We start from the raw sequence: 55543 nt of genomic DNA, 5'->3' as shown, positions 1-55543 counted from the left end.
GCTGCCCTGACCGCCGACGAGGATGACCGCCTCGGCCTGCGCCGCGAGCGGGTCCGCGGCCGGATCTGCCATGTCGACCCGCTCAGCCCGCCTGCGGACGGGCGCTGCTCGGGTCGCCCGCCTCGCTCGAGGACGCGACGCCGGCGGCGCGGGCGTAGGTCTCGAGGTGGATCTGCGCCGACTTGCTCCAGCTGAACAGCTGCGAGCGGGCGGTCGCGGCCTCGGACAGCGAGCGCCGGCGGTCCTCGTCCTCCAGCAGGCGCCGCAGGTTGCGCGCGATGCAGTCGGCGTCCGGCTCGGTGTAGGCCGCGGCCTCGCCGCCGACCTCCGGCAGCGAGAGCCGGCGGGCGATGAGCACCGCGGCGCCGCAGGCCATCGCCTCGAGCGTCGGGAAGCCGAAGCCCTCGCTGCGGCTCGGGAACGCCATGACGGTGGCGCCGCCCATGAAGCCGGGCAGGTCACCGGCGCGCAGGTAGCCCGGGCGCACCAGGCGGAGCCCGGGCGGCACCTCGTTCACGGCCTCCACGACGGCGGGGTCCGGCGTCGAGGAGCCGGCGAGCACCAGCGCGGGCGGCTCGTCCATCTCGGACGCGGCGAGCACCCAGCCGCGGATGAGTTCGGGGATGTTCTTGCGGCTCGACATCTCGCCGAGCGAACCGACGTACGGCATGCCGTGCAGACCGAGGCGCTGCGCGACCCGGTCGCGCTCGGCGTCCGTCGGCGGACGGAACATGGTCGTGTCGATGCCGTGGTACGCGACGTCCACGCGCGCCGGGTCGGCGTCGAAGAGCCGGACGAGCTCGTCACGGGTCGCCCGCGAGGGAACGAGAAACCGCGTCGCCAGCTCGAGCGAGGAGCGGGTCGCGCGGCGGTAGAACTCCGCACGCTCGTCCGCGTAGTACGCCGGGTTGTGGAACACCGAGGCGTCGTGGATGGTCACGACGACAGGGACCGGGGACGCCGCCGGCATCGAGTAGAACGGGCAGTGGATGACGTCGGCGCCGATCTGCTGCGCGAGCGCGGGCAGGCCTTCCTGCTCCCAGGCCAGCCGCTCGGGGCGGTGGCTGATGTTGCTCGGGGCGGGCAGGACGGTGGCCGCCGGGGCCAGCCGGGACAGCCGGTCGGCGTCGGGACGCTGACAGGCGATGCCGAGGTCCGCGCCGGCTTCGGCCAGCGCGGGCAGCAGTCCGTCGATGTAGCGGCCCAGACCGCCACGGTCGGCGGGGACGGCGGTGGCGTCGACGAGCACGCGGGGCGCCACGGGAACTCCTTGCAGGGGGATGGATGCAGCGGGCGGGACATGAACGCCGGCGGGCCGGGTGTGTGGTGCAGGGACCCGTCCCGCCGGTCCTGGGCAAAGCCTACGCCGCCGTGCCGCACGGCGCGGCGGCACAGCGGTGAACGTGCGGCGAATAGGCTCCGGCTCCATGACCCCGGCGGACCTGCTGCGGGCGGCCGCCCGCCCCGACCCGGCGCGGCCGTTCGTGACCTTCTACGACGACGCGACCGGCGAGCGCGTCGAGCTGTCCTTCACCACCGCGGACAACTGGATCGCGAAGACGGCGAACATGATCGTCGAGGACCTCGCCGCGCGGCCGGGTGACCGGATCGCCCTGCTGCTCCCGACGCACTGGCAGACCGTGGTCTGGTACCTGGCCTGCTGGACCGCCGGTGTCGTGGTCGCCCCCGACGGCGACCCGACCGAGGCCGAGCACGTCGTCACGGACCCGGACGGGGTCGAGCGCGCCGCCGCCTGCCGGGGCGAGCGTGTGCTGGTCCCGATGCGCCCGTTCGGCGCCCCCGCGCTCGAACTGCCGGCCGGGTTCTACGACTACGCCGCCGAGGTCCCCGCCTACGGCGACCAGTTCGCCCCGTGGGCCCCGGTCTCCGGCGAGGACGCCGCGCTCGTCCGCGCCGGCGGGACGGCCACCGGTGCCGACCTCGTCGCCGTGGCCCGCGCGACCGCCACGGAGTGGGGCCTGACCGGCGCCGACCGCGTCCTCGTGACCGCCGAACTCCGGACGCCCGAGGGGCTGATGGCCGGCCTGCTCGCCCCGCTCGCGGTCGGGGCCTCGGTCGTCCTGTGCCGCAACGCCGACCCGGCCGCGCTCCCCCGCCGGATCGAGACCGAGCGGGTCACCCGGACGTTGCCGCCGGACTGACGCCCTCGTCGGTGGGCTCGCTGTCCCCCGCCTCGTCGGGCTCGTGTCCCCCGGCGGGGTTCGCACCGTCCGCGGGCGGCACCGGCGTCGCGCCGGGGCTCGGCTCGGGCAGCGAGGGCCCGAACGGCGACTCCTCGACGAGGATGTCCCGGACCTGGCTGCGGATCGTGGGCAGCTGGGCGTACAGGAGCGCGCCGGGGCACTCGGTGCGCCCGGCGTCGCGGTGCGCCGAGACGCGGACGAAGTCCACGTGCGTCCCCGACTTGTAGCGCGAGGTGCCGCCGCCCTCGGAGATCAGCTCGACGGTCGCGAGCGGGTCGAGCACGGTGCCGTCCCCGGTGAGCCCGAACTTCCAGGCGATGATGCGCGCGACCGCGGCCAGGGTCTCGGGCGTCGGGGCCGTCCTCGTGTAGTCGCCCAGGACCGAGACACCGAAGCTGTTCTTGTTGAACCCGCCGGTGTGGGCGCCGAGCACCGCGCGGTCGATGCCGCCGGCGCGGCCCTCCCAGATCCGCCCGAACTTGTCGACGAGGAAGTTGTAGCCGACGTCGGACCAGCCGCGGCCCTTCACGTGGTACGCGAAGATCCCGCGCAGGATCTTCGGCACCTCGGCCGGGGTGTAGTCGTTGGTGCCGGCGGTGTGGTGGACGAACGCGGCCTGGATCCTGCCGGTGTAGCGCGGCTTGCCCTTGCGCAGCTTCTCGTCCGCACCCCAGTCCTTGCGGCGGTAGACCGTCGGCCAGGCGATCGTCGCGTGCGCCTGCGAGGCCACCCGCGGCACCGAGCCGACGTCGGCGTCCGCCGCGGAGCGACCGGGGTCGACGAGCACAGCACGCAGGCCGGTCAGCGCCGCCTGGTCGACGTGGTCGAGGCGGACCTGGAACGCGTCGGCGTTGCCCACCCACAGCGGCGCGGTCCCCAGCCGCCGGGCCGCGCGGTCGGTCCGGCCCGCCGGGTCGGCCGACGCGTCCGCCGCGGCGGCGTCGACGTCCCCGTCCGGCCCGTCGCCGTCGGCCTCCAGCGCGGTCCAGTCCGACCAGGTTCCGTCCGCGCGGGTGCGGACGCTGAGCTGGGGCCCGACGTCGGAGTCGTGGCCGTCCGGCGCTCCGGCGACCGACGCGCCTGGGACCGGCCGGTCCCAGGTGAGCCCGAGCAGCGCGAACGCGGGAGCCGGGATCGGCGCCAACGTGGTGGCACCGGCGGACAGTCCGGCCGGCAGGACGAGGGGCACCTCGGAGATCCGGGGCTCGACGACGTGCGCGGACACCCGGCCCGGGAGCTCCACGACGGGAGCGGCGACGGACGCCGTCGACGCTGCGAGCGTGAGGACGAGCAGGGTGGGCGCCAGGCGCATAATGCGCAACTCCTGTGACGAAAGTGTTCTTTGTTTCTGCTGTTACGGATGGGATCAAATCCCACCGCAACTCCCGTCACAATGGGCGAGCGCGAATTACAAACCTGGAATTAGGACGGCGCTCGCACGGCGCTGACCTGCGGTTTCGCGGTTCGGGAGCGAAGATTTCGCGCTGACCAGCAGAAATACTTCGGTGTCATTCCGACCTCGGCGAGAAATGCGCCGGCGGTCACCTCAGGAGTCGGTGCGCGAATTCTCCGCCCGACCGGGTTCACCGGCGGGCCGCTCCTCGACCGGGACCTCGAGGGTCAGCTGACCCTCGATCTGGGCGACGGTCTCGGCCGACGCGGCGCCACTCCCCTGCGCCGGCACGGCCTTCGGCGCCGCCGGGGCCGGCGAGGCGGCAGCAGGCGAGGCGGCAGCAGGCGAGGCGGCAGCAGGCGTCGCGACAGCGGGCCCGGCAGCAGGCCCAGCAGCAGGCCCGGCGGCCGGCTTCACCGCGGTACCCCCGCCGTCCTGGGCGTCGAGCTTGGCGCGCCGGGCGTCGCGGCGGGCGCGACGGGCCATCGCCTCGCGTTCGCGCTCGGCCTCCTCGTCGACCGCTTTCTCCACGTCGGAGATGTAGTGCTCGAGGACCTCGTTGACCGGGCCGTCGTGGATGAGCCGGCCGTGCTGGAGGTAGAGCCCGCGCTTGCAGAAGCGCTCGATCTGGGACTCCGAGTGGGAGACCAGAACGATCGTCTTGCCGGAGTTGCGGAGCTCCTCCATGCGGTTGAAGCACTTCTGCCGGAAGGCACGGTCGCCGACGGAGAGGACCTCGTCGACGAGGACGATCGGCCGGTCGATGCTGGTGATGACCGAGAACCCGACCTTGGCCTTCATCCCGCTGGAGAGGTGCCGCAGCGGGGTGTCGAGCCGGTGCCCGATCTCGGCCCACTCGACGATCTCGTCGAAACGCGCCGCGATCTGGCGCTTGGTCAATCCCTTCAACCCGGCGGCGAGCCAGATGTTGTCGCGCACGGTCAGGTCGCCGACGAACCCGCCGGTCACCTCGATCATGGGCGCGACCGGGCCGCGGACCTTGACCGCACCCTCGTCCGGGATCATCACGCCGGCGATCAGCTTGAGCAGGGTCGACTTGCCGTGGCCGTTGCGGCCGACCAGGCCGACCGCCTCGCCGTCCGCGACGGTGAACGAGACGTCCCGCAGCGCCCAGAACTCGTCCGGGCCCCGCTCGCGCCGCATCCGCCGGCCGTCGGGCGTGAAGCTCTCCCGCACGCGGGTGCGGAACGGCTTCTGCCGGTTGGTGCGGAACTTGATCCCGACGTCCCGGACCTCGATCAGCGGCGCCGGCTTCCGCTTGCGCGCGGCCATCAGATCTCCTTCAGCACGGCCGGCTCGAGCTTTCGGAAGATGTAGACGCCGAAGGCCAGGATCACCAGGCAGGAGATGCCGCCGCGAACGGCCACCAGGAACGGCAGCTCATCGTCCGGGAACACGCTCAGGCGGTACAGCGTGAAGATCGTGGTGAAGGGGTTCCAGCCGTAGATCTCCTTCATGATCCCGGGGATGTTCTCGTTGTCGAAGATCGCGAACGCGCCGTAGATGACCGGGCACATGTACATCAGGACGCGGTTGGTCACGCGCATCAACCGCTCGGTGTCCGGCACCAGGACGGCCACCGGGGCGAGCGTGAGCGCGATGCCGAGCAGCACGGTCCACTGCATGGCCATCGCGATCGGGAAGAACACGACCTGCCAGTGGATGTCCTGCCCGTAGGCGTAGATGAAGACGACGAGCACGGGGAGGGTGAAGACGTACTCGACGAACTTCGACCCGATCATCCGCAGGATCCACGTCTCCCGTGGGACGTCGACGGAGCGGATCAGCCGCGCCTCTCCCGCGAGGGCACGGGTCGAGCCGGAGATGCACCCGCTGGCCCACTGGAACGGCATCATCGCCAGTAACAGGTAGAGCAGGTAGGGATCGCCGGCGATGTCCTTGCTGCGGTTGAAGACGACGTCGAAGACGAACCAGTAGACGAGCCCCATCAGCAGGGGGTCGAGGACGGTCCAGACGTAGCCGAGCGCCGAGTCGGAGTAGCGGACCTTGAGGTCGCGGCCGATGAGCAGGAACAGGATTCGGCGGCGTTGCACGATCGCGCGTACGCGCCTCACGGCCCCCGCTCCCCTTCCCGCTGGCTTCCCCGGTCGGCGGGGACACAGAAACTCGCTGGTCAGGTTAGCTCGCGCCCGGACCCAATCCTGCGAAGACGTCCAGCATCAGGGTCGCATTCCGGACCCATGTGTACGAACTCACGGCGTGGTCCCGCGCCGCGGCCCCCATCCGGGCCCGACGGGCCGGGTCGTCGCGCAGCGCGGCGAGCCGGTTCGCGAGCGTCGCCGCGTCCGCCGGCGGGACGACGAAGCCGGTCTCGCCGTCGCGCACGAACTCGGCCAGCGCGCCCGTCCCGGCGGCCACGACCGGCACTCCGCACGCCTGGCCCTGCAGGGCGACCAGGGCGCGGCCGTCGCGGTCGGTACCGACGACGAGGGCGTCCAGGCGCGCCAGCGCCCCGGGCAGGCCGGCGTCGGCGGAGCCGAGCACGACGAGGTCGGCCGGGTCCGCCCCGGGCCGGTCGGTCAGCTCCTGGTGCGCCCGCTCGAGGGTCTGCCGGTCCAGACCGGCGCGCGGGGCGGGGACGGTGCCGATCAGGAAGCGCCCGTCCGGCGGACGCGGCGCCGGCACGAACCGGTCGGTGTCGACGCCGAGCGGCGTGACCGAGACCGGCGCGTCGGTGTGCCGGCCGACGGCCGCGGCCAGCAGCCGGCTGGTGGCACACACGGCGTCGGCCCGCCGCAGTGCCAGCTCGAGCGCCCGACGCCCCGCGGCGGAGGAGACACCGACGTCGGCCGTGAGGTCCGCACCCGCGAGGACGACGTAGGGGTGCCGGTCCGCGAGCGCCGCCAGCAGCCCGTAGGGGCCGCCCAGGTGGACGGCCAGCACGTCGGGCCGGGCCTGGTCGAGCAGGGCCCGCAGGCGCGTCACGGCACGGGGCGAGGGGACCTCACCGCGCAGCGTGGGCAGGTAGGCGGTCCGCACGAGCGGCGGCAGCGGCGCCGGAGCCCCGGCCGCCGGGAGGCTGATCGCGTAGACCTCGATCCCCTGCCCGGCGTAGAACTCGATCCACCGGCGGGTGTGCGGGCTCTCGACCGGCGCGAGCAGGGCCACCCGCATCCGGCGCTCGGAACGCTCGTACGGCCCGGGGCCGGCGGTGTGGGTGCGTCGACGCAACTGCTCGACGTCGGTCACCAGTCGTTCCGCGCGTTCGTCCCGCGCACGCCGCCCGCGGAGCCCGGTCATCAGAGTTCCGAGCCGGGGTCCGGTCCGGGCTCGGGCGCGAGGTCGCGCGGACTGAGCAGGTAGCCCATGCCCCAGGACATGTGCATGGTCGCGTAGACGGCGGGCAGCGCGGCGGCAGCCGACGGGGGCAGGCCGCGACTGGTGGCGGCGGAACCGGCCACGACCGCGGCGAGGTACCCGAGCGGGCCGAGCAGGCCGACCCGGTGCCCGGTCAACGCCAGCGCCGTCCCGCCCACGACGCCGAGCACCGCGACCGGGGCCGCGAGGTAACGCGCGCTGGCGGTGTCGGGGTGCCGGCGGACCACTTCCCGGCGCCACTGGCCGGTCTTGAAGAACTGCTTCGACAACGCCCGCAGGTCCGCGCGGGGGCGGTAGGTGACCTGCATCTTCGGGGTGAACCAGACGACCCCGCCGGCACGGCGGATCCGGTAGTTCAGCTCCCAGTCCTGGGCGCGGCGCATGTGCTCGTCGAACCCGCCGACACGCTCGAGCATGTCCCGCCGGAACACCCCGAGGTAGACGGTGTCCGCCGGCCCGGCCTCGCCGCCGAGGTGGAAGCGGGCGCCGCCGATGCCGAACCAGCTGCTGTAGGCGCGGGCGACGGCCTGCTCGAACGGCGTGACGCCCTGCGCGGCCATGATCCCGCCGACGTTGTCCGCGCCCGTGGTGACCAGAACCTCGACGGCGGTGCGGACGTAGTCCGGCGGCAGGATCGCGTGCCCGTCGACGCGGACGACGACCGGTGCCGCGCTGGCGCCGATCGCGGCGTTGAGCCCGGCCGGGGTCGCCCCGGTCGGGTTCCGCACGGTGCGGATCCGCGGATCGGCGGCCGCGAGTTCGGCGGCCACCTCGTCGGTGCCGTCCGTCGAGGGACCGAGCGCGAGCACGATCTCCATCTCGCCCGGGTAGTCCTGCGCGAGGATCGCCTCCACCGCCGTGCGCAGGTGCCGCCGCTCGTTCAGGACCGGCATCACGACCGCGACGGGCGGGGTGGCGCCGAGGATCCGACCGTCCTCGGCGACCCGGGGCTCAGGAATACCGGCAGGTGTCATCGAGCGCCGTCGCCTCGCCGGGGGTCGCCTTGATCGCGGCCGGCGTCGGGGTGGCCTTCTGCTTCTTCTTCTTGGGCGTCGCCGACGGCTGCGGCGCCGGGGTCGGGTCCGGCTGCTCGGCCGCGAGGAGGGCCTTCTGGACCTGCGCCCGGATGTAGCTCAGGTCCGGCGACGCGGGGTTGATCGCCGGCGGGATGAACTGGACGCTCACCATCTTCTGCTTCTTGGCGTCGTCGACGACGCCGATCAGGCGCTGCACGGCGTCGATCGACAGGTCGGTCGTGAGGACCTGGCGGGACGCCGAGGTGAGCTTGGAGTACTTCAGCAGGATCGTGCCCGGGTCCGCCGCCCGCAGGATCGCGCCCATCACGCACTTCTGGCGGGTGATGCGCGCGTAGTCGTCGGAGGTCGCGCGGGAGCGGGCGTACCAGAGGGCCTTGTAGCCGGAGAGCTTCTGCAGGCCCGGCTCGATCCAGCCGCGGATCGGCATCGTGACGCCCTGCAGGTTCTTGCCGCCCCCGATCGGCAGACGCTGCTCGACGCGGAGGGTGACGCCGCCCAGGGCGTTGACCAGGTTCTCGAACCCAGCCAGGTTCACCAGCGCGTAATAGTGGACCGGGATGCCGAGCGTCTGGGCGACGGCCTGCTGGACCGCGAGGGCGCCCGGGTCCTTGGCGCCGCGGAACAGCTCGGGGTGCTCGGCGCCGTAGGTGTAGATGCCGAAGAAGAAGTCCGGGAAGCCGTTGGGGAACTTCGCGTCCATCGGCGTGCCGGGCGGGAACTGCGCGTACTGCATGTTCCGCGGCAGCGAGAACAGCACCGTCTTGCCGTTCGAGACGTCGATGCTCGCCAGCGTGATCGAGTCGGTGCGGATGCCCTCGCGGTTGTCCCCGCCGTCGCCGCCGAGCAGCAGGATGTTGAGCCGGCCCTTGTAGAGGTCGCGGATGCCGCCGTCGGTGAACGTCCGCTCCAGGAAGTCGCGGTGCGTCTGGATCAGGTTCGCGCTGTACGCGGCGGGGGTGGCGACCAGCGCCATCAGCACCAGCGAGAGCACCGAGACCGTCAGGCGGTGCGACCGGACGAGCTCCGGCGGGCGGCCCAGGCGCCAGGCGTCCATGAACAGCGCCAGCCAGCACAGGCCGAGCACGACGATGCCGGTCTGGAGCGAGACCAGGGCCCAGGACTCGAACCCGAGTTCGAGCAGGCCCTCCTTGCCCTCGATCCAGTAGACGACCAGGGCCCCGACCATGAGCAGGCCCACGATCCGGAGCGCGGCGCGGCCCACGACCTTGTTGCCGCACATGAGCTGGGCCGAACCGGGCAGCACGAGCGTCATCGCGAGCAGCACGAGCGCCCGGCGGAAGCGGACCCGCTCCGACTTCCGGGCGACATCGGCCAGCTTTCCGCTCTGCACGACGCGCGTTCTCCTTCGTACGGGGGCAGCCGGATTCCCTGACGAGCTTCCCGACGCGATTCTCAGTATCAACACGCGGGCGGCGCGTGACGTGCATATCGTCGCGAGTCGTCCTGTGGAGATGCTTTTGAGACGATCAAGCGAGCGTCACGAGGGGTCCGAACGGAGCAATCCGGCCGGCTCCGGCGTCCTGCCACCGGCCACGCCGGTGGGGCTGGCAGCATGAGTTCCAGCATAAGGAGGGGGCGCGTGCCTCGATTGACGGTTCTCGGGACCGGTTACCTCGGTGTCACCCACGCCGCCTGCATGGCGGAGCTGGGCTTCGACGTGCTCGGCATGGACGTGGACGAGTCGAAGATCGCTCGCCTGTCCGCCGGGGAGGTGCCGTTCTACGAGCCCGACCTGGAGCCCCTGGTCGCCAAGCACCTCGACAGCGGCAAACTCCGGTTCACGACCTCCTACGAGGAGATCGCCGAGTTCGGCGACGTCCACTTCACCTGCGTCGGCACCCCGCAGAAGCGGGGGGATCTCGGCGCGGACCTCACCCAGGTGGACGCGGTGATCGCCGGCCTGGCCCCGCACCTGCGTCGCCCCTGCCTGGTCGTCGGCAAGTCCACCGTCCCGGTCGGGACCGCCGCGCGGCTCGCCGAGTACCTGCGCACCCACGCCCCGGCCGGCGACGCCGCCGAGTTGGCGTGGAACCCCGAGTTCCTGCGGGAGGGTTTCGCGGTCCTCGACACGCTCAAGCCCGACCGTCTCGTCGTCGGCGTGCGCTCGGCGGTGGCCGAGGCGACGCTGCGCGAGGTCTACGCGGACCTGATCGACGCCGGCATCCCGTTCCTCGTCACCGACTTCGCGACCGCGGAGCTGGTGAAGGTGGCCGCCAACGCCTTCCTCGCCACGAAGATCTCCTTCATCAACGCGATGGCCGAGGTCTGCGAGGCCGCCGGCGCGGACGTCACCGCCCTGGCGGACGCGATCGGCCACGACCCGCGCATCGGGCGCCGGTTCCTCAACGCCGGCCTGGGCTTCGGCGGCGGTTGCCTGCCCAAGGACATCCGGGCGTTCATGGCGCGGGCGGGTGAACTCGGCGCGGCCGAGGCCCTGACGTTCCTCCGCGAGGTCGACGCCATCAACATGCGGCGCCGGGTCCGCACCGTCGAGCTCGCCCGCGAGGCGTGCGGCGGCGCCCTGCTCGGCCGCCGGATCGGCGTCCTCGGCGCGGCGTTCAAGCCGAACTCCGACGACGTCCGGGACTCCCCCGCGCTCTCGGTCGCCGGGCAGCTCCAGCTCCAGGGCGCGCTGGTCTCGGTCTACGACCCGAAGGCGATGGACAACGCCGCCGCGCTGTTCCCGACGCTGGCCTACGCCCCCTCCGCGGTCGACGCCTGCCGGGGCGCGGACCTCGTCCTCCACGTCACCGAGTGGCCCGAGTTCCTCGCGATCGACCCCGCCGTCCTCGGCGAGGTCGTCGGCAGCCGCGTCATCCTCGACGCCCGCAACGCCCTCGACCCCGACCGCTGGCGTGAGGCGGGCTGGACCTACCGGAGCCTCGGCCGCCCCTGACCCCCAGACTCCCGAAAGTGCAGTACGGCACGCAGATTTTGCGTTCGCGGGTGCCGTCGTGCGCTTTCGGGAGGACGAAGCACACGGCGCGGCGGTCAGGGCTTGAGCGTGTCCCCGGGGTCGCCCTGCAGCTTGTCGACGCCGGGACCGCCGACGAGGGTGTCCTTGCCCTCGCCCCCGACCAGGCGGTCGTTGCCGGCCTGGCCGCGCAAGTCGTCGTCGCCGAGGTCGCCGAAGAGCTGGTCGTTGCCCGGGCCACCGCGGAGCTTGTCGTTGCCCGCGCCGCCGCAGAGGATGTCGTTCCCCGCGAGACCCCGGAGGACGTCGTCGCCGCCGAGGCCGCGGATCAAATCCTTGCCCCGGGTCCCGGTGAGGACGTCGTTGCCGGCAGTGCCGACCTTGAGCTTGTACCCCTTGGGCACGGGCGCACCGGCCTTGCAGGCGGGGTGCGTCGGGCCGGAGCCGGGGCGGCCCCAGTCCCAGGCGGTGTCCTCGCCCGGGCCGACGATCAGGGGCGCGGCCGCACCGGTACCGCTCGCGTCAGCGACGAACACGTCACCGTTGTCGCCGTTGCGGGCGGTCGTGAACGCGACGCGCGTGCCGTCCGGGGAGAAGAAGGAGTACTGGTCCTTGGCGACGTCGCCGTCGACCGTGCGCGCGTTCGAGCCGTCGGCGTTCGCGACCCGGACGGCGAGGTGGCCGGGCGGGTCGAGCGTGTAGGTGATGCGCTTTCCGTCGGGCGAGTACCGCGGGTAGAACGCGCGGCCGGCCTTCAGGTTGGTGACGTTCCGCCGGTCGCTGCCGTCCGGCTTCATCGACCAGACGTCGACCGCGTTCGGGCCCTCGGCGCTGAACAGCAGCCGGGAACCGTTCGGCGCGTAGGCCGGGTAGGCCTCGTTGGTGCCGGGTGTCCTCGTCAAGGCCCGCTGGCCGGCGCCGTCCGCCTTCATCGTCCACAGGTCGGTCGTCGAGCCGACCGTGCGCGTGTAGACGATGCGCGACCCGTCGGGTGAGAACACCGGGTGCGTCTCGACGTCGGCGGAGGTGGTGAGCCGCTTCTGGCCGGTGCCGTCGGCGTTCATCACCCAGATGTCGCTGCCGCCGTTGCGGGCGGAGGCGAAGACGATCCGATCCCCGTCGGCGGAGAAACTGGCGAACCGGTCGGCACCCTGAGCCTTCGTCAGCTGCTTGAGGTTGGAGCCGTCCGGGTTCACGACCCACAGCTCGACGTCACCGCTGCGGGCGGAGGAGAACACGATCCGACCGTCGGTGTTCGTGGCCGGGGCGGCGCTCGGACCCGACTCGGCGCTGTTCGCCGGCGCGAGCGGCACCAGTCCGGTCAGCGCGAGGGCCGCGGCCAGGACGGCACCTCCGGCCGCGATCGACGGGGTCCGCCTCCGGTACGCAGCGCTCATGGGCGGAAACCCTATGGGGGTGGGTCGGGCGAGGCCAGAAGGGCGCGAAGCAGGACCGGGCCGGCGAACGCGCCGGTCCCCGGAACCAGGCGCAGCCCGCGGACGCCGCCGTGCCGTTCGGCGTACGCGAGGGCGCGGGCGATGTCGGTGATCGCGTTGCCGGCGGGCGGGTCGAGCGTGATCTCGGACAGGCTCCCGACGGCGCGGCCGGCCGGGTCCAGGTACGGACCGCCGGAGTCGCCGGGGACGCCCGGCGTGATCGAGTAGACGACGTGCACCCGCCCGCTCGGGTGGGTGCGGACGCCGAGGGTCTGCTTCGGCTCGATCAGCCGGACGCCCTGCCGCAGCGGGGACGCGCCCCACCCGGTGAGCAGGTCGCCGGGGCGGATCCCGTCGGTGTTGAGGTCGGTCGGGCCGCCGAACAACGGCACGGTCGGGTTGACCGCACCGATCGCGGACGCCGGGACCTGGATCAGCGCGAAGTCGTTGTACCGGCAGGTGTCCGGGTCCCGCTCCCCGACCTCGGGCATCGTCCGCCAGCTGGAGTAGACCAGCCGGCCGGAGATGCCGGTCTCCCCCAGCGGGACGCGCGTCCCGAGCGGGGCCTGCCGGCCGAACTCGCACGTGGTGGTGTCGAAGGGCGCGTTCTCGTCCGGGACGCGGGAGCAGTGCCCGGACTGGCCCAGGTACACCCGGCCGCGGTCGTCGGTGAACACGAAGTTCGCGGTGCACCGCCCGCCCGCGGTCTCGGTTCGTATCCCGGGCCGGATCGGGGCGGACAGGTCCCCGAACGCCGGACGCGTGGCCGGCCCCGCGGCGGCCGGCCCCGGGAGCGTGACCGCGACGAGCACGCCCGCGACGAGGGCGCCGAGCCGACGCGGGCGGTACACGTCAGAGCTTCCGGCCGCGCACCGCCGCGCCCTTGGCCCTGGCCTCCGCGTTGAGGTCGGCCTGGAACTGGCGCATCTTCGCCTGCAGCTCCGAGTCGCCGAGGGCGAGCATCCGGACCGCGAGGAGGCCGGCGTTGCGGGCGGCGCCGACGGCGACCGTCGCGACCGGCACCCCGGCGGGCATCTGGACGATCGAGAGCAGCGAGTCGAGCCCGTCGAGGTGCTTGAGCGGGACCGGGACGCCGATGACCGGCAGCGGCGTCACGGACGCGAGCATGCCGGGCAGGTGGGCCGCTCCCCCGGCGCCGGCGATGATCACCTGCAGGCCGCGATCGGCGGCGTTCTGGCCGTAGGCCAGCATCTCCGCCGGCATCCGGTGGGCGGAGACGACATCGGCCTCGTAAGGCACGTCGAACTGGCTCAGCGCCCCGGCGGCCGCCTCCATGACGGGCCAGTCCGAGTCGCTGCCCATGACGATCCCGACGACGGGTGCCGCGTCAGCCATCGATCTCTCCTCGCAGGAACGCCGCCGCGTGCCGGGCACGCTCGAGCAGGTCGTCGGGGTCGGCGCCGGTGACGGTCACGTGGCCGACCTTGCGGCCCGGGACCACGGTCTTGCCGTAGTTGTGGATGTGCAGGCCCGGGTCGTGGGCCAGGCAGTGGAGGTAGCCGCCATAGAGGTCACCGAAGCGCTCCGGGTCGTCGGAGCCGAGGACGTTCGCCATCACCGCGGCGGGCGCGGTCATCGCGACCTCCCCGAGCGGGAGGTCGAGCACGGCCCGCAGGTGCTGCTCGAACTGGCTCGTCGTCGCGCCCTCGATCGTCCAGTGGCCGCTGTTGTGGGGGCGCATCGCGAGTTCGTTGACCAGGACGCCGGCGGGGGTGTCGAACATCTCGACGGCCAGCATCCCGACGGTCTTGAGCTCGGCGGCGATCGCCAGAGCGGCCCGCTGGGCCGCGAGGGCGTGGTCCTCGTCGATCGCCGCCGGCGCGAGCACCTCGCGGCAGATGCCGTTGCGCTGCACGGTCTCGACGACCGGGTAGACCGCGGCCTGCCCGTGCGGGCTCCGGGCGACCTGGACGGCGAGCTCGCGGGTGTAGTCGACCCGGGCCTCGGCCAGGAGCGGGCCCCGCTCGAGCCAGTCCGCCGCCTCGGCCGCCGTCGCGACCACGCGGACGCCGCGGCCGTCGTAACCGCCGCGCGGGGTCTTCACGACGACCGGCCAGCCGATGCGGTCGCCGAACTCGGCGAGCTCGCCCGCCGTGGTGACCAGGGCCCAGTCCGGGCAGGGGACGCCGATGCCGGTCAGGCGCTCCCGCATGGCGAGCTTGTCCTGCGCGTGGACGAGCGCGTCCGCGCCGGGGCGGACCGCCACCCCGTCGGCCTCCAGCGCGCGCAGGTGGTCGGTCGGGACGTGCTCGTGGTCGAAGGTGATCACGTCGCAGCCCGCCGCGAACGCCCGGAGGGTGTCGAGGTCGTCATGGTCGCCGATCACGACGTCGGCCGCGATCTGCGCGGCGCTCTCCTCCGGGGAGGCGGCCAGGACCCGCAGGCGGACGTCGAGTGCGATCGCGGCCTGGGCGGTCATCCGGGCCAGCTGCCCGCCGCCGACCATGCCGACGACCGGGCGGCTCACCCTCGACACCATTGCAATGCGGTCACGAGCACACGCTAGCCGCCCGGTGAGGGCGCTTGAGACGGAAGGTGGACGGGTAGATTGGGCTCTCGAGTCGGGCGTCCGCCCGCGCATCTGGAGGACTGACGCCCCGTGAACTCTGCTCGTGGTCTCGCGCGGTCCCTCTACGCCCGGGTCGAGCACCTGCTTCACGAGATCGCCAAGTTCGGCATCGTCGGCGCGATCGCGTTCGTCGTCGACGTCGGCACGTTCAACCTCCTGCGCAACGGCGTGATGGACGACAAGCCGCTCACGGCCAAGATCGTCTCGACCGTCCTCGCCACCACCGTCGCGTTCGCCGGTAACCGGCAGTGGACGTTCAAGCACCGCGAGCGCAGCAACCTCCACCGCGAGTACGTCCTGTTCTTCGGGCTGAACGGCGTCGCCCTGCTGATCGCCCTCGCCTGCCTCGGCGTCTCCCACTACCTGCTGAACTTCACCAGCCCGCTCGCGGACAACATCTCCGCGAACATCGTCGGCATGGCCCTCGGGACGCTGTTCCGCTTCTGGTCCTACCGGAAGTTCGTCTTCACCGCCCCGGTGACCCGCGACACCCCCGCCGACGAACCCGAGCCCCTCGCGGCCTGAGCTGAACCTGCACAAGAGATGTCATCTCCAGTGCACTCGAGCCGGGCACAAGAGATGCCATCTCCCGCGCACGTGAAGAAAGGGTGACACCCCTTACTGCGCAGTAAGGGGTGTCACCCTTTCTTGACAGGTCGGCTGGTCGGCTGGTCAGCCGGCTGCTGGTCGACGGGCCGCGGGCGTGGGCCTAGGGCTCGGCCTCGAGGATTTCGGCCGGGTCGACGGCGGCCGCGGGGGCCGGGGTCGCCAGCTCGGACTCGATCGCGGCGAAGGCCGCGGGGACCGAGGTCGTCCAGCGGAGCAGTTCCGCGGAGGCGGGGCGCATGAACCCGCGGTCGACGAGGACGCGGATCTGTTCCCGGAGCGGGTCGTAGAGCCCGTCGGGGTCGAGGACGACCACGGGCCGGTCGTGCATCCGCAGCGTGCGGGCGACCCAGATCTCCAGCAGCTCCTCGAGGGTGCCGATCCCGCCGGGGAGGACGAGGAACGCGTCCGAGCGGTCGTCCATCTCCCCCTTGCGGGTGCGCATGTCGGGGGTGACGACGAGCTCGTCGGCGTCGTGGTCGGCGACCTCCCACTCCAGCAGGGCCTGGGGAATCACGCCGGTCGTGTGGGCTCCCCCGGCGCGGGCGGCGCGGGCGAGCGCGCCCATCGCGGAGATCGAGCCGCCGCCGGAGACGAGGGCGTGCCCGCGGGCAGCGAGCACCGCGCCGACCTCACCCGCGAGGTCGACGTAGTGCGGCGCGATCGCCTCGCTGGAGGCGCAGTAGACGCAGATCCGAGCCACGGCTGACGCCGGCTCAGGGATAGGGGTGCGCCGCCCGGGCCTGGCCCGCCCGGATGTCGTCGGCGAGGGCGTCCATCGCCTCGATCTCCTGACGGCGCCGCTGCTCGTCCGCGTCCTTCATGATCTCGACGACGCGCTCGACGTCGTCGGTGACCTCGATCAGGTCCATGTCGTGGGGCGAGATCTTCCCGGCCTCCACCATGCGGACCTTGAGCCAGTCGACCAGGCCGGCCCAGTAGTCGGTGCCGACGAGCACCACCGGGAACCGGGTGACCTTGCCGGTCTGCACGAGGACGAGCGCCTCGAAGAGTTCGTCGAGCGTGCCGAAACCGCCGGGCATGAAGACGAAGCCCTGCGCGTACTTCACGAACATCGTCTTGCGGACGAAGAAGTACCGGAAGTCGAGGCCGATGTCGACGTAGGAGTTCAGCCCCTGCTCGAACGGCAGCTCGATGCCGAGGCCGACCGACGTGCCGCCGCCCTCGACGCAGCCGCGGTTCGCGCCCTCCATGACACCCGGCCCACCGCCGGTGATGACCGCGTAGCCGGCCTGCGCGAGCTCGTACCCGAGCCGGCGGGACAGCTCGTACTCCGCGTGGTCGCGGGGCGTGCGCGCGGACCCGAACACGGTGATGGCCGGGCCGATCTCGGCGAGCAGGCCGAAGCCCTCGACGAACTCGGACTGAATGCGCATCACACGCCACGGGTCGGTGTGCACCCAGTCGGTGGGACCGGAACTGTCGAGCAGGCGCTGATCCGTCGTCCCGGACTGGGTGAAACGCCGGCGCAGGACCACCGGTCCGCGGTGTCGCTCCGGCGGTCGCGATGTGTTGTTCGCCTCGCTCATGTCGCGAAGGTACCGGGCGGACGCCGCCCTTGCGGCCAGACCAGCAACCCCACAGACGGGTGTGTTGGATCACTTTTTCGGCTGTTTCTCGCCCGTTTCCCCGCAGGCCACCCCCCGACTGTGAGTTTGACTCCATTCCGGACCCTGAAAGATCGCTTAGTGTCCTGTCGTCCGGACGAGGCGCTCGACGACGAGGCCTGGCCAAGAAGTGGCCGACGATCCGGAGCCCCGGTCGCGGGACGCCCACTCCCGCCTACGCGACCGGTTGTTGCCCCCTCACACTTCTCCGGCGGGAGCGGAAGGCCAGGCCGAACGGGCCTGAGTTCCAGACCTGGTCCATGCCATGGGCGCCACAGGTCGCTGCCTTCTGCGGCGGTCCGAGGATTCGATGTCTCTGTTCACCCACGCGGCCGGGGTCACCCTGGCTGTGGCTCTCACCGCGCCTGCCGCTGCGGTCGCCCCCGGTCTGGGCGGCCTCACCGAGGCCCACGCCACCTCGACGGCTCCGACCGTCTCCACTGCCGAAAGCGCCACCGTTCCACCCACCCGGGCCAGCCGCGCTCAGCAGCGCGCCGAGTTCGGCAAACGCACCGTCAGAGTCGCCTCCCGCTACCGGGGAGTGCCCTACCGCAGCGGCGGCACCACCCCGCGCGGCTTCGACTGCTCGGGCTACACCCGCTTCGTCCTCGACAAGTTGGGACGGAACCTGCCGCGCACCTCGCAGCAGCAGTACAAGAAGGCGCAGCGCATCAAGAAGCCCAAGCGCGGCGACCTGATCTTCTTCCACTCCAGCAGCGGTCGCGTCTACCACGTCGCGATCTACGCCGGGAACAACCGCATCTGGCACGCACCGCGACCGGGCGACCACGTCAAGCGCGAGAAGATCTGGACCAAGCGCTGGACCGCGGGCCGTTACTTCTGACGGTCCACCAGATCAGCTACCCCACCACCCGAACTGACGGAACGTCAGATCACCTCAGGCTGATCGAACTCAGGCCGTGAGCCACGCGCGGAGTTTCTCCTCGCACTCGCGCACTTCCGCGACGGGAACGAACTCGTCGCGGGAGTGCGCCAGGCTCGGGTCGCCCGGACCGAAGTTCACGGCCGGGACCCCCAGCTCGGAGAAGCGGGCGACGTCCGTCCAGCCGAACTTCGGCGCCGGTGGCTTGCCGGTGACGGCGAGGAACGCCGCCGCCGCCGGACGCGACAGACCGGGCAGCGCGCCGGGAGCGAGGTCCGTGCACACGACCTCCCACCCGGCGAGGACCTCGCGCACGTGCTCGAGGGCCTCCGCGCCGGAGCGGTCGGGCGCGAAGCGGTAGTTCACCGTCACGACGCACTCGTCGGGGATGACGTTGCCCGCGATGCCGCCGCGGATGCCGACCGCGGACAGGCCCTCGCGGTACTCCAGTCCGTCGATGACCGGACGCCGCGGCGTGTACGCCGACAGCCGCGCCAGGATCTCCCCCGCGGCGTGGATCGCGTTCTCGCCCTTCCACGACCGCGCGCTGTGCGCCCGTTTGCCCTGGGTCGTCACCTCGACGCGCAACGTCCCCTGGCACCCGGCCTCGACCCCGGCGTTCGACGGCTCCATGAGCACCGCGAAGTCCGCGGCGAGCCAGTCCGGGTGGGTGCGGGCGAGGCGGCCCAGCCCGTTGAGCTCAGCGGCCACCTCCTCGTTGTCGTAGAAGACGTAGGTGACGTCCCGCGCGGGGTCGGTCAACGTCGCCGCGAGGCGCAGCCCGACCGCGAGGCCGCCCTTCATGTCGCAGGCGCCGAGGCCGTAGAGGCGCTCGCCCTCGAACCGGGCGGCGAGGTTCCCCGCCTCGGGAACCGTGTCCAGGTGCCCGGCGATCACGACCCGCTCGGCCCGGCCGGCGTTGGTGCGGGCGACGACGGCGTCCCCGTCGCGGTCCACGGTCAGGTGGCCGCAGGCCCGCAGCGCCCGTTCCACGGCGTCGGCGAGGGGACCCTCGGTCCCACTGACCGACGGGCGGTCGATGAGGTCCCCGGTCAGGGTCACCACGTCCGTGCTGAGGTCGAGGTCCGCCCCCGGGTCGCGCGCCATGCCCGCCACCGTAGCGACCGGCACCGGCGGGATGACGTCCCGCACGTGGCCGTGTCAGCCCCCGTGCGGGCCGACAGGGGCACCACCCGGGACGTCATCCCGCGGGTCACAGGTCCGCTCGGTAACGTGGACCGGTGACCGACATTCCCGCCTTCAGCACCTCTGGCGCCTGGGGCCACGGCCTCGCGACCGTCCTCGAGTCCGACGGCCGGATCCTCGACACCTGGTACCCCGCGCCCGCGCTCGGCGCCCCGGACGGCTCGGCGCCTCCGCCCGAGCTCGTCGCGCTCGCGGGCAAGGACGACCGCCGCGGCGTCCGGCTGGAGGTCGTCACGACGGTCATCGGCTCGCTCGCCGACGCTCCCGTCGACGCGTCCGACGTCTACCTGCGCCTGCACCTGCTCTCGCACCGGCTGACCCGGCCGCACACCGTCAGCCTCGAGGGGCAGTTCGGTCACCTGGCGAACGTCGTCTGGACGAACTACGGCCCCTGCGCCCCGGACGACTTCGAGACCACCCGGATGCGCCTGCGCGGCAGCGGTCCGGTCCAGGTCTTCGGGGTCGACAAGTTCCCGCGGATGACGGACTACGTCGTCCCCTCCGGCGTCCGGATCGCCGACGCCGACCGGGTCCGCCTCGGCGCGCACCTGGCGCCCGGGACGACCGTCATGCACGAGGGCTTCGTGAACTTCAACGCCGGGACGCTGGGCACCTCGATGGTCGAGGGCCGGATCTCGGCCGGTGTGGTCGTCGAGGACGGCGCGGACGTCGGCGGCGGCGCCTCGATCATGGGCACGCTCTCCGGCGGCGGGAAGACCGTCATCACCGTCGGCAAGGGCGCCCTGCTCGGGGCCAACTCCGGTCTCGGCATCCCGCTCGGCGACGGCAGCGTCGTCGAGGCCGGTTGCTACGTCACCGCCGGCACCAAGGTGGCCCTCCCGGACGGGACGGTCGTCGCCGCCCGGACGCTGGCGAACGAGCCCAACCTGCTGTTCCGGCGCAACAGCGTCACCGGCGCCGTCGAGGCGCTGGCCCGCACCGGCGAGTGGGGCGGGCTGAACGCCGCCCTGCATGCCAACGACTAGCAGGCGACGAAGCCCCGCCCGGACGCTCGTGGCGGTGACGGCGTCGCTCGTTCTGCTGGCCGCGCTCGCGCTGGTCGGGATCCGGATCGCGGCCGACCGGATCGTGCTCCAGGAGGCGTGCACGGCCACGGCCGGCGGGGCGAAGGCGCGCGTCAGCATCGAGCAGGCCGAGAACGCGGCGATCATCGCCTCGGTCGCCGCTCGGCGGGGCCTGCCGGCGCGGGCCGCGACGATCGCGCTCGCGACCGCCCTGCAGGAGTCCGGGCTCCGGAACCTCGACTACGGCGACCGCGACTCCCTCGGGCTGTTCCAGCAGCGCCCGTCCCAGGGCTGGGGCACCGAGGAGCAGGTGCAGGACCCCGTCTACGCCGCCGGGAAGTTCTACGACGCGCTCGTGAAGATCCCGGACTACAAAACGATGAACATCAACGACGCCGCGCAGAAGGTGCAGCGCAGCGGGCACCCGGAGGCCTACAACAAGCACGAGACGCGCGCCCGGGCGCTCGCCTCGACGCTGATGGGCTACTCCCCCGCCGCGTTCTCCTGCGCGATCCGGACCGGCGGCGTCGACCGCGAGGAGCCGAACGGCCGGGGCCTGACGCCGCGCGCGCAGTCCGTGCTCGACGAGGTTCAGGACGCCTTCGGCCCCCAGTCGACCGGCGGGTACGCCCCGGGCGGGGTCGACGACGGCCACATGGAGGGCTCCGCCCACTACGACGGCCGAGCGGTCGACATCTTCTACCGGCCCGTGAACGCGACCGCGCGGCGCGTCGGCTGGGCGACCGCGCAGTGGCTGGTGGCCCACGCCGACCGCCTCGACGTCGCGACCGTCATCTACGACGGCCGGATCTGGACGGCCCGCCGCTCGATCCAGGGCTGGCGGGACTACACCCCGCCCGGCGGGGACACGGCCAACGCGACGCTGATGCACCGCGACCACGTGCACGTCGACGTGCGGTGACACGCAGCCGCGGACAGGTCCCCGTGACACGCCCGTAACAGCCGCTGAGCAGCGGGTACGGGTGTGACTGGGGACATTCTTGCCAGGTTCACATGCTTGCCGTCACCATCGAGTGGATAAAGTCGAAAGTTGTTCACTGGTGCCGTTGTTGAGGAGTGACCGTGTCCAACCTTGAGGGGCCCGCGAGCCCGGGCGACGGCACGCCCTCCCCTGTCGACGGTCCCGGCGCGGCCGACGCCGGCGCCCCCGGCACCCCCGGCGGCCCCGGCAGCAACGCCGGTGGCGGTGCGGGCGGCGGTGCCGGTGACGGCGGCAACGGCGACAACGCCAACAGCAGCAACGCGCGCTGGGTCGTGGCCGCGGTCATCGCGATCGCGTGCCTCGCCGCGACGCTGTCCCTGATCGGCCGCATCGCACAGGACGACGACGAGCCCACCACCGTCGCCGGTGAGGGCAGCCCGGTCGTGAGCGTCGAGACCCCGACGCCCACCCCGACCCCGACGCCCACCGTCTCGCCCACCGTCTCGCCCAGCGCCTCCCCGAGCTCCACCGCGACGCCGAGCGCGTCCGCGAGCAGCTCCTCCGGCAGCTCCTCCGGCAGCTCGGCCGGCGGGTCCGCGAGCGAGGCCTCGGACAGCACCGCCGCCCCGACCGCCGGCGCGGTCGCGGGCAGCACCTCGGGTTCCTCCTCCGCGAGCACCGCTTCCGCGGACGAGACCACCTCCCCGTCGGCCTCCCCGACCGCCTCGGCGAGCTCCAGCAGCAGCTCCAGCTCGACCGGCGGCGCCACCAGCGTCGACGCCAGCAGCACCTCGGGCTCCAGCTCCGGCTCCAGCTCGGGTTCCGCGTCCGCGAGCACCGCCTCGGACGAGACCGCGAGCCCCAGCGCCTCGGCGACGTCCTCCCCGACCGCGGCGGCCGTCCCCTCGGACAGCACGTCCGGCTCCAGCAGCGCCTCCGGGTCGGCGAGCACGGCCTCCGACGACAGCAGCGACAGCACCGCGGCCCCGACCGCGAGCACGTCCCCGACGGCGAGCGCGTCCGGCAGCGAGAGCTCCTCGGGCAGCGCGTCCGGCAGCGCGTCCGGCAGCGCGTCCGGTAGTGCGTCGACCGACTCCGACGTCAAGCCCGGGGCGGTGCCCACCGGGGCGCCGGCGACCGGTCTCGGCGGCACGGCGGACGGCGGCAGCAACCTCCCGCTGGTCGCGGGCGGGCTGCTGGCGCTGATCACGGCGCTCGCGCTGTCCGTCGTCGTCCTCGAGCGACGCCGGGGCTGATCACGACCGGCGACACCAGCACGCCGGACGGCGCGGCGGGGGCCGACCCGGAGGGTCGGGACGAACGCGCCGACCGGGTGACACTGATCGCGCTCGCCGTCGCCGCCACGCTGGCCTGCGGCGGGCTGATGGCGATCGCGCTCGGCCACGGTCCGACGGAGGCGACCTCGTCCGCACCCCGGCCCGGGACGATTTTCGACCAGCCGGTCGACTCGATCCCGGGCCCGGACGAGCCGCTGATCGCGCCGGCCTCGTTCGCCCCGGCGGCAACCGAACTGGCGCCGCTGAGCCGGTCCGAGCCCACCCATCTGCGGATCTCGCGCGTGGGGATCGACACCGACCTGATGACCCTGGGCCTGAACCCCGACGGCTCGATCGAGGTCCCGCCGGACGACGCCGGCGCACCCGCGGGCTGGTACCGCAACCTGGCCAGCCCGGGCGAGAAGGGGCCGGCGGTGATCCTCGGCCACCTGGACTCCCCCACCGACAAGGGCGTGTTCTTCAACCTGGGGGCGCTGCGGGCGGGCGACGTCGTGGTCGTCGACCGCAAGGACGGCAGCCGCGTCACGTTCACCGTCGACATGGTCGCCGCGTTCTCCCGCGACGCCTTCCCGACCGCGGGCGTCTACGGCGCGACGGACCACCCGGGCCTGCGCCTGGTGACCTGCGGGGGGCGTTTCTCGCGGGACCGGGGCTACGAGGACAGCGTCATCGTCTTCGCGTCGCTGACCGACACGTACGTCCCGGTCCGGTCCTCCTGGTGGCGATGAGCCCGCGAAGGCCCGATTGAGGTCTATCGTCGACCGCATGGCCGATGGAGCAGGCGAGAAGGACGTTGACCCCGGTGGCGACACCGAGATGTTCCGCGCGTTCGTCGAACGTTCGGAGACCTACCAGCCCCGCGCCAACTCGATGGCGCCGATCTACGTCGCCGTCGGCGCCATCGGCGTCGCGCTGATCGCGTTCCTGCTGATCATCGCCCTGGGCTGAGGCGCTCCACGGCGGCCGCGATGCGCTCGTCGGTCGCCGTGAGAGCGACGCGGACGTGGGCGGCGCCGGCGGGGCCGTAGAAGTCGCCCGGAGCGACGAGGATGCCGCGCTCGGCGAGCCAGTCGACGGTGGTCCAGCAGTTCTCGCCGCGGGTGGACCACAGGTAGAGCCCGGCCTCGGAGTGCTCGATCGTGAACCCGGCGTCCTCCAGGGCGGCGCGCAGGGCGCTCCGGCGGGTCGCGTAGCGCTCGCGCTGCTCGGCGACGTGGGCCGGGTCGGACAGGCCGGCGACCATCGCCGCCTGGACCGGGGCGGGGACGATCATCCCGGCGTGCTTGCGCACCTCCAGCAGCGCAGCGACCAGCGCCGCGTCCCCGGCCACGAACGCGCCCCGGTAGCCGGCCAGGTTGGAGCGCTTCGACATCGAGTGGACGACCAGCAGCCCCTCGTGGGACCCGCCGCAGATGTCCGGGTGCAGGACGGAGACCGGCTCGGTGTCCCAGCCGAACTCGGCGTAGCACTCGTCGGAGGCGAGGACGACGCCCCGCTCCCGGCCCCAGGAGACGAGCTCCCGGAGCCGCTCCGGGCCCAGCACGCGGCCCGTGGGGTTCGCCGGGGAGTTGACCCAGAGCAGCCGCACCGGGCCCACGGACTCGGCCGCGGCCAGGGTCTGCGGGTCCTCGGCCGTCACCGGCGTCGCCCCGGCCAGGCGGGCGCCGACGTCGTAGGTCGGGTACGCGAGCTCGGGATGCGCGACGACGTCGCCCACGCCGAGCCCGAGCAGCGTCGGGAGCCAGGCGACCAGCTCCTTGGAGCCGATCGTCGGCAGGACGGCGGTCGGGGCGAGCCCGACCACCCCGAACCGCTCGGTGAGGAACGTCGCGATCGTCTCGCGCAGCTGCGCCGTGCCCGCGGTCAGCGGGTAGCCCGGAGCGTCAGCGGCCGCGCTCAGCGCGTCCTGGACGACCCGGGGCGCCGAGTCCACCGGCGTGCCCACGGACAGGTCGACGAGGCCGCCGGGGGCACCGGCGGCCTTCTCCTTCGCCGGCAGGAGCCGGTCCCACGGAAAGTCCGGCAGGCGGGACGCGAGGCTCATCGACAGTCCTTGGTGGCTGGCGCCACCCAAATCAGTGGTCGTGCTCCTGCGGGGGGAGGGCCGCGACCATGGGGTGGTCCTTACCGGTGTTGCCGAGCTTGGCGGCGCCACCGGGGGAACCCAGGTCGGAGAAGAACTCCGTCCCGGCCTTGTAGAAGTCCTTCCACTGGTCCGGGGTGTCGTCCTCGTAGTAGATGGCCTCCACGGGGCACACCGGCTCACAGGCACCGCAGTCCACGCACTCGTCGGGGTGGATGTACATCATCCGAGCGCCCTCGTAAATGCAGTCGACCGGGCACTCCTCGATGCAGGCCTTGTCCTTCAGGTCGACGCAGGGCTGCGCGATCACGTACGTCACGGGTGGGTCCTCCTCGAGCTTCCGCACCTAGTATCCAGCCAACGGCGCAGGGTCCAAATCAGGGGTTGACATTTGTCACCGAGCTTTGCCATCCGCTACGAGATGTCGATCACGGCCGCCGACGTCGGGTCGCGCGTCTCGGTGCGCCGCAAGCTGCCCGACGGAGGCCTCGGAGACGTCCTCGGTGACCTTGAGTCCTGGTCCGACGGGGTTCTGACTGTACGTCGCAAGGACGGGGACCTCGTCAGGGTGGCCGAGGTCGACCTCGTGGCGGGCAAGGTCGTCCCCGCGCGACGGGTGATCGCCCGCCGGCACGACCTGGTCCCCGACGCGGACGTCGAGGCCGTCGCCGCGCTCGGCTGGCAGGGCCTGGAGACCGAGCGCCTGGGCGGCTGGCTGCTGCGCGCCGCCGGTGGCTGGACGGGACGCGCGAACTCCGCGCTCCCCCTCGGCGACCCCGGGCTCGACCCCGAGGCCGCGATCGACGCCGTCGTCGCCTGGTACGCCGAGCGCGGCCTGACGCCCCAGTTCCAGGTACCGGTCCCGCTCGCGGCCGACCTCGACGACCGGCTCGCCGCCCGCGGCTGGGAGTGCCCGTACGGGGTCGGCGGCATCCACCTGATGACCGGGGACGTCGCGGCGGTCCTGGAGGCCGCCGGCCCCGACCGGGAGGACCTGCCGCCGGTGACGCTGAGCCCTGCGCCGTCGCCGGGCTGGCTGGGCGTCTACCGCTACCGGGAGGTACCCCTGCCGCCCGTCGCGATCGAGGTGCTGACCCGCGCGACCGCGCCGGTGTTCGCGGAGGTCGTGCTCGACGGCCGGACGGTCGCGACCGGGCGGGGCGCGATCGACGCCGGCTGGCTCGGCATCTTCGCGATGGAGACGACGGAGGCCGCGCGGCGACGGGGCCTGGCCCGTTCTGTGATGCTGGCCTTGATCCGGCACGCCCGCACCGCCGGCGCCCGGCACGTGTACCTGCAGGTTTCGGCCGACAACACGGCCGCGGTCGCGTTGTACCGCAGTTTGGGCCTGACGGTGCATCACCATTACCACTACCGCCGCGCACCGATGGCGCGGACCGACGACGGGGAGCAGTGTTGAAGTCGCGAGAGGAGTTCGCCGCGATCGTCGCCGACCCGGCGGGATCCCTTGCCCGCGCCTGCCTGCTGATGGCGTGTGAGGCGGATCCCGACCTCGACGTCGACGCCGCGCTCGGGCGACTCGACGCGCTCGCCGAGATCGTCGGCGCGGGCCTGCCCGGCGAGGCCCGCCCGGCGGCGCTGGGCCGGCATCTGCGCGCCACCCTCGGCGGGGACGCCGGCTTCGGGGGCTCCCAGGCCGACTACGACGACCTGCGCTCCTCGCTCCTGAACGAGGTCCTCGTGCGGCGGCGCGGCCTGCCGATCCTGCTCTCGACGGTGTGGGTCGAGGTCTCCGCGCGCCTGGACGTGCCCGCCCACGGGATCGGGCTGCCGGGGCACTTCGTCGTCGGCATCGGCGACCCGGAGCGCGCGGGCGAGCCGGCCGAGGGGCCGGACGCACCGTTCGTCCTCGTCGACCCGTTCGCGGGCGGGACGGCGTTCCCCACCGCGTCGGCCTACGCGCTCCTCGGACACGAACCGACCGCGCGGGACCTGCGCCCCTGGGACACCCCGCGCACGATGCTGCGGATCCTCGCGAACGTCTCGACCTGGGCCCGGCGCGCCGACCGGCTCCGGACCCGGCTGTGGGCGCTGGAGCTCTCGCTGCTGGTCCCGGGCTGCCCCGCCGCCGTCCGCCGCGAGCACGGCGAGGCCCTCGCCCGAGCCGGCGACTTCGCCGGGGCGGCCGATCAGCTCGAGGCGTACGCGATCCGCGTCGAGGAGGACCACCCGCTTGCCGCCAAGACGGCCCGTCAGGACGCCCGCGTCGCGCGGTCCCGGCTGAACTGAGTGCCGATGTCGAACTCGTCGAGCCCCGTGTTCAACCAGAAGAAGGTCCTGCGCGCCTGCGCGGAGGTCCTCGACCGCATCGAGGCGAACCCGGCCTACGAGCGGACGTCCGGCCTCCTCGTCGAGGTCGGCGGTGAGGTGCGCTTCGCGGTGGACCGGCGCGGGCCGGCCGTCGCCGACGTCTTCTCGGTGACGAAGGCCGTGACCGCGACCCTCGTCGGGATCGCGCAGGCGGACGGCTTCGTCCCGGACCTCGACGCGCCGGCGAAACCGAGCCCGCACACCTGGCGGCAGCTGCTGACGATGACCCGCGGCTGCGAGACCGACGGGCCGTGGGAGCTCGACGCGGTGATGGCACGGGGCGACAGCTGGCTCGAGCACTGGCTCGCGGCGCCGGCGGTCACGGACCCGGGCAAGAAGTTCCGCTACGACGACGGCGCCTACCACCTGCTCGGCGCCGCGCTGACCGAGGCGACGCGGCGCCCGCTCGCGGAGTACGCGGCCGAGCGCCTGTTCGCGCCGCTCGGGATCGAGGAGTGGGCCTGGCTGACCGACCCCGACGGGCTGCCGCTGGGGTTCGGGCACCTGCAGCTCGACCGGCCGGCGCTGGCCACGTTCGGGCGGCTGTGGCTCGACCAGGGCCGGCTCGACGGCCGGGAACTGCTTCCGCCCAGGTACGCCCGCGCGATGGCGACCGCGCACACGACCGGCGGCGCGCCGGAGTGGAAGGGCTACGGCTTCGGGCTCTGGGTCGACAAGTCGATGGGCTTCTTCGCGAGCGGCTGGGCGGGGCAGCACGTCCTCGTGCTGCCGGCGGCCGACGCGGTCGTCGTCACGACCGGATACGCCGCCTTCGACCCCGGCCCTCCCCCGACCGACGAGATGCCCGAGGGCTGGCGACCGGCGGTGAAGCTGGTCCGCGAGGTGCTCGTCCCCGTCCTGCTCGCGGGGGCGTCGTCGTGAGGATCTTCGACCCGGCAGCGGGCGAGCTGCGCGAGGTGAAGCCCGCGCCGGCCCGGATCCTCCGCATCGCGGTCGGCGACGGCGTGCGCGTCGCGATCGTGGCCGACCTGCTCCGCCGGGTCGCCGAGCGGCAGCGCTGGCTGACCGGCGTCGCGGGCTTCAGTTCACTGACGGATCGTCAGTTGCTCTACGTCAACGTGCATCCGTTCCAGGACCCGGTCTCCGAGGCCGAGCTGGTGGTGCACGAGATCGGCTCCGAGCCGCCGGTGCCGGGGCGTCCCGTCGTCGTCGGCGAGGTCGTGGCCACCGAGGACGCCGTCGACCCGCTCGCCCTGCGGCTCGCGCTCCTGCGCCTGCCCTACCGCGAGCCCGCGATCCTCGACGCCCGGGCGCTGGAGCACGCGTTCGACGACCTGAAGCGGTGGCGCGGACTGGTCGCGGAGTGGGCCGAGCACCCGAGCGCGCCCATGGCCGGGGTCGATCCGGTCGTCGAGCGGATCGAGGACGACCTCGACCTGCCCGGCGCACTGGAGGCGCTCGAGGCCCTCGCCGCCGACGCGTCGGTCTGCCCCGGCGCCCGCTTCGAGGCCTTCGCGCACCTGGACCGGTTGCTGGGCCTCGACCTGGCCTCCGAGGTCGGACGGCGGTGACCCTCCGGCTCGGGATCGCGGACCACCTCGGCTGGGCGGTCGCGGTCACGGCCGACGCCGAGCACACGGTCGTCGACCGGCGCCGGATCCCGCTCGTCGACGACGGGCTGTCCGAGGCCCCGATCCACTACGACCGCGGGGTCTCCCCGGACGCGGAGGTGGCGGCGCTGATCGACCGCGTCCGGGCCTCGATCGCCCGGTGCGCCGCCGCGGCCTTCGACGACCTTCCCGCCGGCATCGGGTCGATCTCGCTGCGGGCCTGGCCGGCGGACTTCCCGACCGACCTCGCGGTGCAACGTCAGGTCCCGTGGGAGGCGCGCGCGGACGCGGTCATGTACCGGCAGGTCCTCGCCGACGTCGCGGCCGCCCGCGGCTGGGCGGTCCACCTCTACGACGCGAGGACCGCCGAGACCGCGGCGTCCGCCCGCCTCGGCGCCCGCGCCACCGACGTCCTCACCGGCCCCCGCGCCCGCCTCGGCCCGCCCTGGACCAAGGACCACCGCGTCGCCCTCGCCGCCACCGTCCTCGCCGCCACCTGATCCCCCGCCTGTGGAAAAGAAAGGGTGACACCCCTTACTGCGCAGTAAGGGGTGTCACCCTTTTTTGACACGGGTCCGGCCGGGTCCGGCCGGGTCTGGCCAGGTTCCGCCGGGCGGGGGCGTCGGGTCAGCCGCGGAGGGCCTCGGCGAGGCGGGCGACGGCCCAGTCGATCTCGTCGCCGGTGATGACCAGCGGCGGGGCGAGGCGGATCGTCGAGCCGTGGGTGTCCTTGGCGAGGACGCCGAGGTGCATCAGCCGCTCGCAGATCTGCCGACCGGTGCCGACGGCGGGGTCGATGTCGATGCCGGCCCACAGGCCGCGGCCGCGGACGGCGGTGACGCCCATCGACGTCAACTCACCGAGGCCGTCGTGCATCCGGGCGCCGTGGACGCGGGCCCGCTCCTGGAACTCGCCGGTCGCGAGCAGCCGGACGACGGCGCGGCCGACGGCGCAGGCGAGCGGGTTGCCGCCGAACGTCGAGCCGTGCTGACCCGGCTTCAGAACACCGAGGACGTCGGCGTCCGCGGCCACCGCGGACACCGGCACGATGCCGCCGCCGAGGGCCTTGCCGAGCAGATACATGTCCGGGACGACGTTCTCGTGGTCGCAGGCGAACAGTGCACCCGTTCGGCCCAGCCCGGACTGAATCTCGTCGGCGACGAACAGGACCCCGCGCCGCGTGCAGATCTCGCGGACCGCGGTCAGGTAGCCCGCCGGCGGGACGAGGACGCCGGCCTCGCCCTGGATCGGCTCGATCAGCACCGCGACGGTGTTGTCGTCGATCGCGGACTCGATGGCCGCGGCGTCGCCGTAGGGCACGACGGTGAAGCCCGGGGTGAACGGGCCGAAGTTGTCGCGCGCGTCGGGGTCGGTCGAGAACGAGACGATCGTCGTCGTGCGGCCGTGGAAGTTGTCCGCAGCGACGATGATGTTCGCGCAGTCGCGGGCGACGCCCTTGACCTCGTAGCCCCACTTGCGGGCGACCTTGATGGCGGTCTCGACGGCCTCGGCGCCGGTGTTCATCGGCAGCACCATCTGCTTGCCGGCGAGGTCACCGAGCTCCGCGCAGAATTCGTAGAGCCCGTCGTGGTCGAACGCGCGGCTGGTCAGCGTCAGCCGGTCCAGCTGGTCACGCGCCGCGGCCAGAAGCTCGGGGTGGCCGTGACCGAAGTTCAGCGCCGAGTACGCCGCGAGGCAGTCCAGGTAGCGCTTGCCGTCGACGTCGGTCACCCAGGAACCGGCCGCCTCGTGCACCACGACCGGGAGCGGGTGGTAGTTGTGCGCGCAGCGGTCGCGCAGGTCGGCACGGTCCGCGGCAGCGGTGCGCGCAGCGGGGACGGTCATCGGGCACCTCCGAGCGCGCGGGGCGAGGTCATGAACGCAGTTCCAGGGTGCAGCACTTGGGACCTCCGCCGGACTTCTTGAACTCGGACAGCTCGACGGGCACGGGATCGTAGCCCCGCTCGCGCAGCGCCGCGGCGAAGCGAACGCTCTCGACGGGAACGACGACGTGCTTGCCGTCGGAGACCGAGTTCATCGCGAACGTCGCGGCCTCGTCGGCGTCGACGGTGATCGCGTCCGGGAACATCCGGCGCAGGACTGCGTTGCTGCCCGGCGAGAACGCGCCCGGGTAGTACGCGATGTCGTGGTCGCCGAGGACGGCGATGGCGGTGTCGAGGTGGTAGTAGCTCGGGTCCACCAGCTGCAGCGAGATCACCGGCTTGCCGAAGAACTCCTGCGCCTCGCCGTGCGCCATGCGCGAGGTCCGGAACCCGGTGCCGGCGAGGAGAACGGTGTCGAGGTCGAGGAAGTCGCCCTCCCCCTCGTTGACGGTGCTCGTCGAGCCGAAGTCCGAGAACATCCCGGTCGCGCGCAGCCACTCCAGGTACGCGGGGCCCTCGGGCTGGCGCTCGGCCGCGAGGAAGCTGGCGCCGAGCACCTTGCCGTCGACGACGAGTGCGCCGTTCGCGGCGAAGACCATGTCGGGCAGGCCGGGCACGCCCTCGATGACGTCGACGGTGTGGCCGAGCGCGCGGTAGGCGTCGCGCAGGCCCTCCCACTGCCGCATCGCCAGGTCGGTGTCGACGGGCTCGCCGGTCGGGTCCATCCACGGGTTGATCGCGTAGGTGACCTCGAAGTGGGTCGGCCGGCACATCAGGTAGTGCCGCGGACGCGCGACGCGGACGCCGGGCAGCGTGGTGACGGTGGCCGGGCCGGTCGTGGCACCGGAGGCGGGAGCCGGGATCGCGGGAGTCCCGGTCACGTGAGGCATCGTCATACCTACGACGGTAGGAAGCGATCACGCCCGCGTCAGGTCAAAGCGTTGCGCGTGGGCGTCGTTTCGTTGCGTTCTGACGCAACGAATCGACGCGATGGACCGCGGGCCCCCGTTATGTCCGAGTCGGTAACACGAGCGGAACTTTCGACCCGCCGCAGCGGGGTCAGCCGCGCCGCCCGACGCGCGACCCGGCAGGATCTTCCCCATGGCCCACATCGCGCTGTTCCACTCGATCCTCGGCGTCCGCCCCGGCGAGCTCGACGGTGCCCGCCGCCTCACCGAGGCCGGGCACGAGGTCCGCGTCGTCGACCAGTACGACGGCGAGGTCTTCGACGACTACGAGGACGCCACCGCGTTCGCCCGCACCGTCGGCTACCACGAGCTCATCGGCCGGGCCCTGGCCTCGACACTCGACCTCCCCGACGGCTTCGTCGCGCTCGGGTTCTCCAACGGCGCCGTGATGGCGCAGTACGTCGCGCTCCAGCGCCCCGTCAGCGGCGTCGTGCTGGTGTCCACCGCCGTCGAACTCGCCGAGATCGGCGGGAACGCCTGGCCCTCCGAGGTCGCCGTCCAGCTCCACCACGCGATGGACGACCAGTGGAAGGAGCCGCAGCAGATGATCGACTTCGTCGGTCAGGTCCAGCAGGCCGGCGCCGACATCGACGTGTTCGACTACCACGCCGGCGGCCACCTGTTCACCGACCCGTCCAAGGCCGACGAGTACGACGAGGCGGGCACGGAGCTGTTCTGGGAGCGGACCCTCGCCTTCTGCTCCGCCCGCTGACCCCGCCGCCGCGGCGCCCGGTGAAAAAAAGGGTGACACCCCTTACTGCGCAGTAAGGGGTGTCACCCTTTTTTTCACATCAGGGAGGGCCGTCAGGCGAGGCCGCTGCTCTCCGTGCGGCGAAGCAGCGAGGACATCACGATCGACGAGCGGGTGCGGGTGACGAAGCGCTCGGCGGCGATCTGTTCCACCACCCGCTCGAGGTGCTTGATGTCGCGGGCGAGGACGTGGAGGAGCGCGTCGGCGTCACCGGTGACGGTCGAGGCGGAGACGACCTCGGGGAACCGGGCCACGGCGGCGCGGATCTTCTCCGGGGACGTGCGGCCCTCGCAGTAGAGCTCGACGAAGGCCTCGGTCGTCCAGCCGAGCGCGGCAGGGTCGACGACCGCGGTGAAGCCGCGGATCGCCCCGGTGGACCGCAGCCGGTCCACGCGCCGCTTCACGGCAGGGGCGGACAGGCCGATCTCCTCGCCGATGTCGGCGTAGCTGGTGCGCGCGTCGGCCTGCAACGCCGCGACGATCTGCGCGTCCAACGGGTCGAGGTCCGGCACGTCAGCCTCCGGTCAGTCCGGCACCACGTCGTCGTCGCCACCGATGGGCAGCGGCGGGGCCGAGGACGACGTCGTCGGGCTCGCGGACGGCGACGGCTCCGGCTTGGGCGTCGGGGTCGACTTCGGCGGCTTCGGCGTGCGGGACGGGCTCGGGTCGGGCGACTCGCTCGACCCCGGCGTCGGCGACTTCGTGCCCTTGCCCGGCTCGACGCAGACGATCCGGTCGGTCGGGAAGTAGTGGGTGTCGTAGGTCTCCCGCTTCGCCTCCTCGCCGTCCTTGAAGAAGACGCGCGTGACGGTGATGTCGAAGCCGTCGACCGGCGACTGCGGCTCGCAGTCCGGGTCCTCGGACTCGACCGTCTTCGGCGAGACGATGTTGCGCCGCGGCGACGAGATCGACTCGATCTTGTCCCACACCTTGGTGCCCCACATCGAGACCTCGATGGAGCCGACCTTGTGGTTCGCCTGGATGTAGACGGGGTGCCCGGAGTCGTTCTGGAAGCGCAGGTCCTTGCTCGGCCAGGCGACCGTTGCCTCGCGGCCGGCCGGGTACCGGCCGATGTAGAGGCTGTGCGGGTGGTGCTCGATGTCCTTGAGCCCGGCGAAGAACGCGGCGTTGTACGTCGTCGTCGCGGACTGCGAGACCCCGCCACCGAGGTCCTCGATGAACTGACCGTTCTTGATGATGTAGCCGCGGACGAACCCGTTCTTGACGGTCCGTTCGCCGACGGTCTTGTTCAGGCTCCAGATCTCGTCGGGCATGACGATCGAGCCGTTGATCTTCTCCGCCGCCCGGCCGATGTTCGTCACGCGGTAGGCCGCGTACGGGTACTCGGTCTTGAAGCTGGAGAGCTTGTCCTTGATGCCGAGCGCCTCGGCGTCGGCGGTGCTGAACTTCGGCGCCTGCGTGCGCGCACCGGCGTCCACCGTGCGCGGCCCGTCGCCGACGAGGACGTCCGCGAGCTTGTCGCCGAGCACCCCGGGGTCGAGCACGATCCCCGCGCGGCTCGGGACGATCTCGACCGTCTCCTCATCCTCGTTGAACTTGAACTTCGCGTCCCGCGGCGGGCGGCCGAGGTCCTCGACCTTGTCCTCGAGGCTGTCGACCAGACCCTCGGCGTCGACGACCAGGCGCAGGTCGCCGTCGGCGGGCTCGGTCGACAGGAACGGCCCGAACTGCGCCGGCGTCAGCTCGACGGAGTTCTTGGCGACGGTGATCGTCACCGGCCCGGACATGGCCCGAGCGCCGATGCCCGCGAGTGCGCGGTCGACGGCGGCCTGGTCGATCTCCGGCTGCACGTCGACGATCGGCGCTGCGACCTCGGCCTCACCGGCGAGGAACGCGTCGGTCAGCGCCGCGGCGACGGCCTCGTCGTCCAGCCCGCGGCCGGGGATGGGCGCGATCGGCTTGGCGACGCCGGTGGAGAAGTCCAGCCCGCCCTCGACGAACCCGAGGCTGACCTCGTCGTTCATCTCCTCGACGGCGGTGTTCAGGGTCTCGGTGTCGATCGCCGGCACCGGGTCGATCTCCCGGCCCGCGCCGAAGAGCGTTTTGATCGCACGGAACGGGGACGCCCAGCCCTCGCGGGCCTTCGCCGCGGTGGCCTCGATGTCGATGTCGAGGCCGAGGTCGCCGGTCGGCCGCGTCAGGCGTTTGTCCGCGGCGACAACGGTCATCGCGTCGGGGAGCCGCTCGGGCAGCGCCACGGACAGGTGCGTCCGGGCGTCCTCGACCGACTTCCCGCCGATCGCGATGCCGAGCACCTCGGTGTTGCGCGGAATGTTGCCCCCGGTCGTCGCCACGGCGACGCCGTACAGCAGCCCGACGGCGGCGACGGCCCCGCCGGCGACGATCCCGACACGCAGTGCGGTCCGGCGCCCGCCGGACCCACCGGACGAGACAGCCGGGGTGGACTCGGTCACGAAACCTGCTCCCCTTGAAGGCGCGTGGCCACCAGCCCCGCCGAACGACTACGCCGACAAGTACACCAAACCTTCGCGACGCGGACGGAGGGCCCGGGTGTTCGCCGCGCCGGGGTCACGCGGGAGGTGACTTCGGGTCCGTGCTCGCGGCAGGGGTCGGCAGCGTGGCGAACGGGAGGGAGGACACCACCGCGAGCACCGTGACACCGCCGAACAGGTACAGGTAGCCCGCGAGGTCGGCGGCGATGATCACATCGCCCTCCGGGCGGCCGGCGGTGAAGACGAGGACGCTGATCACCCAGCCCGCGGCGAGCGTCCCCACCGCGAGACGGCTGCGCGTGAGCATCCCCGCGCTGAGCGCGACCGCCCCGAGCACGACGAGGACGAACACGCACCCGAGCGGCCAGCGCACGCCGGCGAAGACCGTCCGCGCCTGCAGGAACGAGCCCCCGGCCCCGAGGACGAACCCCAGCGCCGCCAGCCCCACGGCCGTCCCCAGCACCACCGGGAGCGGCTGGGTCGCGTGCGGCGGCGGAGCCTTCGCGGGAGCCTTCGCGGCAGCCTTCGCGGCCACACTCGCGGCAGCCTTCGCGGGAGTCTTCGCCGGGCCCTTGCGGCCCGTGGCGCCGGACGGTTTCGGGCTCACAGGCCCGCGAACAGGTCGGACTCGGAGCCGTCGGCCGGGGCGGGGACGGTGCCGCCGACGAGGCGGAAGCACTCGACGCCCCAGATCTTCTGCCCCAGGTGGTTCGAGAGGGCGAAGAACGGGCCGTCGACGGTGATCTGGGTGGCGTGGGCGCGCATCGCGGCCATCTTGGCCTCGATGTACTCCTCGCCCTCGACGAACGTGGTGACGAGCTCGTCGGGCACGCCCATGCCGAGGTCCTCGACCCGCTCGACGCCGTTGAAGAACTCGGTGTCCCCGGCTGCCCGGAGCGCGTCGATGCCGGACTGCAGGAACGAGAACGGGATCGCGTACCAGTAGATCTTCGCGACGGTCCACGCCTCGCCCAGGTCGGGCCGGAACGCGGGGTCGGCGGCGAGCTCGGCGGCCCGCATCGTCACCCGGTGGGCCTGGATGTGGTCGGGGTGGCCGTAGCCGCCGTTCTCGTCGTAGGTCACGAGCACCTGGGGCCGGACCTCGCGCAGCACCTCGACCAGGTGCGCGGCGGCCTCGTCCACCTCGGCCCGCCAGAAGCAGTTCTCGCGGTCGTTGGACGGCACGCCCATCATCCCGGAGTCCCGGTACCGGCCGGGGCCGCCGAGGAACCGGGAGTCGGTGACGCCGAGGGCCGCCATCGCGGCGGCGAGTTCGGTGATGCGGTGCGGGCCGAGGGCGTCGTCGCGATCGGCGGCGAGGTGGGCGAGTTCGGGGACGAGGACCTCGCCCTCCTCCCCCAACGTGCAGGTCACGAGCGTGACGTGCGCGCTCTCGGCGGCGTACTTGGCCATCACGATCCCACTGTTGATCACCTCGTCGTCCGGGTGGGCGTGGACGAGGACGATCCGGCGGTCGGCGGTCGGGGCGGGCATGGGCGGAATCTAGTCGACCCACCTGACGCCGGCGGTGCGGCGGCCCGGGCCGCCCGGCCCCCTCCGGACGGTGGACCGGGAGCGTGCACGTATTGCTCGGGTATCGGGGGGAACGTACCGTTTAGGTAATCCTCAGTTTCGGAGTCGTCCCATGTCCCGGTTCGCCGTCCGTTCCCTGTCTGCGGGGGTCCTCGCGGGCGCCCTGTCGCTGCCGCTCGCGGCGCCGGCCGCCGCCGCGCCCGCCGGCTCGCCGCTGGGCGCCGAGACCACGCTCGTGACCAGCGGGCTCGCGTTCGGCGGCTTCACCTACCCGCTGGCGAGCGGCAAGAAGGTGACGATCGAGCGGCACGTCCTCGACCCGGGCGAGATCGTCCGCTGGGAGGGCGAGGGCACGACGGTCGCGATCAACCAGAGCGGCCCGTTGCAGCACTTCCCGTCGTGCCGGAGCACGCAGCTCTGGCGCGCCTTCCCCGCCTACTACAACGTGCGCTCGAAGCAGCTCGGCACGGTCTCGGGCGTGACGGTGAATCAGGGCAAGGTCCCGGTCGTGCTGTTCACGATCACCTCCGAGGTGGTCGGCGCCGTACAGAACGAGAACCAGATCCACCGGCACTCGGGCGACGAGATCCCGGAGATCGGCGACGTCGGCGAGAACAACGACGGCGCGCCCGTCGACCCGGTCGTCCCGGCCTACGGCTGCCCGGACGGCGCGCTGGCCGACACCGAGACCCTCGCCGAGGGCGTGTTCACCGGCGCCCCGCCGCGCCTGGACCTCGTCGACCACAACCAGATCGCGATCTATCGCCACCGCGTCCCCGCCGGGTACAACAGCGGGTTCTTCTCCCCCTACGACGTCACGTTCGCGATCCCCGTCGCCGGCGAGATCACGACTCAGCACGAGTGCACGGACGACACGGTCCGCCGGCCCGGGGAGGCGTTCGCCCTCGACCCGCACGTGCTGGTCCGCGCCGCGGAGGCCGCGGAGTACGTGACGGTCGCCTGGAACATCCAGAACGGATTCCCGGTCGACCGGCCGCTCTACGTGCCGGAACTGCCGCCGACCGACTGTCCCGACGCGGTGCTCCGGTAGGCGCGTCTTGTCCCGGTTCGGGACGGAACGTACCGTCGAAGGAATCCTCAGCTTCGGGAGTTGTTGCATGCGCCGATCCGTCCTCGCCCCGCTCCTCGCGGGTGCCCTGGCCCTGTCGGTGACCGCGCCCGCGGCGGCGGAGGAGGCAGCGCCGATCGGCGGCGTCAACGTGGTCATCGGCGGCGTCGCGTTCGGCGACTTCACCTACCCGGTCGAGGCCGGCAGGCGGATCACGGTCCAGCGGCACGTCCTGGACCCCGGCGAGATCGTCACCTGGAAGGGGCCCTCGACCGTCGTCGCGATGCACGGCAACGAGGACGGGCTCCTGCAGAACTACCCGAACTGCAACTCCGTCCAGAACTGGCGGCCGTACCCGGCGTACTACGTCGCGCGGTCCAAGGACGCCGGGACGCTGCGCGGCGTCACCCACAACCCGTCGTCGGTGACGATCGAGTTCTACACCGTGCAGTCCGAGGCGATCGGTGTCCCGCAGAGCGACGGCCAGCTGCACCGCGAACCGACGTCCCCGCAGGCCGGCGACATCCTCGCCGGCGAGGAGCCGAACCCGGGCGGGATCGGCGACCCGATCACCGCGGCCAACGGCTGCCCGACCGGCGTGGAGGGCGAGACGACCGAGTTGGCGTCCGCGGTCATGGATTCCTCGGCCGGCATCGACCTCACCGACCACACGCAGATCGTCGTGTACCGCCACCAGGTCCCGGCGGGGTTCTCCAGCGGTTGGCACTCCCCGTACTGGCCGACGCTGGTGGTCCCGGTCGCCGGGCAGCTCGACGTCTCCCACGGGTGCAACGACGGCAGCGCCTACCCGGTGGGCAAGGGTTTCCGCGCCGAGGGCCCCCTGCTGATCCGCAGCTCCGGCGCGGCCGAGTACCTCTCGATCACCTGGAACATCCAGAACGGCTTCCCGATCGACCTGCCGTTCTACCTGCCCGAACCGCCCCCGACGAGCTGCCCGGAGACCGCGCTCCCGCTCTGACGTGTCGGTCCCCGACCCCGGGCGTCCTGGTTGGATGCGCCCATGAGCACCGAGTCCTTCCCGCGCCTGTCCGCCCGTACCCAGCGCTTCACGCTCGGCATGCCGCGCAACTTCGCGGTGGCGCCGGACGGCAGCCGGATCGTGTTCCTGCGCTCGGCCTCCGGGACCGACCGGACCACGCTGCTCTGGGTCGCGGACGTCCGGGCCGACGGACTCACCGAACGAGTCGTCGCGGACCCGCGCAACCTGTTCTCCGGCGACGAGGAACTCTCCGACGCCGAGCGCGCCCGGCGCGAGCGGGCCCGGGAGGGCGCCGGCGGCGTGGTCGGGTTCGCCACCGACGGGACGGTGTCGGTCGCGGCCTTCGTGCTCTCCGGCGGGCTCTACGTCGCCGACCTCGGGACCGGCGAGGTCCGGGCTCTCGCCGCCACGGAGCCGGTCTTCGACCCCCGCCCCGACCCGACGGGCCGTCAGATCGCTTACGTCTCCGGCGGTGCGGTGCGTGTGATCGATGTCGACGGCACGAACGACCGCGCGGTGCCGGGTCAGGACCCGGGGGACGACGTCTCGTGGGGTCTCGCCGAGTTCGTCGCGGCCGAGGAGATGGGCCGGTTCCGCGGGTACTGGTGGTCCCCCGAGGGCGACGCCCTGCTCGTCGCGCGCACCGACAACGCGCCGGTCCAGCGTTGGCACATCGCCGACCCGGCGCACCCCGGCCGCGCCCCGCACGAGATCGCCTACCCGGCCGCCGGCACGCCCAACGCCCGCGTGAGCCTGCACCTGCTCCGCCTCGACGGCAGCGCGGTCGAGGTCCGCTGGGACGCCGAGCAGTACGAGTACCTGCCGGTCGTGCACTGGTCGGGCAACGGGAACCCGCTGCTGCTGGTGCAGACCCGCGACCAGCGCCGGACGCAGATCCTGGAGGTCGACCCCAGCACCGGGGCGACCATCGGCCTGCACACCGAGACCGATCCGGTGTGGATCGACCTGATCGACGGCGTCCCGGCCTGGTCGGGCGACGGTGAGCTGATCCGGGCCGCCGACTCCGGGGACACCCGTCGCCTGTTCGTCGGCGCCCGCATGGTCTCCGGCGACCTGCAGGTGCGGTCGGTGCTCGGCAGCCTGAACGGCGACGCGCTGTTCGCCGCCTCGGCCGACGAGCCGACCGAGATCCACATCTACAAGGCCTCCCCCGACGGGCCCGTCCGCCTCTCGCGCACGGCCGGCGTGCACGTCGCGGCCGCGGGCGGGTCCGTGCTCGTGCTGGCCTGCGCGTCGCTGGACTGGGCCGGCCGCCGGACGCTCGTGTTGCGCGACGGCCACCTCGTCGGCGAGATCGCGTCCTCGGCGCTGACGCCGCCGGTCACCCCCGCCCCGCGACTGCTGCACGCCGGACCGCGGGCGATCCGCACCGCACTGCTCCTGCCGACGGGGCATCAGCCGGGGACCCGGCTGCCGGTACTGATGGACCCCTACGGCGGCCCGCACGCCCAGCGCGTCACCGCGGCGCGCAATGCGTTCAACGAGTCGCAGTGGTGGGCGGACCAGGGCTTCGCGGTCGTCGTCGCCGACGGCCGCGGGACACCCGGCCGCGGCACCTCCTGGGAGCGCGCGATCGCGGGCGACGTCGCCGCTCCCGTGCTCGAGGACCAGATCGAGGCGCTGCACGCCGCCGCCGAGCAGTGCCCGGACCTCGACACCACCCGCGTCGCGATCCGCGGTTGGTCCTTCGGCGGCTACCTCGCCGCCCTCGCCGTCCTGCTGCGGCCCGACGTCTTCGGCGCGGGCATCGCCGGGGCTCCCGTCACCGACTGGGCGCTCTACGACACCCACTACACCGAGCGGTACCTCGGCACCCCCGCCGGGAACCCGGAGAACTACGCGCGCACCTCGCTCGTCACCGCCGGGGCGCTGACCCCCGCGGTGGAGAAGGCCGTCGCCGCGGGACCCCACCGGCCGCTGCTGATCGTCCACGGCCTCGCCGACGACAACGTCGTCGCGGCCCACACCCTGCAGCTCTCCTCGGCCCTGCTCGCCGCCGGCCGGCCGCACCAGGTGCTCCCGCTCTCCGGGGTCACCCACATGACCCCGCAGGAGGTCGTCGCCGAGAACCTGCTGCTGTTCCAGCTCGACTTCCTGCGCGGCGCCCTGGGCCTCACGACCTAAGGTGCGGAGATGGACAAGACCGCTCTCCAGGAGATCCAGGCTCCGCTGAAGGACCGGTACCGGACCGAGCCGACGGCAGCACAGATCACGCTGTCCGCCGACGGGACGCTGGACGACGGCATCGCCTGCTCGGTGCAGACCGGGAAGGCCCTCGTCGAGGCCGGGCTGCACCCCGCGACCGGCGGCGACGGGTTGCAAGCCTGCTCCGGCGACATGCTGCTCCAGGCCCTGGTCGCCTGCGCCGGCGTGACGCTGCGCGCGGTCGCGACGTCCCTGGAGATTCCGATCCGGGGCGGCATCCTGCGTGCCGAGGGCGACCTCGACTTTCGCGGGACACTCGGGGTCGCGAAGGACGCCCCGGTGGGGTTCACCGCGATCCGGCTGTCGATCGACGTCGACACCGACGCCGACGCCGACCAGCTCGCGACGCTGCTGAAGCTGACCGAGCGCTACTGCGTCGTCTACCAGACCCTGGCGGGCAACCCCGCCCTGACGGTCTCGCTCTCCTGATGTCAGACGTCGGCGACCGGGTGGACCTCGGTCACGGCGCCGGAGGCCTCGAGGAGGTGCTGGGCGGCGGCGCGGTCCGGGTCGGCCCGGAAGCCGGCGAACGCGTCCGCCGAGGCGAAGTGGACGACGTGGACCTCGACGGTCCCGTCCGCGGTGCGCAGGCGCCGCTGCAGCTCCCCGGAGTGCCGGGTCAGCAGCGGGAGCACCGCAGCCTCGTAGGCGTCGAACGCCGCCACTCCCTCGGCCGGGATGTGCGCGATCAGGACGAGCGTCAGGCTCATCGCCGTTCCACCCCCGTTACGTCAGCGGGATCGCGCGTCATGGCGCTCGATCCCGCTGACGTTACGCGTCAGGACTGGGCGAGGGCGGACTTCGCCGCGCGGCCGCGGGTGCGCTCGCGGATCTTGCCGTCGAGCTCGACCTTGCGCAGGCGCACCGCGTTCGGGGTGACCTCGATGCACTCGTCCTCGCGGCAGAACTCCAGCGCCTGCTCGAGCGACAGGATGCGCGGCGGCACCAGGCGCTCCAACTCGTCACCGGTCGAGGAGCGCATGTTGGTGAGCTTCTTCTCCTTGCAGATGTTGACGTCCATGTCGTCGGCGCGGGCGTTCTCGCCGACGATCATCCCCTCGTAGACATCGGTGCCCGGGGTGACGAACATCGTCCCGCGCTCCTGCAGGTTGAACATCGCGAACGAGGTCGCGACGCCGGTGCGGTCCGCGACGAGCGAGCCGGAGGGCCGGGTCCGCAGCTCGCCGTGCCAGGGCTCGTAGCGGTCGAAGACGTGGTGCAGCAGGCCGGTGCCGCGGGTCTCGGTGAGGAACTCGGTGCGGAAGCCGATCAGGCCGCGGGCCGGGACGCGGTACTCCATGCGGACCCAGCCGGTGCCGTGGTTGACCATCTGCTCCATACGGCCCTTACGCAGGCCGAGCAGCTGCGTCACGACGCCGACGTACTCCTCCGGCACGTCGATCGTCATGTGCTCCATCGGCTCGCAGAGCTTGCCGTCGATCTCGCGGGTCACGACGCGCGGCTTGCCGACGGTCAGCTCGTAGCCCTCGCGACGCATCATCTCGACCAGCACCGCGAGCTGGAGCTCGCCGCGGCCCTGCACCTCCCAGGTGTCGGGACGCTCGGTCGGCAGGACCCGGATCGACACGTTGCCGATCAGCTCGGCGTCGAGGCGGTTCTTCACCAGACGGGCCGTCAGTTTCGTGCCGCCGGAGCGGCCGGCGAGCGGCGAGGTGTTGATACCGATCGTCATCGAGATCGACGGCTCGTCGACGGTGATGAGCGGCAGCGGGATGGGGTTCTCCGGGTCGGCGAGCGTCTCGCCGATCGTGATGTCCTCGATGCCGGCGATGGCGATGATGTCGCCCGCCGACGCGCTGTCGGCCGGCACGCGCTCGAGCGCGTCGGTGAGGAACAACTCGGTGATCTTCACGCGCTGGACCGAGCCGTCCGTCCGGCACCAGGCGACCTGCTGGCCCTTGCGAATCGTGCCCTCGTGCACCCGGCAGAGCGCGAGGCGGCCGAGGTACGGCGACGCGTCGAGGTTCGTCACGTGCGCCTGCAACGGCGCGCCCTCGGTGTAGGTCGGGGCCGGGATCGCCTCCATGATCGTGTTCATCAGCGGGCGCAGGTCCGTCGAGTCCGGCATGGAGCCGTCGGCGGGACGCGTCAGCGACGCCAGTCCGGCCTTGGCCGAGGCGTAGACGATGGGGAACTCGATCTGGTGCTCGTCGGCGTCGAGGTCGAGGAAGAGCTCGTAGACCTCGTCGACGACCTCGGCGATGCGGGCGTCGGGGCGGTCCACCTTGTTGATGCAGAGCACGACCGGGAGCTTCTTCTCCAGGGCCTTGCGCAGCACGAAACGCGTGCCGGGCAACGCGCCCTCGGAGGCGTCGACGAGGAGAACGACACCGTCGATCATCTCGAGCCCGCGCTCGACCTCACCGCCGAAGTCGGCGTGGCCGGGGGTGTCGATGATGTTGATCGTCAGCGGGGTGCCGTCGTCCGCGACCCACTTCACGGCCGTGTTCTTGGCCAGGATCGTGATGCCCTTCTCCCGCTCCAGGTCCATCGAGTCCATGACGCGGTTGTTGACGTCCTGACCCTCGCGGAAGGCGCCGGCCTGCCACAGCATCTTGTCGACCAACGTGGTCTTGCCGTGGTCGACGTGGGCGACGATCGCCACGTTGCGCAGATCGGAGCGGACGGACACGCGAAACTCCTGACGAAAGAAACCGGGATTGATCCCATTCTCCTGTACCCACGGGGGTGTTCCCGACCACGCGAGCGGCTTAATCACGTGCAGTGACGACGGATCGCCTCGTACCGTTGCTCGGTCCACCACCGTCCAGGAGTGCCGTTATGCGCCCGCTCACGGCGACCGAGATCGCCGAATCCTTCGTCAACTGCACCCGCGGCGAGGTCAAGTCGATGACGCCGATCCGCGGTTTGGCCGACGTGGACTGGGAAGTTCGCGAGTTCCTCGGCTGGCGCGACCCCAAGGCGCCGGCGCGGGCGTACCTCGTCACGGTCCGCAACGACCGACCGCTGGGTGTCGAGTTGCGCGCGACGACGGAGTCCCGTCCGGGGCACGGGAGCGCGCTGTGCGACATCTGTCACACCGCCCATCCCGCCGACTCGGTGGGCCTGTTCGTGGCCCGCAAAGCGGGACAGCGCGGCCGGGACCACCACACGGTCGGCACGTACATCTGTGCCGATCTGGCGTGCCCGCTGTACGTCCGCAAGCTCCGGCCGGTCACCCTCCCCCAGGGCGAGACCGCCCCGCCGGAGGAGCGCGCCCGCCGGCTCCAGCGTCGCCTCGACGCGTTCCTGGACCGCGTCCTCACCTGACGCCGGTCCGACGCCGGCCTGACGCCGGACCGACGCCGGTCCGACGCCGGTCCGACGCCGGTCTGACACCGCCTCAGGCCTGTGGAAAAGAAAGGGTGACACCCCTTACTGCGCAGTAAGGGGTGTCACCCTTTCTTGACATCAGGCGGCGAAGTAGCCGCGGATCGCGGGGAGCATCCGCTCGATCACCTCGTCCTCGGCGGCAGAGGCGAGCGGTTCGACGCCGATCACGTACCGCATCAGTACGACGCCGATGATGTGCGCCGCGGCGAGGTTGACGCGCAGCGCGAGGTCGGGGGCGGGCGGCAGGTGCTCGGCGACGCGGGAGAACAGGGCCTGGGCGACGAACGCACGCATCATCTCCGCCGCGGTCTCGCTGCCGGTCGCCGACCGCAGCAGAGCGAGGAACGGCGCCCGGGAGTCGGCCTCACGCCAGATCGAGAAGATGAACCGGACCATCCGCTCGGCGACCTCGTCGGGGTCGGCGGCCTCGGCGAAGACGCGCGGCAGGACCTCCGCCGGGTTGAACGGCAGCTGCATCGCGGCGACGAACACCGCCTCCTTCCCCCCGGGGAAGTAGTGGTGCACGAGGGCGGGGTCGACGGCGGCCGCGCGCGCGATGCCGCGCAGGCTGACGGCGTCGTAGCCGGAGGCGGCGAACTCGCGCCGGGCGGCGTCGAGGATCAGCTCGGCCTTGTTGGCCGCTCCCCCGGCGGGCCGGCCGCGGCCGCGCCGGGGACGTTCAGCTGCTGCGGGCACCGCAGGACTCTAGGCCGACTGCCGGCGCAGGGTCGCGGCGCCCGCGGCGAGGGCGAGCAGCGCACTGCCGCCGACGACGGCGAGGTCGCGCCCGATCTGTCCGGTCAGACCGCCGCGCTGCATCGACTGATTCATCGCGTCGACGGCGTAGGACAGCGGCAGGACGTCGGACACCGCGTTGAGCACGCTGTCGAGCTGCGACCGCGGCACGAACATCCCGCACAGGAACAGCTGCGGGATGACGACGGCCGGCAGCAGCTGCACCGCCTGGAACTCGGTACGCGCGAAGGCGCTGGCGAACAGACCGGCCGCGGCGCCGAACACCCCGACGACGGCCGCCGACAGGAACAGCGCCCAGCCGCCCTTGGTCTCGGCGTCGACGCCGTAGAGCGTCATGGTGAGCAGCGCCGCGATGCCCGACTGCACGATCGCGACGAGCCCGAACGCCAGGCCGTAACCGAGGAGCAGGTCGAGCTTGTTCATCGGCGTCGTCAGCAGCCGTTCCAGCGTCCCGGCGCGGCGCTCGCGCAGCGTCGCCACCGACGTCACCACGAACATGACGACGAACGGCAGGATGCCGAGCAGTTGCGGCCCCACGCGGTCGAAGCGACCCGGGATGTCGCTGTAGACCCAGCACATCAGGCCGAGCAGTGCGGACGGCAGCACCAGCAGCATCGCCACGGTCCGGTGGTCGCGACCGAGCTGGAGGAGGACCCGGCGCGCCGTGGCCAGCGTGATCTGAGGGTTCATCAGGCCGCCACCTCCTGCTCGCCGAGCACCGCGAGGAACGCGGCCTCCGCCGAGGTCGTGCCCGTCCGGGCCAGCAGCGCCTCGCGGGTGTCCGCGGCGAGCACGGCGCCGTCGCGCATCAGGATCAGGTGGTGGCAGTGCTCGGCCTCGTCCATGACGTGACTCGAGACCAGCAGGGTCGTGCCGGCCGCCGCGAGCTCACCGAAGAACGCCCAGAGGCGCCGACGCAGCAGCGGGTCGAGCCCGACCGTCGGTTCGTCCAGGATCAGCAGCGCCGGCCGCCCGACCAGCGCCGACGCGAGGGAGACCCGCGCCCGCTGGCCCCCGGAGAGCTGGTCGACCCGACGCCCGGCCAGCTCCCCCAGGTCGACGGCCGTCAGCGCCGCGAAGACCGCGTCCGCCCCGGCGCCGACCATGCTCGCGAAGTAGCGCACGTTCTCGACGACGGTCAGGTCGCCGTACACCGACGGAGCCTGCGTCACGTAGCCCACCTGCGAGCGCAGTTCCGGCGCCCCGGCCGGGTGCCCGAGGACCGTCACGCTCCCCGCGAAGCGCTGCACGCCGACGATCGTCCGCATCAGCGTGGTCTTGCCGCAGCCGCTCGGGCCCAGCAGTCCGGTGATCGACCCGGCCGGCACCCCGACCCCGTCGACCGTCAGCACCCGCCGGCCTCCCCGGGTCACGGCGAGGTCCCGCAGCTCAACCGCCAAATTCATCATGTGATGAATATAGGCCCGGCGATGCGGGTCACGTCAAATGCGTCGCCCGCGGCGCCGGTCGGGGGCGAGGATGACGCCGTGCAGAAACTCCCCGACGGATTCCGGCTCCGGCTCGCGACGGTCGACGACGCCGAGGCTCTCCAGAAGCTGATCACCGCCTCGGTCGAGGCGATCTTCCCCGCCTTCTACGACGCCGAGCAGACCGCCAGCGGACTGACGTACATCGGCGTCCTCGACCTCGCCCTGGTCCAGGACGGGACCTACTTCGTCGTGCAGGCGCCCGACTCCTCGATCGCCGCCTGCGGCGGGTGGAGCCGGCGCGACAAGCTCTTCAACGGCGCCCAGGCGACCGGCACCGAGGCGCGGCTGCTCGACCCGGCGACCGAGCCGGCCCGGGTCCGCGCGATGTTCGTGCACGGGGACTGGACGCGCCGCGGGCTCGGGACGCGGATCCTCGAGGCCTGCGAGGACGCCGCCCGGGCCGAGGGGTTCACCGAGCTCGCACTCATGGCCACGATGCCGGGCCTGCAGCTGTACCGGACCTGGGGTTTCACGAACGAGGACCCCCAGGACCTCGTCATGCCCGACGGCGTCGTCGTCCCGGGCGTCGCGATGACACGGAGGATCTCGTGACCGAACACTTCAACCCCACCGCCCGCACCCGGCCGAACCGGCTCCGTGACCGGGTGCGCGACGAGGTGGCCGCGGTCCACGCGATCCTCGACGGCGGCCCGATCTGCCACGTCGGGTTCGCCGGACCTGACGGACCGTCGGTTCTGCCGACGCTGCACGCCCGCATCGACGACCAGCTGTACCTCCACGGCTCCACCGGAAGCTGGATGCGCCGGGTCGAGAACGCTCCGATCTGCGTGACCGTCACGTGCCTCGACGGCCTCGTCCTCGCCCGCTCGACGTTCCACCACTCGATGAACTACCGCTGCGCGGTCGTCTTCGGCACCGCGCGCACGGTGACCGACACCGACGAGAAGCTGGCCGCCCTCGACGCCCTGGTGGAGCGGGTCTCCCCCGGCCGCTCCGCCGAGGCGCGCGGCCCGAACCCCCGCGAGCTCGCCGCGACGCTCGTCCTCGCGGTCACGATCGACGAGGCCACTGCGAAGATCCGCACCGGCGGCCCGAACGACGACGACGAGGACATGAGCCTCGACGTCTGGGCCGGCGTCGTCCCCGTCCGTACCGTCCTCGGCGAGCCCGAGCCCGACGGGACGCCGCCGCGGGCCCTGCCGGACGGCGCCCTCGCCCCGGTCTGGACCACCTGACGTCACGTAAGTTCGCGCACCACCCGGGCCGGGACGCCGACGGCGAGAACACCGGCTGGGAGGTCCTTGGTCACGACGGAGCCGGCCCCCACGACGGTGTCGGGACCGATCGTGACGCCAGGACAGACGATGACCCCGCCGCCGAGCCACACGTTGTCGCCGATCGTGATCGGCTCGGCGGACTCCCACTTCTCCCGGCGCGGACCCGGTTCGAGCGGATGGGTGGCGGTGAGCAGCTGGACGTTCGGGCCGATCTGGACGTCGTCCCCGATGACCACCGGCGCGACGTCGAGGATCACCAGCCCGAAGTTGGCGAACGTCCGCGCGCCGACCGTCGTCCGGTAGCCGTAGTCGACGAACAGCGGCGGCCGGATCTCGGTGCCCTCACCGATCGCGGCGAACAGCCCGGTCAGGATCTCCCGCCGCCGCTTCGGCTGCGCGACCGACGTGCGGTTGTACGCCTCGGCGAGGGTCATCGCCCGCCGGTTGTCGGCCGCGACCGTCTCGTCGGCGATGTACGGCTCCCCGGCCAGCATCCGGTCGCGCATCGTGCGCTCGTCCATGCAGAGCCCTTACCCGTCGCGCACTGGAGATGTCATCTCCAGTGCAGGGTCACCGTGCACTGGAGATGACATCTTTAGTGCAGGGTCAGCCGCGGCGGAACAGACGGGCGAAGAACCCCGTGCCCGGCTCCTTGGGGTGACCGTCGCACCAGTTGTCGGCGGGAACGGTGGCGCGGACCTGGTCGACGTGGGCGCCGCAGCCGGCCCAGGTGATCTTGGCGCACTGGCGGCACTTCACCGGACGGCACATCAGTTCGTCCAGTCCGGCCGCAGCGGCATGCGCGCGGTGCCGACGTCGTCGCAGCGGACGCCGAGCACCTGGTGGAGCTCGATGAACCGGCAGTCGAACGCGACGCGGCAGGCCGCCATGTAGAGCAGCCAGACGCGGGCGCGGTTCGCGCCGACCTCGGCGACGGCGTCGTCCCAGTTGGCGACGAGGTTGTCGCACCAGCCCTTGAGGGTCATGGCGTAGTGCTCGCGGAGGTTCTCCTCGTGCCGGACCTCGAGCCCGTTGTTCTGCATCGCGGAGACGATGTCGCCGACGCCCTCGAGCTCGCCGTCCGGGAAGACGTAGCGGTCGATGAACTTGCCGGCCTTCGCGGGCTGCGCGGTCGAGGGGCGGGTGATGCAGTGGTTGAGCATCCGTCCGTACGGCCGGAGCTTCCCGCGCAGGAACGAGAAGTACGCCGGCAGCTGCTTGGCGCCGATGTGCTCGGTCAGGCCGATGGAGGACACCGCGTCGAAGCCGTCCTCGGGGACGTCGCGGTAGTCCATGTGCCGGACCTCGCAGAGGTGCTCGAGGCCCTCCTCCTTGATCCGGTTCTGCGCCCACTCGGCCTGTTGCTTCGACAGCGTGACGCCGAGGGCCTGGACGCCGTACTCCTTGGCGGCGTGACGCACCATGCCGCCCCACCCGCAGCCGACGTCGAGCAGACGCATGCCCTCCGTCAGCCCGAGCTTGCGGGCGACGAGGTCGTGCTTGTTCCACTGCGCCTCCTCGAGCGAGGAGTCCGCCTTCGGGAAGGCGGCGCAGGTGTAGGACATCGAGGGCCCGAGGACCCACTCGTAGAAGCGGTTGGAGACGTCGTAGTGGTGCGAGATCGCGCGGCTGTCCCGCAGGCGGGTGTGCCGCAGCACGCCACCCTTGTAGCGGATCTCCTCCGGCGGCGGCTCGACCGGACGCAGGTGCCGGATGCCGAAGTCGCGCAGCATCTCGATCCGGTCGTGCGTCGAGAGCTTCTCGCCGCCGCCCCCGGCGCCGAGGCCGTAGAGGGCGGAGTACAGGTCGCCGTGCACCTTGAGGTGGCCGGTGATGTACGCGCGGGCCAGGCCCAGTTCTCCCGGGGAGCTGAGCAGGTAGCTCAGCGCGGTCGGCGACGCGATCTCGACGGTGACGTCGGCGTCGATCGCGCCGCCCTCACTGCCGTCGAACGCCGTCACCCGCACCGGGACGCGCGGAGTGAGCACGCGGGCGAACACCTCCGCGACCCCCGGCCCGTGACTACCTGGCCGACCCATGCCGTCCTCCTCAGCGATTCCGCACGCACTTGGCGTACAGGTCCAGCAACCGTGCGTCCGGATCGTAAGTCTTCTTCACCACGTCGTACGCCGGCCCGTTGTAGAGCCGCCAGAACTCGTCCTCGGAGTAGAAGGCCGTCGAGTAGAGCGACTTGCGGCCGCCGAGGGAGTCGACGACCTGCTCGATCCGCCGGTTGTTGTGGCCGTCGGACTGTCCCGGCTCGAGGGCGACCGTCGACCAGAACCCGAAGTTCACGTAGAGCGAGTCGGTGAAGCGGTACAGCGGCCAGTCGGCGTTCGGATCGCGCTGCTTGAGCGGGCAGATCCAGAACGGCGTGATCGGCACCTCACGCAGGAAGAAGTCGCAGAACTCCTCCGCGCGACCGATCGGGACCTCGATGTCCTGGACGACGTCCTCACGCGGCGGTCGCCCGCGCATTCGCTCGATGCGCGCGTTGATGTGCGTGCGCCGTTCGAAGGCGACGATCTTCCAGTAGACGTCCGAGCGGAGGTAGCGCCGACCGGCGATCCGCCGCACCCATTTCTTCTGCGCCCCGAACGCCCGCGAGCACCAGAACCAGTCGGTGTCCCACCGCCAGAGGTAGTCCCGAACTGTCAGGAAATCCTCAGCCTTGGTCTGCAGCGAGCGGTAGTAGATCTCGGTCCACGTGTAGTCGGACAGGTACGGCGCCTCGTCGACGAACGTGCCGACGGTCAGGTACTGCTCGTCGCGCGAGAACACGGTCCCGTCGACGAAGTCGACGGGGTGCCCGCCGAGCGTCCGCTCGGTGCAGATCCGGTCCAACTCGGCGAACAGCTTCGCCGGGTCCCGGAAGCGCAGGTGACGCAGCGCCACGAACGGTTTGACCGGCTCGAGCTCGATCTCCAGCCGCAGGGCGTACCCGAGGGTCCCGTAGGAGTTGGGGAACGCCCGGAACAGCTCGGCGTGCTCGTTGTCGGGACGAGCGACGATCACGCGACCGTCGCCGGTGAGGATCTCCATCTCCAGCACGGACTCGTGCGGACAGCCGTTGCGGAACGAGCTGGACTCGATGCCGAGCCCCGTCACGGCGCCGCCGAGGGTGATCGTCTTGAGCTGCGGCACGACCAGCGGCATCAGCCCGTAGGGCAGCGTCGCGTCGACGAGCTGCTCGTACGTGACCATCCCCTCGACCGAGGCGGTGCGGGCCACCGGGTCGACGGCGAGGACGTTCGTGAAGCCGGTGACGTCGAGCCCGGGGGCATCGGTCCTGGCCCGGGGACGGAAGAGGTTGGACGTCTTCTTCGCGAGGCGGACGGGCGCGTCGGGCGGGATGGCCCGGAACTGTTCCACCAGACGCGCCACGCGCTCCGCGTGGCCCGTGGGTTGCTCCATCGGACCATCCTCACCCCTAATGTCGCCCCATGGCGAACCCGGGCCCGGCCGGCACCGGGCGCGACGATGCCCTTCCCGCGGCCCTGCGCGAGGTCGAGACCTGGCTCGCCGACCGCGGTCTGCCGCAGCTCATCGCCGGCTACCGCCCCGTCCGCTCGGTGGTCACGCGCTCCGCGCCGATCGCCTTCGTCCTGATCGCCGCCACCGTCTACGGCGCCACCGTCCGCGACTGGACGTGGTGGGGCATCGCGGCCGCGTGCCTGACCGCCCCGATCGCGGTGGCGCTGGTCTACCTCGCGATCAACTTCGGCGCGGTGCCGCTGACCCGGTGGGCGGCGATTCACCTCGCCCGCGAGCTGACGTCGGTGCTGAGCCTCGGCGCCCGCGCGCTCCCGTTGCTCCTCGTGTTCGGCGTGGTGCTGGTCGTGAACACCGAGGTCTGGCAGATGTCGGCCTCGCTCGGGACGACGTCGCTGGCCGCGGTCGTCGCGCTGTTCGTGCTCGTCGGCGGCGCGCTGCTCACCGTCCGCATCCCGCGCGAGATCCACGGCCTCGAGACCTGGGACGGCCCGGACGACCTGGCGCGCCGGCTGGCCGGGACCCCGGCCGAGCGGCTCGGCTTCACCGGGCCCGGCGCACCCGACTGCCCCGCGCCGCCCCCGCTGCGGCGCCGGCAGTGGGCGAACCTCGGACTCGTCCTGCTCTTCGCCCAGGGCCTGCAGGTGCTGATCGTCGCGGTCACCGTCGGGGCGTTCTTCGCCGGCTTCGGGATGCTCGCGATCACGCCCGCGACCGCGGAGCTCTGGACCGGCGCGGGCCTGGACCGGTGGGCCTCGCTCGACATCGGCGAGCGCGACCTCGTCCTGTCCGGCGAACTCGTGAAGGTGGCGGTGTTCCTCGGCGGTCTCGCCGGGCTGTCCTTCGCGATCTCGGCCGTCACCGACGAGACCTACCGCCGGGAGTTCTTCGACGACGTCCTCGCCGACCTGCGCCAGGTGCTCGCCGTCCGGGCGGCCTACCTCGCGGCGCTACCGCGGCCCGGTGATCGGGACATGACCGGCACGTGACCGGCCGGTAGCGCAGATGTGAGAACTTCCACAACGCGTCGCGGCCGATCGAGGTTCCCGGCGGCGCTGACGCCGCGTCAGACCGGAGCGATCGCGTTCACAAGCGCACGACCTGCACTTATGAGGTAAACCTAACCTGCGATCCGGACTTTGCGCGGGGTCAAGAACCGATCTGTGCAGGTCATCGCGGTGGACAAGACCGACTTGCTCACGTCGACCCAGGTCGAGACGCAGCAGGTCAGTGCGCGATGATGCCGAGCGGCCTGGTCCCCCGCCGGGTCCTGGACCCCCTCGCGAACCCTGCATCAGGAGTACCGCCCATGGCTGGCACCGGAGTCTTCTCCCCCGGCCGGGCGAAGATCGACGCCCGGACTTTGCGCCGGGACCGCTGGTGGCTGGAACCGGCACTGATCTTCGGCCTGCTGTTCACCTTCGTCGTCTACTCGTCCGTCCGGGCGTTCTGGGACACGAACTACTACAACGAGGACACGTCCTTGTTGTCGCCGTTCTACTCCCCCTGCCTCGCTGACGCGTGCGTCGAGGGCTCGACCCACCTGGGCACCCCGGTCGGCGACTGGTGGGCGCTCTCCCCCGCACTGCTCATCCTGATCCTGCCGCTCGGCTTCCGGATGACGTGCTACTACTACCGGAAGGCCTACTACCGGTCGTTCTGGTTCTCCCCGCCGGCGTGCGCCGTCGCGGAGCCGCACAAGAAGTACTCGGGCGAGACGCGCTTCCCGCTGATCTTCCAGAACGCGCACCGCTGGTTCTTCTGGCTCACGCTGCCGTACCCGATCCTGCTGGCCTACGACGCCTACGACTCGGTCCACCACGACGGTGACTGGGGCGTCAGCCTCGGCAGCGCGATCCTGCTGTTCAACGCCCTGCTCCTGCTGGCGTACTCGCTGTCCTGCCACTCGTGCCGGCACATCATGGGCGGCCGCCTCAACCACTTCTCCAAGCACCCGATCCGGTACTGGGGTTGGGTCCAGGTCTCCAAGCTCAACGGCAAGCACATGCAGCTGGCGATGGTGTCCCTGGTGGTCGTGGGCCTGACCGACCTCTACGTCCTGCTGACCGCCAGCGGCGCGTTCACCGACCCGCGCATCGGCTGAGGAGCCATCGATGACTGAACTCGAACGGCACTCCTACGACGTTCTCGTGATCGGGGCCGGCGGTGCCGGCCTCCGCGCGGCCATCGCCGCGCACGAGTCCGGTGCGCGCACCGCGGTCGTCTGCAAGTCGCTGCTGGGCAAGGCCCACACCGTCATGGCCGAGGGTGGCATCGCCGCGGCCATGGGCAACGTCTGGCAGGACGACAACTGGAAGGTCCACTTCCGGGACACCATGCGCGGCGGCAAGATGCTGAACAACTGGCGCATGGCTCAGCTCCACGCTCAGGAGGCCCCCGCCCGCGTGTGGGAGCTCGAGGAGTGGGGCGCGCTGTTCGACCGCACCAAGGACGGTCTGATCAGCCAGCGCGACTTCGGTGGCCACCGCTACGCCCGCCTCGCCCACGTCGGTGACCGCACCGGTTTGGAGATGATCCGCACGCTCCAGCAGCGCGTCGTCGCCCTCGGCATCGATGTCTACATGGAGTGCACGATCACCCGCCTCCTGACCGACGGCACCGGCGAGGAGGCGCACGGCGCCCGTCGCGGCAACATCGCCGGCGCGTTCGGCTACTGGCGCGAGACCGGCCGCTTCATCGCCTTCGAGGCCCCGTCGGTCGTGCTCGCCACCGGCGGCATCGGCAAGAGCTTCAAGGTCACCTCGAACTCCTGGGAGTACTCGGGCGACGGCCACGCACTCGCGGCCCGCGCCGGCGCCACGCTGCTCAACATGGAGTTCATCCAGTTCCACCCGACCGGGATGGTCTGGCCGCCGTCGGTTCGCGGCATCCTCGTCACCGAGTCCGTGCGCGGTGACGGCGGGATCCTGAAGAACAAGGACGGCAAGCGGTTCATGTTCGACTACATCCCGGACTTCTTCAAGGCGGACACCGCCGACAACGAGGCCGAGGCGGACCGCTGGTACGAGGACAAGAAGAACAACCGTCGTCCTCCGGAGCTCCTCCCCCGCGACGAGGTCGCGCGTGCGATCAACGCCGAGGTGAAGGCCGGCCGCGGATCCCCCGCCGGTGGCGCCTACCTCGACATCGCGTCGCGGCGCTCGCCCGAGTACATCCGCAAGCGGCTCCCGTCGATGTACCACCAGTTCAAGGAGCTGGCGGACGTCGACATCACCAAGGAGCCCATGGAGGTCGGCCCGACCTGCCACTACATCATGGGTGGCGTCGAGGTGGAGCCCGACACCGCGGCCGCGACCGTGCCCGGCCTGTACGCGGCCGGTGAGGTCGCCGGTGGCATGCACGGCTCGAACCGGCTCGGCGGCAACTCGCTGTCCGACCTCATCGTGTTCGGCAAGCGCGCGGGTGACGCCGCCGCCGAGTACGCCAAGAGCCACACCGCGCGCATCGCCGACGACCAGCTCGACGTCGCGGCCAAGGAAGCGGTGGCGCCGTTCGAGCGCGAGGGCGGGGAGAACCCCTACGCCCTGCACCAGGAACTGCAGAACACGATGAACACGCTCGTCGGCATCATCCGCGACGCGGACGAGATGTCGGCGGCTCTCGAGAAGCTGCAGGAACTGAAGGCACGCGCGAAGAACCTGTCGGTCGAGGGCAACCGCCAGTTCAACCCGGGCTGGCACCTCGCCATCGACCTGCGGAACATGCTGCTGTGCTCGGAGATGGTCGCCAAGGCCGCTCTCGAGCGCAAGGAGAGCCGCGGCGGGCACACCCGCAACGACTACCCGAAGACGGACCCGGAGTGGGGCACCAAGAACATCATCCTGTCCGAGAAGGACGGTGTGGTTGCGCTGGTGCACAAGCCGCTCCCGGTCATGCCCGATGACCTCAAGGAGCTCTTCGAGGAGCCGAAGTGACGATCACCGAGTCGGCAAACAACCCCAAGGCCTTCCAGCCGGGGGTCGACAAGTCGAAGAGCTACCAGGCCAAGTTCAAGGTCTGGCGCGGCAACTCCGAGGGCGGCGAGCTCAAGGACTACACCGTCGAGGTCAACGAGGGTGAGGTCGTTCTCGACATCATCTTCCGCATCCAGGCGGAGCAGGCCAACGACATGTCGGTCCGCTGGAACTGCAAGGCCGGCAAGTGCGGCTCCTGCTCCGCGGAGATCAACGGCCGTCCGCGCCTGATGTGCATGACCCGCATGTCCTCCCTGCCCCCGGGCGAGGAGGTCGTGGTCACGCCGATGCGGACCTTCCCGGTGATCAAGGACCTCGTCACCGACGTCTCGTTCAACTACGAGAAGGCCAAGCAGATCCCGGCGTTCGCGCCGAAGCCGCGCGAGGCCGACGGCACGTACCGGATGGCGCAGGTCGACGTCGAGCGGGGCCAGGAGTTCCGCAAGTGCATCGAATGCTTCATGTGCCAGAACGTCTGCCACGTCATCCGTGACCACGAGGAGAACAAGCCGGCCTTCGCGGGCCCGCGCTTCTTCATCCGCCTGTCCGAGCTGGACATGCACCCGCTGGACACGAACGACCGGCAGAAGCTCGCGCAGGAGAAGCACGGCCTGGGCATGTGCAACATCACCAAGTGCTGCACCGAGGTCTGCCCCGAGCACATCAAGATCACCGACAACGGGATCATCCCGCTCAAGGAGCGCGTGGTCGACCGCAAGTACGACCCGCTGTTCAAGATCTTCGGTCTGAGCAACAAGAAGACGAACAAGTAAGAGCGCTCGGGACGTCCGAAGATGTGGTCGCAA

General features: G+C 72.0%; 59 protein-coding genes (1 of these 59 only partly in view). 26 read left to right on the top strand and 33 right to left on the bottom strand.

Annotated features, from left to right (window positions below):
• Both manB and ABD401_RS01765 read right to left on the bottom strand, forming a co-directional pair.
• Positions 1 to 72, bottom strand: the start of a protein-coding gene (gene manB, locus ABD401_RS01770) for a mannose-1-phosphate guanylyltransferase (RefSeq protein WP_344600937.1). The gene continues 1032 nt to the left of window position 1, outside the view; only the first 72 of its 1104 coding nucleotides appear in the window; the start codon lies at positions 70 to 72; the stop codon falls past the left edge of the window.
• 10 nt (positions 73 to 82) lie between these two features.
• Entirely contained in the window at positions 83 to 1261 is a 1179-nt protein-coding gene (locus ABD401_RS01765) for a glycosyltransferase family 4 protein (RefSeq protein ID WP_344600935.1), read from the bottom strand.
• Positions 1262 to 1412: 151 nt separating this feature from the next.
• Between ABD401_RS01765 and ABD401_RS01760 the strand changes: the two genes are divergently transcribed.
• A complete protein-coding gene (locus tag ABD401_RS01760) occupies positions 1413 to 2162 on the top strand; it encodes a TIGR03089 family protein (RefSeq protein ID WP_425566044.1) in 750 nt (249 codons plus the stop codon).
• Here ABD401_RS01760 and ABD401_RS01755 read toward each other — a convergent pair.
• The 6 genes from ABD401_RS01755 to ABD401_RS01730 form a co-directional block, all read right to left on the bottom strand.
• Positions 2137 to 3516, bottom strand: coding sequence for a peptidoglycan recognition protein family protein (locus ABD401_RS01755; RefSeq protein ID WP_344600931.1), 1380 nt, complete (start codon positions 3514 to 3516; stop codon positions 2137 to 2139). The genes ABD401_RS01760 and ABD401_RS01755 overlap by 26 nt on opposite strands.
• Before the next feature lie 234 nt (positions 3517 to 3750).
• Positions 3751 to 4890, bottom strand: a complete 1140-nt coding sequence (locus ABD401_RS01750; RefSeq protein WP_344600929.1) for an ABC transporter ATP-binding protein — start codon at positions 4888 to 4890, stop codon at positions 3751 to 3753.
• A complete protein-coding gene (locus ABD401_RS01745) occupies positions 4890 to 5693 on the bottom strand; it encodes an ABC transporter permease (RefSeq protein ID WP_344600927.1) in 804 nt (267 codons plus the stop codon). Before ABD401_RS01745 ends, ABD401_RS01750 begins: the two co-directional genes overlap by 1 nt.
• 64 nt (positions 5694 to 5757) lie before the next feature.
• Complete coding sequence (locus ABD401_RS01740; RefSeq protein WP_344600925.1) at positions 5758 to 6879, bottom strand: glycosyltransferase; 1122 nt, start codon at positions 6877 to 6879, stop codon at positions 5758 to 5760.
• Positions 6879 to 7931, bottom strand: coding sequence for a glycosyltransferase family 2 protein (locus tag ABD401_RS01735; RefSeq protein ID WP_344600923.1), 1053 nt, complete (start codon positions 7929 to 7931; stop codon positions 6879 to 6881). Before ABD401_RS01735 ends, ABD401_RS01740 begins: the two co-directional genes overlap by 1 nt.
• Positions 7909 to 9345 carry an LCP family protein gene (locus ABD401_RS01730; RefSeq protein ID WP_344600921.1) on the bottom strand — a complete coding sequence of 479 codons (1437 nt, stop codon included), beginning with the start codon at positions 9343 to 9345 and terminating at the stop codon, positions 7909 to 7911. The genes ABD401_RS01735 and ABD401_RS01730 overlap by 23 nt, the downstream gene beginning before the upstream one ends.
• Positions 9346 to 9594: 249 nt before the next feature.
• On the opposite strand from ABD401_RS01730, the gene ABD401_RS01725 reads away from it, so the two are divergent.
• Positions 9595 to 10911, top strand: coding sequence for a UDP-glucose dehydrogenase family protein (locus ABD401_RS01725; protein WP_344600919.1), 1317 nt, complete (start codon positions 9595 to 9597; stop codon positions 10909 to 10911).
• A gap of 95 nt (positions 10912 to 11006) precedes the next feature.
• On the opposite strand, the gene ABD401_RS01720 is transcribed toward ABD401_RS01725, so the two are convergent.
• Genes ABD401_RS01720 through ABD401_RS01705 form a run of 4 tightly spaced genes read right to left on the bottom strand, consistent with a single transcriptional unit; the run spans position 11007 to position 14865 of the window.
• Positions 11007 to 12326: a hypothetical protein gene (locus tag ABD401_RS01720; RefSeq protein ID WP_344600917.1), complete on the bottom strand. Its 1320-nt coding sequence runs from the start codon at positions 12324 to 12326 to the stop codon at positions 11007 to 11009.
• Positions 12327 to 12337: 11 nt separating this feature from the next.
• Positions 12338 to 13216, bottom strand: coding sequence for a serine protease (locus ABD401_RS01715; protein ID WP_344600915.1), 879 nt, complete (start codon positions 13214 to 13216; stop codon positions 12338 to 12340).
• A gap of 1 nt (position 13217) precedes the next feature.
• Entirely contained in the window at positions 13218 to 13721 is a 504-nt protein-coding gene (gene purE / locus ABD401_RS01710; RefSeq protein ID WP_344600913.1) for a 5-(carboxyamino)imidazole ribonucleotide mutase, read from the bottom strand.
• Complete coding sequence (locus tag ABD401_RS01705) at positions 13714 to 14865, bottom strand: 5-(carboxyamino)imidazole ribonucleotide synthase (protein WP_344600911.1); 1152 nt, start codon at positions 14863 to 14865, stop codon at positions 13714 to 13716. Before ABD401_RS01705 ends, purE begins: the two co-directional genes overlap by 8 nt.
• 120 nt (positions 14866 to 14985) lie before the next feature.
• Between ABD401_RS01705 and ABD401_RS01700 the strand changes: the two genes are divergently transcribed.
• Positions 14986 to 15480: a GtrA family protein gene (locus ABD401_RS01700; RefSeq protein ID WP_344600909.1), complete on the top strand. Its 495-nt coding sequence runs from the start codon at positions 14986 to 14988 to the stop codon at positions 15478 to 15480.
• Positions 15481 to 15664: 184 nt separating this feature from the next.
• On the opposite strand, the gene ABD401_RS01695 is transcribed toward ABD401_RS01700, so the two are convergent.
• Both ABD401_RS01695 and ABD401_RS01690 read right to left on the bottom strand, forming a co-directional pair.
• Complete coding sequence (locus ABD401_RS01695) at positions 15665 to 16264, bottom strand: LOG family protein (RefSeq protein ID WP_344600907.1); 600 nt, start codon at positions 16262 to 16264, stop codon at positions 15665 to 15667.
• Positions 16265 to 16277: 13 nt separating this feature from the next.
• Positions 16278 to 17111: an LOG family protein gene (locus ABD401_RS01690; RefSeq protein ID WP_344600905.1), complete on the bottom strand. Its 834-nt coding sequence runs from the start codon at positions 17109 to 17111 to the stop codon at positions 16278 to 16280.
• A 388-nt stretch (positions 17112 to 17499) separates the two neighbouring features.
• Between ABD401_RS01690 and ABD401_RS01685 the strand changes: the two genes are divergently transcribed.
• On the top strand, positions 17500 to 18033 hold the full coding sequence (locus ABD401_RS01685) for a C40 family peptidase (RefSeq protein WP_344600903.1): 534 nt from the start codon (positions 17500 to 17502) through the stop codon (positions 18031 to 18033).
• Positions 18034 to 18102: 69 nt separating this feature from the next.
• Here the strand turns inward: ABD401_RS01685 and dapE are convergent, their stop codons facing one another.
• Complete coding sequence (gene dapE, locus ABD401_RS01680; RefSeq protein WP_344600901.1) at positions 18103 to 19179, bottom strand: succinyl-diaminopimelate desuccinylase; 1077 nt, start codon at positions 19177 to 19179, stop codon at positions 18103 to 18105.
• Positions 19180 to 19313: 134 nt separating this feature from the next.
• Here dapE and dapD point away from each other — a divergent pair, with 134 nt between their 5' ends.
• Both dapD and ABD401_RS01670 read left to right on the top strand, forming a co-directional pair.
• Positions 19314 to 20264 carry a 2,3,4,5-tetrahydropyridine-2,6-dicarboxylate N-succinyltransferase gene (gene dapD / locus ABD401_RS01675; protein WP_344600899.1) on the top strand — a complete coding sequence of 317 codons (951 nt, stop codon included), beginning with the start codon at positions 19314 to 19316 and terminating at the stop codon, positions 20262 to 20264.
• A gap of 28 nt (positions 20265 to 20292) precedes the next feature.
• Positions 20293 to 21225: a VldE C-terminal domain-containing protein gene (locus tag ABD401_RS01670; protein ID WP_425566038.1), complete on the top strand. Its 933-nt coding sequence runs from the start codon at positions 20293 to 20295 to the stop codon at positions 21223 to 21225.
• A 133-nt stretch (positions 21226 to 21358) separates the two neighbouring features.
• Here ABD401_RS01670 and ABD401_RS01665 read toward each other — a convergent pair whose 3' ends face one another.
• Positions 21359 to 22351, bottom strand: a complete 993-nt coding sequence (locus tag ABD401_RS01665) for a hypothetical protein (RefSeq protein WP_344600895.1) — start codon at positions 22349 to 22351, stop codon at positions 21359 to 21361.
• Positions 22352 to 22361: 10 nt separating this feature from the next.
• Between ABD401_RS01665 and ABD401_RS01660 the strand changes: the two genes are divergently transcribed.
• From ABD401_RS01660 to ABD401_RS01650, 3 genes are all read left to right on the top strand, one after another.
• Positions 22362 to 22502, top strand: a complete 141-nt coding sequence (locus tag ABD401_RS01660; protein ID WP_344600893.1) for a hypothetical protein — start codon at positions 22362 to 22364, stop codon at positions 22500 to 22502.
• A gap of 77 nt (positions 22503 to 22579) precedes the next feature.
• A complete protein-coding gene (locus ABD401_RS01655) occupies positions 22580 to 23272 on the top strand; it encodes a class F sortase (RefSeq protein WP_344600891.1) in 693 nt (230 codons plus the stop codon).
• Between the two features lie 37 nt (positions 23273 to 23309).
• A complete protein-coding gene (locus ABD401_RS01650; RefSeq protein WP_344600889.1) occupies positions 23310 to 23492 on the top strand; it encodes a hypothetical protein in 183 nt (60 codons plus the stop codon).
• Here the strand turns inward: ABD401_RS01650 and dapC are convergent.
• Together dapC and fdxA are read right to left on the bottom strand one after the other, a co-directional pair.
• On the bottom strand, positions 23476 to 24588 hold the full coding sequence (gene dapC / locus ABD401_RS01645) for a succinyldiaminopimelate transaminase (RefSeq protein WP_344600887.1): 1113 nt from the start codon (positions 24586 to 24588) through the stop codon (positions 23476 to 23478). The genes ABD401_RS01650 and dapC overlap by 17 nt on opposite strands.
• Before the next feature lie 31 nt (positions 24589 to 24619).
• Positions 24620 to 24946 carry a ferredoxin gene (fdxA, locus tag ABD401_RS01640; protein WP_344600885.1) on the bottom strand — a complete coding sequence of 109 codons (327 nt, stop codon included), beginning with the start codon at positions 24944 to 24946 and terminating at the stop codon, positions 24620 to 24622.
• A 102-nt stretch (positions 24947 to 25048) separates the two neighbouring features.
• Between fdxA and ABD401_RS01635 the strand changes: the two genes are divergently transcribed.
• The 5 genes from ABD401_RS01635 to ABD401_RS01615 are packed head-to-tail and all read left to right on the top strand — an operon-like array spanning position 25049 to position 29029.
• The gene (locus ABD401_RS01635) at positions 25049 to 26047 is read left to right on the top strand and encodes a GNAT family N-acetyltransferase (RefSeq protein ID WP_344600883.1); all 999 of its coding nucleotides are present in this window, start codon (positions 25049 to 25051) and stop codon (positions 26045 to 26047) included.
• Positions 26041 to 26877: a transglutaminase family protein gene (locus tag ABD401_RS01630; RefSeq protein ID WP_425566037.1), complete on the top strand. Its 837-nt coding sequence runs from the start codon at positions 26041 to 26043 to the stop codon at positions 26875 to 26877. Before ABD401_RS01635 ends, ABD401_RS01630 begins: the two co-directional genes overlap by 7 nt.
• 6 nt (positions 26878 to 26883) lie before the next feature.
• Positions 26884 to 27840 carry a serine hydrolase domain-containing protein gene (locus ABD401_RS01625; protein WP_344600879.1) on the top strand — a complete coding sequence of 319 codons (957 nt, stop codon included), beginning with the start codon at positions 26884 to 26886 and terminating at the stop codon, positions 27838 to 27840.
• A complete protein-coding gene (locus ABD401_RS01620) occupies positions 27837 to 28490 on the top strand; it encodes a hypothetical protein (protein ID WP_344600877.1) in 654 nt (217 codons plus the stop codon). Before ABD401_RS01625 ends, ABD401_RS01620 begins: the two co-directional genes overlap by 4 nt.
• Positions 28487 to 29029 carry a hypothetical protein gene (locus ABD401_RS01615; RefSeq protein ID WP_344600875.1) on the top strand — a complete coding sequence of 181 codons (543 nt, stop codon included), beginning with the start codon at positions 28487 to 28489 and terminating at the stop codon, positions 29027 to 29029. The genes ABD401_RS01620 and ABD401_RS01615 overlap by 4 nt, the downstream gene beginning before the upstream one ends.
• A gap of 127 nt (positions 29030 to 29156) precedes the next feature.
• On the opposite strand, the gene rocD is transcribed toward ABD401_RS01615, so the two are convergent.
• Positions 29157 to 30374, bottom strand: coding sequence for an ornithine--oxo-acid transaminase (rocD, locus tag ABD401_RS01610; RefSeq protein WP_344600873.1), 1218 nt, complete (start codon positions 30372 to 30374; stop codon positions 29157 to 29159).
• Between the two features lie 28 nt (positions 30375 to 30402).
• Positions 30403 to 31308 (bottom strand): dimethylargininase, encoded by a 906-nt coding sequence (gene ddaH, locus ABD401_RS01605; protein WP_344600871.1) that lies wholly within the window; start codon positions 31306 to 31308, stop codon positions 30403 to 30405.
• Between the two features lie 205 nt (positions 31309 to 31513).
• On the opposite strand from ddaH, the gene ABD401_RS01600 reads away from it, so the two are divergent.
• Positions 31514 to 32092, top strand: coding sequence for a dienelactone hydrolase family protein (locus tag ABD401_RS01600; protein WP_344600869.1), 579 nt, complete (start codon positions 31514 to 31516; stop codon positions 32090 to 32092).
• A gap of 92 nt (positions 32093 to 32184) precedes the next feature.
• Here the strand turns inward: ABD401_RS01600 and ABD401_RS01595 are convergent, their stop codons facing one another.
• The 4 genes from ABD401_RS01595 to mshB all read right to left on the bottom strand — a co-directional run bounded on the left by ABD401_RS01595 (position 32185) and on the right by mshB (position 36099).
• A complete protein-coding gene (locus ABD401_RS01595) occupies positions 32185 to 32643 on the bottom strand; it encodes an Lrp/AsnC family transcriptional regulator (RefSeq protein ID WP_344600867.1) in 459 nt (152 codons plus the stop codon).
• A 12-nt stretch (positions 32644 to 32655) separates the two neighbouring features.
• The gene (locus ABD401_RS01590; RefSeq protein WP_344600865.1) at positions 32656 to 34566 is read right to left on the bottom strand and encodes a VanW family protein; all 1911 of its coding nucleotides are present in this window, start codon (positions 34564 to 34566) and stop codon (positions 32656 to 32658) included.
• Between the two features lie 115 nt (positions 34567 to 34681).
• Positions 34682 to 35140: a DUF6113 family protein gene (locus ABD401_RS01585; protein ID WP_344600863.1), complete on the bottom strand. Its 459-nt coding sequence runs from the start codon at positions 35138 to 35140 to the stop codon at positions 34682 to 34684.
• Positions 35141 to 35208: 68 nt separating this feature from the next.
• Positions 35209 to 36099 carry an N-acetyl-1-D-myo-inositol-2-amino-2-deoxy-alpha-D-glucopyranoside deacetylase gene (mshB, locus tag ABD401_RS01580; protein WP_344600861.1) on the bottom strand — a complete coding sequence of 297 codons (891 nt, stop codon included), beginning with the start codon at positions 36097 to 36099 and terminating at the stop codon, positions 35209 to 35211.
• 151 nt (positions 36100 to 36250) lie between these two features.
• On the opposite strand from mshB, the gene ABD401_RS01575 reads away from it, so the two are divergent.
• From ABD401_RS01575 to ABD401_RS01560, 4 genes are all read left to right on the top strand, one after another.
• The gene (locus ABD401_RS01575; RefSeq protein ID WP_344600859.1) at positions 36251 to 37189 is read left to right on the top strand and encodes a hypothetical protein; all 939 of its coding nucleotides are present in this window, start codon (positions 36251 to 36253) and stop codon (positions 37187 to 37189) included.
• A 67-nt stretch (positions 37190 to 37256) separates the two neighbouring features.
• Positions 37257 to 38186: a hypothetical protein gene (locus tag ABD401_RS01570; RefSeq protein WP_344600857.1), complete on the top strand. Its 930-nt coding sequence runs from the start codon at positions 37257 to 37259 to the stop codon at positions 38184 to 38186.
• 42 nt (positions 38187 to 38228) lie between these two features.
• Positions 38229 to 40352, top strand: coding sequence for a S9 family peptidase (locus tag ABD401_RS01565; protein WP_344600855.1), 2124 nt, complete (start codon positions 38229 to 38231; stop codon positions 40350 to 40352).
• A gap of 9 nt (positions 40353 to 40361) precedes the next feature.
• Positions 40362 to 40862, top strand: coding sequence for an OsmC family protein (locus ABD401_RS01560; protein ID WP_344600853.1), 501 nt, complete (start codon positions 40362 to 40364; stop codon positions 40860 to 40862).
• Between the two features lie 2 nt (positions 40863 to 40864).
• Here ABD401_RS01560 and ABD401_RS01555 read toward each other — a convergent pair whose 3' ends face one another.
• Complete coding sequence (locus ABD401_RS01555; protein ID WP_344600851.1) at positions 40865 to 41143, bottom strand: hypothetical protein; 279 nt, start codon at positions 41141 to 41143, stop codon at positions 40865 to 40867.
• A 68-nt stretch (positions 41144 to 41211) separates the two neighbouring features.
• Positions 41212 to 43086: a translational GTPase TypA gene (gene typA / locus ABD401_RS01550; protein ID WP_344600849.1), complete on the bottom strand. Its 1875-nt coding sequence runs from the start codon at positions 43084 to 43086 to the stop codon at positions 41212 to 41214.
• Positions 43087 to 43235: 149 nt separating this feature from the next.
• On the opposite strand from typA, the gene ABD401_RS01545 reads away from it, so the two are divergent.
• The gene (locus ABD401_RS01545) at positions 43236 to 43724 is read left to right on the top strand and encodes an FBP domain-containing protein (protein ID WP_344600847.1); all 489 of its coding nucleotides are present in this window, start codon (positions 43236 to 43238) and stop codon (positions 43722 to 43724) included.
• A gap of 141 nt (positions 43725 to 43865) precedes the next feature.
• Here ABD401_RS01545 and ABD401_RS01540 read toward each other — a convergent pair whose 3' ends face one another.
• Genes ABD401_RS01540 through ABD401_RS01530 form a run of 3 tightly spaced genes read right to left on the bottom strand, consistent with a single transcriptional unit; the run spans position 43866 to position 45949 of the window.
• Positions 43866 to 44483, bottom strand: coding sequence for a TetR/AcrR family transcriptional regulator (locus ABD401_RS01540; RefSeq protein WP_344600845.1), 618 nt, complete (start codon positions 44481 to 44483; stop codon positions 43866 to 43868).
• Positions 44484 to 44492: 9 nt separating this feature from the next.
• On the bottom strand, positions 44493 to 45233 hold the full coding sequence (locus ABD401_RS01535) for an ABC transporter permease (RefSeq protein WP_344600843.1): 741 nt from the start codon (positions 45231 to 45233) through the stop codon (positions 44493 to 44495).
• A complete protein-coding gene (locus ABD401_RS01530; RefSeq protein WP_344601127.1) occupies positions 45233 to 45949 on the bottom strand; it encodes an ABC transporter ATP-binding protein in 717 nt (238 codons plus the stop codon). Before ABD401_RS01530 ends, ABD401_RS01535 begins: the two co-directional genes overlap by 1 nt.
• Before the next feature lie 81 nt (positions 45950 to 46030).
• Between ABD401_RS01530 and ABD401_RS01525 the strand changes: the two genes are divergently transcribed.
• On the top strand, positions 46031 to 46585 hold the full coding sequence (locus tag ABD401_RS01525; RefSeq protein WP_344600841.1) for a GNAT family N-acetyltransferase: 555 nt from the start codon (positions 46031 to 46033) through the stop codon (positions 46583 to 46585).
• A complete protein-coding gene (locus ABD401_RS01520) occupies positions 46582 to 47229 on the top strand; it encodes a pyridoxamine 5'-phosphate oxidase family protein (protein ID WP_344600839.1) in 648 nt (215 codons plus the stop codon). Before ABD401_RS01525 ends, ABD401_RS01520 begins: the two co-directional genes overlap by 4 nt.
• A 2-nt stretch (positions 47230 to 47231) precedes the next feature.
• Here the strand turns inward: ABD401_RS01520 and ABD401_RS01515 are convergent, their stop codons facing one another.
• The 4 genes from ABD401_RS01515 to ABD401_RS01500 form a co-directional block, all read right to left on the bottom strand.
• Positions 47232 to 47792 (bottom strand): sugar O-acetyltransferase, encoded by a 561-nt coding sequence (locus ABD401_RS01515; protein ID WP_344600837.1) that lies wholly within the window; start codon positions 47790 to 47792, stop codon positions 47232 to 47234.
• Positions 47793 to 47877: 85 nt separating this feature from the next.
• The gene (locus ABD401_RS01510; protein WP_344600835.1) at positions 47878 to 48042 is read right to left on the bottom strand and encodes a hypothetical protein; all 165 of its coding nucleotides are present in this window, start codon (positions 48040 to 48042) and stop codon (positions 47878 to 47880) included.
• Complete coding sequence (locus ABD401_RS01505; RefSeq protein WP_344600833.1) at positions 48042 to 49310, bottom strand: class I SAM-dependent methyltransferase; 1269 nt, start codon at positions 49308 to 49310, stop codon at positions 48042 to 48044. Before ABD401_RS01505 ends, ABD401_RS01510 begins: the two co-directional genes overlap by 1 nt.
• A gap of 10 nt (positions 49311 to 49320) precedes the next feature.
• Positions 49321 to 50685 carry an FAD-binding oxidoreductase gene (locus ABD401_RS01500; protein WP_344600831.1) on the bottom strand — a complete coding sequence of 455 codons (1365 nt, stop codon included), beginning with the start codon at positions 50683 to 50685 and terminating at the stop codon, positions 49321 to 49323.
• A gap of 29 nt (positions 50686 to 50714) precedes the next feature.
• Here ABD401_RS01500 and ABD401_RS01495 point away from each other — a divergent pair, with 29 nt between their 5' ends.
• The 4 genes from ABD401_RS01495 (at position 50715) to ABD401_RS01480 (ending at position 55510) form a co-directional block, all read left to right on the top strand.
• A complete protein-coding gene (locus tag ABD401_RS01495) occupies positions 50715 to 51752 on the top strand; it encodes a hypothetical protein (protein ID WP_344600830.1) in 1038 nt (345 codons plus the stop codon).
• Positions 51753 to 52072: 320 nt separating this feature from the next.
• Complete coding sequence (locus tag ABD401_RS01490; RefSeq protein WP_344600828.1) at positions 52073 to 52867, top strand: hypothetical protein; 795 nt, start codon at positions 52073 to 52075, stop codon at positions 52865 to 52867.
• Between the two features lie 10 nt (positions 52868 to 52877).
• Positions 52878 to 54698 carry a fumarate reductase/succinate dehydrogenase flavoprotein subunit gene (locus ABD401_RS01485; RefSeq protein WP_344600826.1) on the top strand — a complete coding sequence of 607 codons (1821 nt, stop codon included), beginning with the start codon at positions 52878 to 52880 and terminating at the stop codon, positions 54696 to 54698.
• A gap of 2 nt (positions 54699 to 54700) precedes the next feature.
• Complete coding sequence (locus ABD401_RS01480; protein ID WP_344601125.1) at positions 54701 to 55510, top strand: succinate dehydrogenase/fumarate reductase iron-sulfur subunit; 810 nt, start codon at positions 54701 to 54703, stop codon at positions 55508 to 55510.
• The last annotated feature ends 33 nt before the right edge of the window (positions 55511 to 55543 follow it).

Origin of the sequence: Sporichthya brevicatena (assembly GCF_039525035.1) — a bacterium.
Lineage (GTDB): Bacteria > Actinomycetota > Actinomycetes > Sporichthyales > Sporichthyaceae > Sporichthya > Sporichthya brevicatena.
This window is presented reverse-complemented; position numbering and strand designations above follow the sequence as displayed.

Coding starts and splice junctions, on each gene's coding strand:
- dapC (WP_344600887.1), bottom strand. CDS start 24,588: ATGAGCCTCGCGTCCCGCCTGCCGGACTTTCCGTGGGACCGGCTCCTG.
- ABD401_RS01545 (WP_344600847.1), top strand. CDS start 43,236: ATGCGCCCGCTCACGGCGACCGAGATCGCCGAATCCTTCGTCAACTGC.
- ABD401_RS01560 (WP_344600853.1), top strand. CDS start 40,362: ATGGACAAGACCGCTCTCCAGGAGATCCAGGCTCCGCTGAAGGACCGG.
- ABD401_RS01625 (WP_344600879.1), top strand. CDS start 26,884: ATGTCGAACTCGTCGAGCCCCGTGTTCAACCAGAAGAAGGTCCTGCGC.
- rocD (WP_344600873.1), bottom strand. CDS start 30,374: ATGACCGTCCCCGCTGCGCGCACCGCTGCCGCGGACCGTGCCGACCTG.
- purE (WP_344600913.1), bottom strand. CDS start 13,721: ATGGCTGACGCGGCACCCGTCGTCGGGATCGTCATGGGCAGCGACTCG.
- ABD401_RS01740 (WP_344600925.1), bottom strand. CDS start 6,879: ATGACCGGGCTCCGCGGGCGGCGTGCGCGGGACGAACGCGCGGAACGA.
- ABD401_RS01685 (WP_344600903.1), top strand. CDS start 17,500: ATGTCTCTGTTCACCCACGCGGCCGGGGTCACCCTGGCTGTGGCTCTC.
- ABD401_RS01510 (WP_344600835.1), bottom strand. CDS start 48,042: ATGTGCCGTCCGGTGAAGTGCCGCCAGTGCGCCAAGATCACCTGGGCC.
- ABD401_RS01505 (WP_344600833.1), bottom strand. CDS start 49,310: ATGGGTCGGCCAGGTAGTCACGGGCCGGGGGTCGCGGAGGTGTTCGCC.
- ABD401_RS01600 (WP_344600869.1), top strand. CDS start 31,514: ATGGCCCACATCGCGCTGTTCCACTCGATCCTCGGCGTCCGCCCCGGC.
- ABD401_RS01515 (WP_344600837.1), bottom strand. CDS start 47,792: ATGGACGAGCGCACGATGCGCGACCGGATGCTGGCCGGGGAGCCGTAC.
- ABD401_RS01535 (WP_344600843.1), bottom strand. CDS start 45,233: ATGAACCCTCAGATCACGCTGGCCACGGCGCGCCGGGTCCTCCTCCAG.
- mshB (WP_344600861.1), bottom strand. CDS start 36,099: ATGCCCGCCCCGACCGCCGACCGCCGGATCGTCCTCGTCCACGCCCAC.
- ABD401_RS01530 (WP_344601127.1), bottom strand. CDS start 45,949: ATGAATTTGGCGGTTGAGCTGCGGGACCTCGCCGTGACCCGGGGAGGC.
- dapE (WP_344600901.1), bottom strand. CDS start 19,179: ATGGCGCGCGACCCGGGGGCGGACCTCGACCTCAGCACGGACGTGGTG.
- ABD401_RS01500 (WP_344600831.1), bottom strand. CDS start 50,685: ATGGAGCAACCCACGGGCCACGCGGAGCGCGTGGCGCGTCTGGTGGAA.
- ABD401_RS01750 (WP_344600929.1), bottom strand. CDS start 4,890: ATGGCCGCGCGCAAGCGGAAGCCGGCGCCGCTGATCGAGGTCCGGGAC.
- ddaH (WP_344600871.1), bottom strand. CDS start 31,308: ATGACGATGCCTCACGTGACCGGGACTCCCGCGATCCCGGCTCCCGCC.
- ABD401_RS01720 (WP_344600917.1), bottom strand. CDS start 12,326: ATGAGCGCTGCGTACCGGAGGCGGACCCCGTCGATCGCGGCCGGAGGT.
- ABD401_RS01650 (WP_344600889.1), top strand. CDS start 23,310: ATGGCCGATGGAGCAGGCGAGAAGGACGTTGACCCCGGTGGCGACACC.
- ABD401_RS01495 (WP_344600830.1), top strand. CDS start 50,715: ATGGCGAACCCGGGCCCGGCCGGCACCGGGCGCGACGATGCCCTTCCC.
- ABD401_RS01575 (WP_344600859.1), top strand. CDS start 36,251: ATGTCCCGGTTCGCCGTCCGTTCCCTGTCTGCGGGGGTCCTCGCGGGC.
- ABD401_RS01705 (WP_344600911.1), bottom strand. CDS start 14,865: ATGGTGTCGAGGGTGAGCCGCCCGGTCGTCGGCATGGTCGGCGGCGGG.
- ABD401_RS01570 (WP_344600857.1), top strand. CDS start 37,257: ATGCGCCGATCCGTCCTCGCCCCGCTCCTCGCGGGTGCCCTGGCCCTG.
- ABD401_RS01485 (WP_344600826.1), top strand. CDS start 52,878: ATGACTGAACTCGAACGGCACTCCTACGACGTTCTCGTGATCGGGGCC.
- ABD401_RS01635 (WP_344600883.1), top strand. CDS start 25,049: ATGTCGATCACGGCCGCCGACGTCGGGTCGCGCGTCTCGGTGCGCCGC.
- ABD401_RS01490 (WP_344600828.1), top strand. CDS start 52,073: ATGGCTGGCACCGGAGTCTTCTCCCCCGGCCGGGCGAAGATCGACGCC.
- ABD401_RS01690 (WP_344600905.1), bottom strand. CDS start 17,111: ATGAGCGAGGCGAACAACACATCGCGACCGCCGGAGCGACACCGCGGA.
- ABD401_RS01565 (WP_344600855.1), top strand. CDS start 38,229: ATGAGCACCGAGTCCTTCCCGCGCCTGTCCGCCCGTACCCAGCGCTTC.
- ABD401_RS01555 (WP_344600851.1), bottom strand. CDS start 41,143: ATGAGCCTGACGCTCGTCCTGATCGCGCACATCCCGGCCGAGGGAGTG.
- ABD401_RS01755 (WP_344600931.1), bottom strand. CDS start 3,516: ATGCGCCTGGCGCCCACCCTGCTCGTCCTCACGCTCGCAGCGTCGACG.
- ABD401_RS01735 (WP_344600923.1), bottom strand. CDS start 7,931: ATGACACCTGCCGGTATTCCTGAGCCCCGGGTCGCCGAGGACGGTCGG.